Annotated in this window: 36 protein-coding genes and 2 riboswitches (2 of these 38 cut by a window edge); of the genes, 19 read left to right on the top strand and 17 right to left on the bottom strand. The window is 43.9% G+C overall.

Annotation, left to right across the window (positions count from 1 at the left end; genetic code table 11):
- From DXD68_RS22485 to DXD68_RS22460, 6 genes are all read right to left on the bottom strand, one after another.
- Positions 1-2,061 carry the 5' portion of an alpha-N-acetylglucosaminidase gene (locus DXD68_RS22485; protein ID WP_158585925.1) on the bottom strand. Its footprint begins 285 nt before the window's first position, so the window shows 2,061 of its 2,346 coding nt (coding positions 1-2,061); the start codon lies at positions 2,059-2,061; its stop codon lies beyond the left edge, outside the window.
- A gap of 197 nt (positions 2,062-2,258) precedes the next feature.
- Positions 2,259-4,043 carry a RagB/SusD family nutrient uptake outer membrane protein gene (locus tag DXD68_RS22480; RefSeq protein ID WP_233577272.1) on the bottom strand — a complete coding sequence of 595 codons (1,785 nt, stop codon included), beginning with the start codon at positions 4,041-4,043 and terminating at the stop codon, positions 2,259-2,261.
- Positions 4,044-4,104: 61 nt separating this feature from the next.
- Positions 4,105-7,584 carry a TonB-dependent receptor gene (locus tag DXD68_RS22475; protein ID WP_122363694.1) on the bottom strand — a complete coding sequence of 1,160 codons (3,480 nt, stop codon included), beginning with the start codon at positions 7,582-7,584 and terminating at the stop codon, positions 4,105-4,107.
- Between the two features lie 245 nt (positions 7,585-7,829).
- Positions 7,830-8,822, bottom strand: coding sequence for a FecR family protein (locus tag DXD68_RS22470; protein WP_122363693.1), 993 nt, complete (start codon positions 8,820-8,822; stop codon positions 7,830-7,832).
- A 166-nt stretch (positions 8,823-8,988) separates the two neighbouring features.
- Positions 8,989-9,576: an RNA polymerase sigma factor gene (locus DXD68_RS22465; protein ID WP_122363692.1), complete on the bottom strand. Its 588-nt coding sequence runs from the start codon at positions 9,574-9,576 to the stop codon at positions 8,989-8,991.
- Between the two features lie 4 nt (positions 9,577-9,580).
- On the bottom strand, positions 9,581-11,323 hold the full coding sequence (locus DXD68_RS22460) for an N-acetylmuramic acid 6-phosphate etherase (protein WP_122363691.1): 1,743 nt from the start codon (positions 11,321-11,323) through the stop codon (positions 9,581-9,583).
- A 534-nt stretch (positions 11,324-11,857) separates the two neighbouring features.
- Between DXD68_RS22460 and DXD68_RS22455 the strand changes: the two genes are divergently transcribed.
- From DXD68_RS22455 to DXD68_RS22410, 10 genes are all read left to right on the top strand, one after another.
- Positions 11,858-13,192, top strand: coding sequence for a threonine/serine exporter ThrE family protein (locus DXD68_RS22455; protein WP_122363690.1), 1,335 nt, complete (start codon positions 11,858-11,860; stop codon positions 13,190-13,192).
- 365 nt (positions 13,193-13,557) lie between these two features.
- Complete coding sequence (gene atpD / locus DXD68_RS22450; protein WP_122354306.1) at positions 13,558-15,075, top strand: F0F1 ATP synthase subunit beta; 1,518 nt, start codon at positions 13,558-13,560, stop codon at positions 15,073-15,075.
- A 6-nt stretch (positions 15,076-15,081) separates the two neighbouring features.
- Entirely contained in the window at positions 15,082-15,321 is a 240-nt protein-coding gene (locus DXD68_RS22445) for a F0F1 ATP synthase subunit epsilon (RefSeq protein WP_122354307.1), read from the top strand.
- Positions 15,322-15,333: 12 nt separating this feature from the next.
- On the top strand, positions 15,334-15,765 hold the full coding sequence (locus DXD68_RS22440; RefSeq protein ID WP_122363689.1) for a hypothetical protein: 432 nt from the start codon (positions 15,334-15,336) through the stop codon (positions 15,763-15,765).
- Complete coding sequence (gene atpB / locus DXD68_RS22435) at positions 15,743-16,801, top strand: F0F1 ATP synthase subunit A (protein ID WP_122363688.1); 1,059 nt, start codon at positions 15,743-15,745, stop codon at positions 16,799-16,801. The genes DXD68_RS22440 and atpB overlap by 23 nt, the downstream gene beginning before the upstream one ends.
- Before the next feature lie 52 nt (positions 16,802-16,853).
- Positions 16,854-17,111, top strand: coding sequence for an ATP synthase F0 subunit C (gene atpE / locus DXD68_RS22430; protein WP_122354310.1), 258 nt, complete (start codon positions 16,854-16,856; stop codon positions 17,109-17,111).
- Between the two features lie 14 nt (positions 17,112-17,125).
- Complete coding sequence (gene atpF, locus DXD68_RS22425; RefSeq protein ID WP_122363687.1) at positions 17,126-17,626, top strand: F0F1 ATP synthase subunit B; 501 nt, start codon at positions 17,126-17,128, stop codon at positions 17,624-17,626.
- A gap of 3 nt (positions 17,627-17,629) precedes the next feature.
- On the top strand, positions 17,630-18,172 hold the full coding sequence (locus DXD68_RS22420) for a F0F1 ATP synthase subunit delta (RefSeq protein WP_122354312.1): 543 nt from the start codon (positions 17,630-17,632) through the stop codon (positions 18,170-18,172).
- A 12-nt stretch (positions 18,173-18,184) separates the two neighbouring features.
- Positions 18,185-19,765: a F0F1 ATP synthase subunit alpha gene (atpA, locus tag DXD68_RS22415; protein ID WP_122363686.1), complete on the top strand. Its 1,581-nt coding sequence runs from the start codon at positions 18,185-18,187 to the stop codon at positions 19,763-19,765.
- A 68-nt stretch (positions 19,766-19,833) separates the two neighbouring features.
- The gene (locus DXD68_RS22410; RefSeq protein ID WP_122363685.1) at positions 19,834-20,691 is read left to right on the top strand and encodes a F0F1 ATP synthase subunit gamma; all 858 of its coding nucleotides are present in this window, start codon (positions 19,834-19,836) and stop codon (positions 20,689-20,691) included.
- 102 nt (positions 20,692-20,793) lie between these two features.
- Here the strand turns inward: DXD68_RS22410 and DXD68_RS22405 are convergent, their stop codons facing one another.
- The 5 genes from DXD68_RS22405 to DXD68_RS22380 all read right to left on the bottom strand — a co-directional run bounded on the left by DXD68_RS22405 (position 20,794) and on the right by DXD68_RS22380 (position 26,886).
- Entirely contained in the window at positions 20,794-22,470 is a 1,677-nt protein-coding gene (locus DXD68_RS22405; RefSeq protein ID WP_122363684.1) for a putative transporter, read from the bottom strand.
- Between the two features lie 275 nt (positions 22,471-22,745).
- Positions 22,746-22,944: riboswitch (cobalamin riboswitch) on the bottom strand.
- Positions 22,945-23,062: 118 nt separating this feature from the next.
- Positions 23,063-24,595 (bottom strand): acyl-CoA carboxylase subunit beta, encoded by a 1,533-nt coding sequence (locus tag DXD68_RS22395; RefSeq protein ID WP_122363682.1) that lies wholly within the window; start codon positions 24,593-24,595, stop codon positions 23,063-23,065.
- A 1-nt stretch (position 24,596) separates the two neighbouring features.
- Entirely contained in the window at positions 24,597-25,118 is a 522-nt protein-coding gene (locus DXD68_RS22390) for a biotin/lipoyl-containing protein (protein WP_122363681.1), read from the bottom strand.
- Between the two features lie 36 nt (positions 25,119-25,154).
- Entirely contained in the window at positions 25,155-26,669 is a 1,515-nt protein-coding gene (accC, locus tag DXD68_RS22385) for an acetyl-CoA carboxylase biotin carboxylase subunit (RefSeq protein WP_122363680.1), read from the bottom strand.
- A 1-nt stretch (position 26,670) separates the two neighbouring features.
- The gene (locus tag DXD68_RS22380) at positions 26,671-26,886 is read right to left on the bottom strand and encodes a cysteine-rich CWC family protein (protein ID WP_122363679.1); all 216 of its coding nucleotides are present in this window, start codon (positions 26,884-26,886) and stop codon (positions 26,671-26,673) included.
- 58 nt (positions 26,887-26,944) lie between these two features.
- A riboswitch (cobalamin riboswitch) is annotated at positions 26,945-27,143 on the bottom strand.
- 286 nt (positions 27,144-27,429) lie between these two features.
- Between DXD68_RS22380 and DXD68_RS22375 the strand changes: the two genes are divergently transcribed.
- Both DXD68_RS22375 and nrdG read left to right on the top strand, forming a co-directional pair.
- Positions 27,430-29,637: an anaerobic ribonucleoside triphosphate reductase gene (locus tag DXD68_RS22375; protein ID WP_122363678.1), complete on the top strand. Its 2,208-nt coding sequence runs from the start codon at positions 27,430-27,432 to the stop codon at positions 29,635-29,637.
- A gap of 42 nt (positions 29,638-29,679) precedes the next feature.
- The gene (gene nrdG / locus DXD68_RS22370) at positions 29,680-30,180 is read left to right on the top strand and encodes an anaerobic ribonucleoside-triphosphate reductase activating protein (protein WP_122363677.1); all 501 of its coding nucleotides are present in this window, start codon (positions 29,680-29,682) and stop codon (positions 30,178-30,180) included.
- Between the two features lie 75 nt (positions 30,181-30,255).
- On the opposite strand, the gene DXD68_RS22365 is transcribed toward nrdG, so the two are convergent.
- Complete coding sequence (locus DXD68_RS22365) at positions 30,256-31,185, bottom strand: helix-turn-helix domain-containing protein (protein WP_233577271.1); 930 nt, start codon at positions 31,183-31,185, stop codon at positions 30,256-30,258.
- A 336-nt stretch (positions 31,186-31,521) separates the two neighbouring features.
- Between DXD68_RS22365 and DXD68_RS22360 the strand changes: the two genes are divergently transcribed.
- Genes DXD68_RS22360 through DXD68_RS22350 form a run of 3 tightly spaced genes read left to right on the top strand, consistent with a single transcriptional unit; the run spans position 31,522 to position 37,225 of the window.
- Positions 31,522-32,622 (top strand): efflux RND transporter periplasmic adaptor subunit, encoded by a 1,101-nt coding sequence (locus DXD68_RS22360; protein WP_233577274.1) that lies wholly within the window; start codon positions 31,522-31,524, stop codon positions 32,620-32,622.
- Between the two features lie 15 nt (positions 32,623-32,637).
- Entirely contained in the window at positions 32,638-35,865 is a 3,228-nt protein-coding gene (locus tag DXD68_RS22355) for an efflux RND transporter permease subunit (protein WP_122363675.1), read from the top strand.
- Complete coding sequence (locus DXD68_RS22350; RefSeq protein WP_122363674.1) at positions 35,855-37,225, top strand: TolC family protein; 1,371 nt, start codon at positions 35,855-35,857, stop codon at positions 37,223-37,225. Before DXD68_RS22355 ends, DXD68_RS22350 begins: the two co-directional genes overlap by 11 nt.
- Before the next feature lie 92 nt (positions 37,226-37,317).
- Here the strand turns inward: DXD68_RS22350 and DXD68_RS22345 are convergent, their stop codons facing one another.
- From DXD68_RS22345 to DXD68_RS22325, 5 genes are all read right to left on the bottom strand, one after another.
- Positions 37,318-40,596: a hypothetical protein gene (locus DXD68_RS22345; protein WP_122363673.1), complete on the bottom strand. Its 3,279-nt coding sequence runs from the start codon at positions 40,594-40,596 to the stop codon at positions 37,318-37,320.
- Between the two features lie 17 nt (positions 40,597-40,613).
- Positions 40,614-41,423, bottom strand: coding sequence for a DUF6261 family protein (locus DXD68_RS22340; RefSeq protein WP_122363672.1), 810 nt, complete (start codon positions 41,421-41,423; stop codon positions 40,614-40,616).
- Positions 41,424-42,082: 659 nt separating this feature from the next.
- The gene (gene rocF, locus DXD68_RS22335) at positions 42,083-42,979 is read right to left on the bottom strand and encodes an arginase (protein ID WP_075555711.1); all 897 of its coding nucleotides are present in this window, start codon (positions 42,977-42,979) and stop codon (positions 42,083-42,085) included.
- 50 nt (positions 42,980-43,029) lie between these two features.
- Complete coding sequence (gene rocD / locus DXD68_RS22330; RefSeq protein ID WP_122363671.1) at positions 43,030-44,241, bottom strand: ornithine--oxo-acid transaminase; 1,212 nt, start codon at positions 44,239-44,241, stop codon at positions 43,030-43,032.
- Positions 44,242-44,439: 198 nt separating this feature from the next.
- On the bottom strand, positions 44,440-45,675 hold the full coding sequence (locus tag DXD68_RS22325; protein ID WP_122363670.1) for an MFS transporter: 1,236 nt from the start codon (positions 45,673-45,675) through the stop codon (positions 44,440-44,442).
- Positions 45,676-45,899: 224 nt separating this feature from the next.
- Between DXD68_RS22325 and DXD68_RS22320 the strand changes: the two genes are divergently transcribed.
- The 4 genes from DXD68_RS22320 to DXD68_RS22305 all read left to right on the top strand — a co-directional run.
- Complete coding sequence (locus tag DXD68_RS22320; RefSeq protein WP_122363669.1) at positions 45,900-49,859, top strand: hybrid sensor histidine kinase/response regulator transcription factor; 3,960 nt, start codon at positions 45,900-45,902, stop codon at positions 49,857-49,859.
- Between the two features lie 368 nt (positions 49,860-50,227).
- Positions 50,228-50,983, top strand: coding sequence for a DNA-binding domain-containing protein (locus tag DXD68_RS22315; protein ID WP_122363668.1), 756 nt, complete (start codon positions 50,228-50,230; stop codon positions 50,981-50,983).
- Positions 50,984-51,653: 670 nt separating this feature from the next.
- The gene (locus DXD68_RS22310) at positions 51,654-56,273 is read left to right on the top strand and encodes a hypothetical protein (RefSeq protein ID WP_147383022.1); all 4,620 of its coding nucleotides are present in this window, start codon (positions 51,654-51,656) and stop codon (positions 56,271-56,273) included.
- 70 nt (positions 56,274-56,343) lie between these two features.
- Positions 56,344-57,671, top strand: the 5' portion of a protein-coding gene (locus DXD68_RS22305; protein WP_158585924.1) for a T9SS type A sorting domain-containing protein. The gene runs 502 nt beyond the window's last position; 1,328 of the gene's 1,830 nt are visible here — the first part of the coding sequence; the start codon lies at positions 56,344-56,346; its stop codon lies beyond the right edge, outside the window.

The following is a 57,671-nucleotide window of genomic DNA, read 5'->3' as shown; positions in this document are numbered from 1 at the left end:
CATTCCTGACCATTGTTTAGCTGCATAATCATTAAGTTCACCATCAAATGCCCAAACTGAAATAATTTTACGGGCATTCCATTCATATTGTTTTTTCTCATCTTGTGTGTGTCCCCAGCGTTTTGCTCTTTCAAGCCATGCCCCCAACAAAAATTCTGAATTAGTAGCCAATTGCCGATCGATATCGTTTATTAATTCATCCATCTTTTCATAAGCAGCTTTCAAAGCATCTCGATCTTTATTTAGATAGGCTGTAATAAGTTTTCCATAATAAAGAGGCGCTAATAAACCTAATGCATGCCGTGTCACGTTCACAATATCGAATTGATAAGTTTTCTCTTTACCTACTTCATCTGAGATATCTAAAAAAGATTTCCAAATCAATGCGAAAGTCTTATCAGGTTTTGCAGCCTTATAAGTAAATGACGGTTGGGCCTGTAGGATATTTCCATGATTCTGATTCTGCTGATAAACTGTTTGATGTAATTTACCCCAAACTTCCCGAGCTTTAAGAAAGTCTTTCCCATAACGCCGTTTAACAAATCCACTAAGCCACTCCGTGATATCAGGAATGGAAGCACGCCAAATCATATCCGATTGAAACTCGTCAATAACAGGATTATAGCAAAGACCTTCCATAGCATATCCAATTCCAGCCATATTACCCGAAGCTTTCCCTCGCTGTTCAAGGGCTTTACGCAGATCCGCGGCCATAATGTCAAGCCCTCCATGTAAACTAACCTGTCCTCCGAAATTCTGGATAATACACCAAATCCACGGTTGACCGAAAAAGGCATTTTCAAATTTAGGCCAGCCCGGCGTCACATCGCAATATAAGTCAAGAATCAGTAATTTACCCTGTGGAACACTCCGGAAGAACGCCTCGGCTTGCGGTGCTTGCCAAAACTCCGTATTAAAATGAACGAAAGGCCAACTTTGCAACATCCAAACAGCTTCGGAATCGACAGACTGCATAGATTGATAGATAGATGATCCCATTTTGCGTATAAATTCGGGATCATTATTCTCGGGCGGCATTTCAATAAATGGATCCGAAGCATAAAGATGATTAGTTCCGAAAAGTTTCGTTTGCTCTTCGAGAAATATTTTTCCAATTTCAATAAAATACGGATCAGCAGGATCAACAAAATAAGTCGGTTCAAAATTAACCCATGGAGATAGTTTGACCAGCTTAGCATTTTTATCAACGTCTTTCAATTTACGCGGGACGTGTCCACTAAATCCCTGTAAAACGGGGGTCATTCCAAGTTCACGTTCCCGTTTGAGAATTTTCTTTTGAAGTTCAATATGATCATCGATCCACGAATTAGGAAGCGGTCCTGCCCAGCGGTCGATACACCCCATCCAACCAAATGGCAAATAACCTGGTCCAACATAGAAATCCTGCATCTGTTCCTCTGATAAACCTAGACGTTTTCCAACATTCCGCCAAATACCTTCCTGACCAGTCACCGCTAAAGGAACATTAATACCGTAAAGAGCCATCAGATCAATCATCCATTCCCAATCGTTCCAATCCCACCATGCTAATGTATAAGCAAATGTGCAATAATTAAAATAATAACGGTATTGATACAGAGATACAATCCTTACGACTTCTGCTATTTGGGGTAACAGATCTGGTATGTTCAGTTGTCGATCACGAAAAGTGATCTGACAATGACAGTAATGTTTCAAATACCAGTTTAGTCCCGAAGCCATCGAAACGCCGTTGTTGCCACGAATCACGAGGATTTCATCATCACTTTGCAGTTCGAAAACATCTAAATCATTATCAGAAGGAATTTCTTCAAACCGAACTTTGTCTACAAGTTCTGGAACAACTCTTTTCAGAAGATTATCCGCTGCCACGACAGAATCACTTGTATGCAGACTATGCCCGGACACACAACTACTAGTCGTAAACATTGTAAAACTCGAAAAAGCACTAAGAGCTCCAATACATGTAATGCTTTTTGTCAAAAAATCCCGTCGAGAAAGATGATAACCATCATAATAAAGTCTATTTTTCGTTTTGGTTATTATTTTTTTCTTTTCCATATATGAAATATTATGGTTGTTCAATAATCTTATAAATATCAAACAGGAACTGTGGCAAAAGTACATTCTTTTATGGCGGAATCGACCCACCATTTCACCCCGAATATTGTATATCAACGTTGTACACAAGTACAAGAGAACAGAATGATCACTTTTGACACAGCTTCCTTTTATAAAAACTAAAAGATCTCTACTTTTTAGTTTCCATCATTGGTGGCACCATTTTCCCATCCTGGATTCTGACCGAGATTCGGATTTAGATTTAATGCTGCTCTAGGAATAGGATATAAATATTGCTTTGATCCCCAAACTTTAAGATGATCTTCATTGGTACGCCATGCCAAATAGTATCCTACGCCATCACCTGCAGGATGAACCTGTAACAAAGGTGAATCAGGATTTGTACTTACCGCAACTTTATATACATTCGGATTATTGCATAAAGCATCTGCCTTTGCCAGCTCAGCCTCGTCTGTATAATAGATCACATCATGAGTTCCATCATGATCTATGTCTAACGGCAGGTTAATAAAAGGAATATACATACCCGTCCAACTCATTTTAAATAAATTTCCACATTTCCAACGACGAACATCATCAAAACGGACCCCCTCAAATGATAGTTCAATTCCACGCTCACGGCGTATTTCCAAAATCACCGGATCAGAAATATTTGGATAATAAGTATTTTTCAAATAATTATCCACTACAGTCGGTTTGCTCGTAAGACCTCCCGTAATACCTGCACGTTCCCGTAAAGCACCTATCGTTTTACTCCAGTCATCATTCGTAAATGTCCCTAATTCAGCTTTTGCCTCGGCATAATTAAGCAACACTTCTCCATAACGTATCACCTGTAAGGCATGAGTACTTAACTGAGCTGCATCAGGAGCCGTCGCATCAACACAAAGTTTATACATCTGATAACCTAACCGACCGATACCATTCAATAATGGTAACGCAAGATTTCCTTCACGTTTATATCCCGGATAACGAAGTGTAGCACTCAATCGTTCATCACGATTTTGAAATTCCTCGTAAAAATCCTCATATTGCCACCCCGGACGATCTGTATAAGGCGTACCATTTTTTTGCAAATAAGTACATACAAAAGGACGAATAAAATGCGTTGTAACTGTAATTCCCGTCGACCAATACCAATTAGTACTATGCATTATACCTAAAGACTCACTTCCCGTAATAGCTAAAATTGTTTCGGTAGTAGGAGGATTATTACTGGTGAATAATTCACGATAACTGGGGTTTAGCCGTTTTCCCGAACTCTGCATTACTTCGTATGCCGCATCTTCAGCTCGTTTCAACCACGTGTCAGCCGATGTTGCTAAATTCAGATTATGATATTTCCGAAAAGTACCTTCAAATAATGCAACGCGAGAGGCAAAAGCCAATACAGCCCACTTGGTAACATAGGTACACTGGGTCGCATCTGTAGTACGGGTTATATTCTGAGCTGCAAACATCAAATCTTCATACACCTTTTCCATCACGAGTTCTCGTGAATCACGTGAGCCATACAATATATCCTCATCTTGAGGATCCAATGGACGATCTACCCAAGGTACGTCACCAAATGTCTTCACCTTATCGAAATAGAACCATGCACGAAAGAACCTGGCAAGTCCGATATAATTATTTCTTACCTCTTCCGGAACATCAGGATTCGTACAATTAACAATAAAGTAATTCAAGTTACGCAAATTCGCCCAGTTCCAGCCCGTACTCGTATTTTCACTGACTCCATTCAGTAGAACAAAAGGTAGAATAGACTGAGCAGCACAATAATCAGTAGGAATCGCACCGAAACCTTCATAACCTCCTTCTATTGCGCCTTGCACAGTAGGAGACGGGAAAATTTCATAAAATGACATAGAATAGGCAGACAAACCTTCTTCACTACTGAAAACAGAGTTCTTGTCGATAGTGGAAACTGGTTCTTCATTCAATTCACAACCTGGCAACAAGAACGCTATAGCTAGTAATATAAATAAATACTTTTTCATATTCTGGAAGTAAAAGATTAAACTAAAAAGTAACTGAAACACCAAGTGAGAAAGTCTTCAACAAAGGGTATCCGTTTCCTGATCCTTGATCAAAACTACCATCGCCGTCAGGATCTGTCGTTCCCATCGCAGTAAGAACATCCATGCTATTTTTTGTTACCTTGTAGAGAGGCGACCAACTTGCTAGATTTTCACCACTCAAATAGATACGGGCATTCTTTGCACCTATCTTTGATGACCATGATTCAGGTAGCGTATAACCTATCTGCAAATTCTTCAACATCAAATAAGCTGCATTTTGCAAATATCTATCGTTCGCTTCAAATACCGGAGGATTCTGACCTCCCCTATAGCGTGGTAAATAAGCACCTGTATTTTCCGGTGTCCAATAATTACCTAGATGCCATGACGGTATTTGGTTGTATGCCCGATTATACTGTCCCCAAAAAGCAGATTCCGCTCCCGGATACCAATTCATTTTGCCTACCCCTTGGAAGAACGCAGATAAGAAAAATCCATTCCAATCAGCACTCAAAGTAAAACTATACTGATAACGAGGAGAAGAGTTACCGATAATAGTCATATCTCCGGGATTATCTACCGTTTGATCGCCTTTAGTAATCATATTATCAGGACTATTATCCAAATTTTGAATCTTCAGGTCACCTGCATGCCATTTAGAATCAGAAGAAGGTGTAAAAATAGTATTGACATATTCTTCCGGCGTCGGATCATGTTGGAATAATCCATCCGTTTTAAATCCCCAAATCTCACCAACGGTCATTCCTTCGTAATAATCCGTAAATCGCTTGGTTGGATTGTTATACTTGTCGATTTTCGATACATAGTCGTATAGAGTTGCACGAATCTGATAATTGAAGTTTTTATCAGCTAGCATGAATTGATCTTGCCAATTCAGGGTAAGTTCAAATCCCTTCGTTGTCATCCCTGCATAATTACCTTTAGGAGCGGCAGCACCAAAAATATCAGGTAAAGTAGGTCCCGGTACATACATATCCGTCGTTTTTCGAATGTAATAATCACCATTGAAACGTAATTTACCTTTTAATACTCCAAAATCCAATCCAATATTCGTAGTGGTAGCTTTTTCCCATGTCAGTCCATCCGGAATAGGATTGGGAGCACTTGTTCTTTTACGCAACGCACCATCAAGTACCAACCTCGAGTTAGAAATGTATAACAAATCCAAGTATTGATAAGGAGAAATGTTCCCATTACCTAAAGAGCCATAAGAAGCACGCACCTTAGCATCTGATAAAATATTATCATTCACATGCCAGAACGATTCTTCCGAAACTCTCCATGCACCTGAAATAGAAGGGAAAAATCCCCATTGCTGATTGTTCGGAAATCGAGAAGAACCATCATATCGTCCATTTACTTCCACCAAATAACGATTCTTATAACTATAGTTCAGGCGGAAAAACGTACCCAATGTTCTCCACCTAACATACTCTGCTGATGGATAAATAGACTTTCCGGTAGCTAATTGCACGCTTTCTGCACTTTCAATTAACAACCCGTTACGCGAAATGCTGTTCACTTTAAAAGTAGATGTTTCGTAATTCCAACCGGCCATCGCTTTTAAATAATGATCTTCCGCAAATGTATTTTCATACTCTGCATAAATATTGGAAGCCGTATACATCGTTTTACCTGTCCGTTCAAGGATACTTCCTAATTCGTCTCCAAATATTCCAGTAGGAGCTGTTGCATTCGCATTATCATAGAACGGAACTTTAACCGCTTTTTCAAAACGTTCGCCAACATCATAACTAAAAGTATAATCTCCATTAACACGTAATGTATTATTAAGGAAATTAGCACTAAAACCGACTGTATTTTTAAACAAATTTCTCGTATTATCCCTATAATTCGTTTTATTAATCAAACCGCCAATACCAAAAGCCCCTGTACGTGTATAAGTCCCATCAGGGTTATATATCGGCATTGTTGGAAAGCCTGTTACTTCAATACAACGCTCGGGAGTAAGAAAGCCAGAAGCAGCTCCGAAAAGAGGTTGATGGAAATAATCTCGAGAAAATTCCATATTATTGGAAATACGTAACCATTTCGTAGCCATAAGGGAACCTTTAGCCCTTAGATTATAGGCCTTATAATCATCCGGATTAAAGTTAAACATACCATCGAAACCATAAAAACGTCCTGAAATATAAAAATCGCTCTTATCGCTCCCCCCTGAAATATTCAAGTTATGATCCTGAGCAAAAGAGTGGTCTTTATATAAAAGATCATAATGGTCCATGTTGTAATAATACTCATAATCTCCATTTGGTAATATTTCAGTCTTCGGTCCTGCGCCTGATGCTTTCCAAGCCCTCATGCGTTCCAGCCATGCATCACTATAGGGTTGAAAACCATTCAGATTTTCCGGTACTGTTCCGTTCTGGTTCCACCACGCTTCTCTGAAATGTTCCAAATAAGTCACACCATCAGTTACATACTCTGGCTTTTTCGCAATCGATCTGAGAGAAAAGTTTCCGGTATAATTAACTGATACTTTACCTTTTTGTGGAGCTTTTGTTGTTATCAACACTACTCCAAAAGCTGCTCTAGCACCATAAATAGCAGCCGAAGCGGCATCTTTCAAAACACTGACACTTGCAATATCATTGGGGTTAAGCAAAGAAGGATCTCCTTCCACACCATCTATTAAAACCAAAGCATTACCTCCCTGCCCAATTGAAGTAGTACCGCGTATATTGAAAGAAGCAGCACGTTGGGGTTTTCCGTCTGCCAAACTTATATTCAAGTTGGGAACAGCACCTTGTAACGCCTGCGTAGCATTAGGAAATGATCGACCTTCAAACACTTCAGTTCCTACTGCATCTACAGCGCCGCTAATATTTACCTTTTTCTGTACGCCATATCCCACTACGACTACACCCTCCAATTGCTTAGCATTCTCTTGCAGAACGATTCTTAAATCTCTGCCATCCGTGACTTTAACATCTTTGCTTACAAACCCCAGATAAGAAACACTAATTACGCTATTCTGAGGTACTTCCAAACTGAACTTACCATCAATGTCCGAAACCGTTCCTGTCTGTTGAGATTTTATTGTAATCGAAGCTCCTGAAAGAGGTTCGTTTTGAGCATCCAAAACAGTTCCTTTAACAATAATCTTATTTAATGTCTGATCAGTTGTTCTATTTGCTCCCTTCCTCAGTATGATTCTTTTATTTTTTATCTCATATGAGATATCATACGGCCCAAACACCATATTCAAAACTTCCCGGATACTTTTCCCCTCTACATCAATATCGACAGGAGCATCTACATCAATATCACTATACAAGAAAGTATAATCAGTTTTCTTTTCTAATGTAGATATTAATTCTTTTATCGTTTGCTTCTTCAGCGTAATATCTATTTTTTGTGCTGATTGAGCTATGGCAGTAGTATTTATCACTACAAAAAAGGAAAAAAATGCCAATAAGAATATTATTTTTTTAACCATATGTACAGATTTAAGTTGATTTAAATATTTTATCAATAAAAATATTCACCCAATAGTTTAAAAATATCAATGATATTTCTAACTTTGTCAATTAGAGTTTATATAGAATAAGCCATAGGGATATTGATTTTCAGCATCCTTGAATTTATTCGATATAATATCTATTATGTATTACTTTATTTACCTCAGATTTGAGGTAATATACCTTAAGAGTATAGAGAATGGCAGTTCTCTATACTTTTTATTTATTTATATGATATTGTCACCTCCTCTCCTTCTATCCTATATATAATAGGCGTTATACTATTGATCAGTTCTAACATTTCACGCAAAGATTCTTCTTTTATCGTAAGTCCGTACCTCTTCGATACCGGCATATTTTGCACATTGATATGAACTCCATACCAACGTTCCAATTTCTTTATCATTTCATCCGTATATATATTGTTTATTTTTAAAACATTTTGTCGCCATATACTTTCTGTATAAGCCTCACAGTCAGTGATTGTTGTTACTATACTCTTTTTATCTATAGTAGCTTGTTCGTTCGGATTCAATGTAGCCAGAAAACTATTATCATCGTGCATCCGAACCTCCACCTTACCTCTCTCTAATGAAACCTTAATATTTGGATCGTCAGCATATGCAGATACATTGAAAGCTGTGCCCAATACCTGAATATTAATTGAGTCGACCTCCACATTGAAAGGTAAATACTCGTTCTTTTTCACATCGAAGAAGGCTTCCCCTTTCAATTTTATACTTCTATTCGATTGATTGAAATTGGAAGTATAACTTATTTCCGATTCGGAATTTAACCAAATATGAGTTCCATCCGGTAATAATATCTGATTTTTCTGTCCTTTTCCAGACAAGACTGTATATTCCTGAACATTTGCCACATACTCTTCTTTATTATCCATAAATAATAGAGAAATATTTATAAGCAATATCGGCATCATAATAATGGCAGCAATTTTCCACCAGTTGAATACTCTTTTTACAACTATCGCTTTATGATCTATAATATTATGTACAGACTGAAGAATATTATTTTTTGTTAATGTATCCATTGGTATTACATCGTTTTCATTATTCCAAATGAAATCCAATTCTTTTTTGAACATTTCATCGGACATTTCATTAACCACAGACCGGAAGTCAGTCAACTCCTTTTTGGTCAACTTACCATGAAAATATTTGTGCAACAACTCTCTTAACAATAATGTATTCTCCATATTTTAGTATACAGTTTTAGATAATACGGAAAAAGTCAAAAATTGTCCCGACTTTTTTGAAAAAAATCCTTTCCACATTCCAAAAACTATAAAAAGCCGAATAAAATCCATATAGAAGATTTTATTCGGCCTCCCAGTCATTCCGGCAGATATCACCTAAGACTCATTATCGACTGATAATAAACAAGATAATCAAAGCCAAAGCATTTTTTATTATATTTACAATAATCGACGATTGATTCCTGATTGTTTTCTCAGAAAGATTCAACTTCTCTGCAATCTCGACATTAGAATACCCTTTTTCATATTTCAATTCAAAGATAGCACGTTGTTTATCTGAAATCTTTCTCTTAGCCAACGATAATAGTTTCAAAAAATCTTCCGAACTCTCTTCCATCGAGTTCTCTAAAGGATGTTCTATATCATTTTGTAGAAAAAGCTCAAAATCTATATTGTTTAGCTTTATCCTAAATGAATCAATGATCAAATTATGGGATATAGTAAAAAGAAAAGATTTGAAAGATTTATCCGGTGAAATCTTCTCCCTCATATACCAGACTTTTAAAAAAGTCTCTTGTAGAATATCTTCTGATTCAGAACGAGATTTCGTCATTTTCAATATAAAGCTATATAAACTATCAGCATATAAATTGTAAAGTTTATCGAAAGCGTCATAATCACCTCGCTTCAATTCCGATATCAATTCATATTCCTTATCTATATAAGCACGTTTATGACCACCGAATATCTTCATTTCTTCATTCGTCAATTGAGATTTTCCTGATTGTCTGATTTAAGTTATAGTTATTTTCTTTCAGTTTGTCCAAAGCTTCCGCGTCAGACAAGCCAAATAAAATCCGGAGTATCCCGACAGCCCGTTCCCTTAATTTCTCATTGAGACATTCCAGTTCCGTCATATAACAGCCATATACTTTCCCTAGTCGAATCATGACGGTTGTCGAAATAAAATTAAGTACCTTCTTTGTCGCGGAACCAGCTTTCATCCGAGTACTGCCGGCGATTAATTCTCCCCCTGTATTCAAAGGTAAGACATAATCACAAAAAGGAAGTTCCTTATCAACAGCCTGAATCATAACCGATAAAGCCCCCTCTTTTTTTGCATAAGCTAACGCGGACTGCACATAAAAAGCCTTTCCGCTTACGGAAATACCAATAACCACATCCTTCTGTGAAACATTAGCCATTAATAATTCTGGAACAGCACTTGCATCCTCCTCGAAATTCTGTTCTATATCTATCGCGGCATCCGTTATACCCCCAGAAATAAACGTTAACACCTTATCTCGCGGAAAACCAAACGTACAAGCTAATTCTACCGCATCTATCGCAGCTAAACGCCCACTTGTTCCACATCCTACATAAATCAACCGGCCTCCATTTGACAATTTAGGAACAATCTGATCGATAATAGATTTGAGAACCGGTAATGAATCTTTCAATCTCGATCCGGCCTCTTGTTCCAACATAAACAACTTCTCCAACACAGAGGCCGTATCCAATTTGTTTAACATAAGAGAGGCGTCATACGGTTGTTCCGTTCGCATATCGGAATAAGCTAAAACCTGACGGTTCTCAATAACAAAACTATTCCCTCTGGCCAACAACACAGCTCCAATCAACGGTAATTGATTGCCTTCCTTAAAAACACGTACTCGTAACTTTTTTTGGTTATACATGGGATAATGGCTCAAACACTTCTCTAATTTTGATTCCAAATTCCAATCCAATGAAGTAACGGCATTCGCTAATCCGCCCGCTATACAAAACTCCTCAACCCCATAAATCACAGAAGAAGAATAAATCACTCCGGCCAGATTATCCAAATAAGTATTCCTTAAATTTTCATGTTCTTTTTCTGTAAAGAACTCACATAAACTATTACTGTTTCCCAACCGAGCATATTTCGATACACCGACAAGAGTATCAAAATTAGAATCTGGTTGTGTATAAACCGATCCTAAAAGAGGCAACTGAACCGAAGCCTCACACCATCTTCGTCCATTTCTCAACACCACAAAACCCAACCCGGTACCAATAGGCGCTATTCCATAACAAACGTTACCGGATAAATAATCTAAACTCGCCGCACCAATACAAGCCGCTTCCGCATCGTTAATTAAAACAACCGGGGCTCCGATTTGTTCTTTCAAATAGTCGATCCACTCCTTTGACATCAATGCACTTAAATGAGAAGCACATAATGCCACTCCACTACCGTCATAGTGAACGATACCCGCAGACGAGATCCCAATCCCATCTATTTTCCTCGCATCAATATTCAAGTCCCTTAACAAGAGTTCCAAACTCTGAATAAAATCATAAACTGTCGCCTCACGACCTAAATGGCTACTCACCCGAACCGGCTTCTTATGACGACACTCCATAGCCAATTGTCGGGCCGAACAATCATCATCGCATGAGACAAGCATTCCTTTTAACCAGGATCCACCAATATCAATCCCTAAAAAATGTTTTTTCATTTCTTATTCACAATAATCTTTTGTTGATTTATCATATATATAACGCATACATCAATTAGAATTAACGCTCGATAGTTGAAACACATTTTTTAAGACCGGTACCAAGAAACTGTTAATACCCAAAGCAAATTCCAAAGAGAAAAACAATAAGGCAATCACATATAACATGCTTGTGTGTTGAATTTTCATTTTCGATTGATAAAAAATTTAATGTTAAAAAGTCCGTACCTTTAATCTTTATCGTATCAAATCCGAACAATACTCTAATATTCAATCATTATAAAATACTCGATCCGATTCCTGCACAATATTCGCAAAATTTATCGACACCTACAAATAAACGACCAGAAATTTCATCAATTCACAAAGCCTACATTCTATATTGCAGATCCGGACGATAATTTACACTTTACCTTCTACTTGGCCTTTCCCTTTTGAACATAACGAGGAAAAGTAATATCTTTACACCCCGAATTGGTTTCATTGTTACCGTTCGTTTAGGTTATTAGATACATTTAAGGATTAGACAAAAAGATGACAGACAAGGAAGTATTGTTACTGCGACGCAAATTGGACCTTTTGCTGCGTACAGGCAAATTATTGATGGAAAGTGCTGCCGACACCAACCGTATTGAACGGAATATGAAACGAGTAGCAGCTTTTATGGGTATCCCGGAAGAAAAATTACATATCGATATCCGGTGGACGATGATCATGGTGAATGTGAGCGATGAAAGGAACTCGTTTTCCAAATTCCAGAAATGTGAGAAACATGGCATTAACATGACCACTATCTCACAAGTCAGCGACCTCTCCTGGCATGCCATCGAAAAAGATTATTCGCTGGACAAATACGAAGAAGAACTGGAAAAGATAGCCCGGAAACCACGCAACTATGTACCTTATATTGTCGCTATCGGTGCAGGATTTGCCTGTGGAGGATTCTGTAAACTGTTCGGTTCCGACTGGATTGCCTTTCTGTTCGCTTCCATTTGTGCATTCATTGGTTTCAGGGTACGTGCACGATGCGTTGAAGCCGGCTTAAACGTATATATGAGCATAGCACTAGCCGCTTTTATAGCCACCTGTACAGCATACCTCTCCTCTTTTTCGGGCTTATCCGAGACACCCTACCATCCGCTACTCGCCTGTGCTCTGTTCATTGTGCCGGGAGTGCCGCTGATCAACTTTGTGGACGATATGCTCGACAACCATTTGCTGGTTGGGATGACACGTGCCGCCAATACCGCTATGATGGTAGGTGCAATGACTTTCGGTATCGCATTCGCGCTGCGCATACTGGTCATGAATGATGTTGCGATCGACCATAAATTCAGCGAATTAAGCATGGTTCCCCATGATCCTTATTATGTTTATGCAATCGCCGCTGCTATCGCTGCTATGGGATTCTCAATGATATTCAATATACAGCGCCGCCTGTTATGGGTCGTTGCCGTTGGTGGTATCATTGCTGTGTGTACCCGTAACTTTGTGAACTTCGAACTCGGTTACGGTCCTGTGATCGGCTCGTTCATGGGAAGTTTCGTGGTCAGCCTCCTGGCTGTCAAGGCAGTCCATTGGTTTCATGTCCCCAACCATGTATTAACGATCCCGTCGGTAATCCCTATGATCCCCGGAGTCCTGATGTACCGCTCCCTGTTAGCTTTCATCAACCTGCACGGAGTGATCGGCGAGGTAACGAATGCATTCTTCAACGGTATCAATTCAGCCCTTATCATTCTCTGTATTTCACTGGGAGTTGCCGTTCCGAATATTTTTGCCCGTCAATACATTGCAAAAGACCGGAAAAAGTATTTGCAGGAAGAATTGGAGAAACGCCGGCAACGTGGCAAGTTCCTAGAATGGTAAAAAATAATTTTCCGAAGATAAAACAAGGGGCTGCCTATACTATTTTAGGCAGCCTCTTACATATATTAATATAGGGAGAGGAATAATTTCCTCTTTTTTTAACAATGAGAAACACAACAACTGTTTTCGACGGACTTTGCATTCAACCCTAAAATAACCGCTTATTGACAAATCAGAGGGGGCTTTACGCCCTCGAATTGTTCCATATTTCATAATGGTTGGTTTATTTCAGAACACAACACAATTTAGTTTAAAGTTTAACTAAGTGCAAAAAAGCCAAAAAAGTAATATCTTCGGTTTTCCGGCGGGTTGTTTTCGTAATATTGCAGGGTTGAAAACAAATTGATGAGGTTAAAAAGAATTGTATGGGAGAAACAAAAGGTTATGTTTCGCAGGTTATCGGTCCGGTAGTGGATATTCACTTCGATAATGAAAAAGAAGAGAAAATTGTGTTACCACGCATCCATGATGCCATGGAGATAACCCGCCCCAATGGAAAAGTGCTGATTGTTGAAGTACAGCAGCATATTGGGGAAAACACAGTCCGTACAGTGGCTATGGACACGACGGACGGACTGCAGCGAGGAATGAAAGCCGTATCATGCGGTTCGCCCATTACCATGCCTGTTGGAGACCAGGTAAAAGGGCGTTTGATGAATGTGACCGGTGATTCGATCGACGGGATGGAAGAACTGGATCGTAAAGGAGCTCTTCCCATCCATCGTGAACCACCGAAGTTTGAGGATTTAACAACCAGTAAGGACGTCCTTTACACAGGTATTAAAGTGATCGATCTGCTGGAACCTTATTCCAAGGGTGGTAAAATCGGACTTTTCGGTGGTGCCGGTGTAGGTAAGACAGTTCTTATCATGGAACTGATCAATAACATTGCCAAGAAGAACAACGGATTCTCTGTTTTCGCCGGTGTAGGTGAACGTACCCGTGAAGGTAACGACCTGCTGCGCGAGATGATCCAGTCGAACGTGATCCGTTATGGTAAGGAATTTAAAGAAAGTATGGAAGCCGGTCATTGGGACCTGTCGAAGATAGACCATGAAGAACTGGCGAAATCGCAGGCTACCCTGGTATTCGGGCAGATGAACGAACCCCCGGGAGCACGTTCTTCGGTAGCCCTATCCGGTTTAACAATAGCCGAATCGTTCCGCGACCTGGCTCCGGAGGGCGAGACACGCGATATCCTGTTCTTTATTGATAATATCTTCCGTTTCACACAAGCCGGTTCGGAAGTATCCGCCCTGTTGGGTCGTATGCCGTCTGCCGTAGGTTATCAACCGACCCTGGCAACAGAAATGGGTGCTATGCAGGAACGCATCACTTCGACAAAGAAAGGCTCCATCACATCCGTACAAGCTGTGTATGTGCCCGCCGACGACTTGACAGACCCGGCTCCGGCAACCACCTTTACACACCTGGATGCAACCACCGTGTTGAGCCGTAAGATCACGGAGCTCGGTATCTATCCGGCTGTCGACCCGTTGGAATCGACTTCCCGTATCCTCGACCCGCTGGTTGTCGGCAAAGAACATTACGAAACAGCCCAGCGTGTAAAACAGATCCTCCAGCGTAACAAGGAATTGCAGGACATCATCTCAATCCTGGGTATGGAGGAACTTTCGGACGAGGACCGCCAGACGGTTAACCGCGCCCGCCGCGTACAACGCTTCCTGTCGCAGCCTTTCGCCGTGGCGGAACAGTTCACCGGCGTACCGGGCGTAATGGTCTCTATCGAAGATACGATCCGCGGATTCAATATGATCATGGACGGAGAGACAGACGATATCCCTGAACAGGCCTTCCTGAATGTAGGAACGATTGAAGATGTGATTGAAAAAGGAAAGAAACTGGCAGAACAAGCAAATTAATAAAGCATGGAACTGGAAATCATATCCCCCGACGGCATTTTATTCAAAGGAGAAACGAATTATGTATCCTTTCCGGGTACGGCAGGCTCGTTCGACGTGCTGCCTCATCACGCTCCGATGATAGCTGCCCTCGAAGCAGGGGCGATCCGGTACCAGGCAAATGGGAAAGAAGAGCAACAGGAAATAAATATACAGAGCGGATTTGTCGAGATAAAAGACGATATCCTGTCCGTATGCATCGAATAAAAAAATACGATCATGAGCGGTAGATTAAGAATGAAGCTAATGGGCTTGACTACCTTTATTAATGTAGTTATCGGCGTCTCTTTGGGGGGGCTGTTATACACCATCTGGCCTTCACACTATTTTGAGTGGTATCCGTCAATACCGGTATTCTATTGGTTAAGCAGTATGTTAATGATCTTTTTTCTGGATCATGTGAAACGGAAACACGGAGACGTTACAGTAGTTACTTATATGGTAGTCCGTCTGTGCAAGTTCACCCTCGCATTAGTTTTCCTTTGGCTCTACGCCGTCTTGGTCAAACAAAACCTGAAAGCTTTCGGTTTTACGATGATGTTGTTCTATTTCATTTATCTTGTGCTGGAAACATATACATTGTATCTGTTTGAGAAAAAGAGAATGAAAAGTGAAAAGAAAGAAAAAGATGAGCAGAATAAAAAACAATAGCCTGTTATGGTTTACCTTCTTGTTACTGGCATGGATCAGCTTTCCGGCAAGTGCTGCCGCTGAAAACAAACCGGGTGAGGTGGATGTGCAGGATATCGTTTTTTCTCACATCAAGGACGCTTATACCTGGCATATCACGGAATGGAACGGAAAGGAAATATCCATACCCCTTCCCATCCTGCTGAAAAGTGAAGAGCGCGGATGGGACCTGTTCCTCTCCTCGCATCTGCATCATGGAAATGTGCATCACAACTACTATATTGCAGAAGAAGGTGATCATGCCGGTAAGGTAGTGGAGAAAAACAGCAAAGGAGAAGAAGTCAAACCGCTGGACCTGTCGCTGACCAAAAATGTCTGCGGCCTGTTGCTCAGTTGCGGGATACTGCTTTTCATCGTCCTCAGGACAGCCCGATGGTATAAGAAGCATCCGAATGAAGCTCCGGGCGGATTTACGGGACTGATGGAAATGGCGGTCATGTTCATCCACGAAGGAGTGGTGAAGGAAGGGATCGGTAAGGAATACAAGCCTTTCTCCTCATACCTGCTGACGGTGTTCTTCTTTATCCTGATCAATAACCTGATCGGTATCATTCCGGTATTCCCCGGAGGTGCCAACATCACAGGTAATATTACGATCACCGCCGTACTGGCAGTTTGTACCTTCCTGGCAGTAAACTTGTTTGCTACCAAGGCGTACTGGAAAGAGATATTCTGGCCGAATGCCCCTATCTTCCTGAAACTGCCTTTGCCGATCATGCCCTTCGTGGAATTTTTTGGCGTATTCACAAAGCCGTTTGCCCTGATGATCCGTCTGTTTGCCAATATCATGGCAGGGCATACGATCATTCTGGCACTGACTTGCCTGATATTTATCACCGCCTCGATGGGGACAGCTATCAACGGCACGATGACAGTCGTTTCCGTATTGTTCACCGTGTTCATGAACTGCCTCGAACTGTTGGTGGCATGCTTGCAAGCCTATATATTCACCTTACTGTCCGCCAACTATATCGGACTGGCCAAGGTACGGGAATAAACAAACATATTATTAAAAACAAGGTTACTAATTCATTTAAAAGATTGAAACTATGTTATCAGCAATTTTATTACAAGCAGCAACAGCCGGTATGGGCATCGCAAAACTTGGAGCAACCGTAGGTGCAGGATTAGCCGCTATCGGCGCAGGTATCGGTATCGGACTGATTGGAAAAGGAGCAGTTGAAGGAATCAGCCGCCAGCCGTCGGCAGCCGGTGATATCCGTACATCCATGCTTATCATGGGTGCGTTGGTGGAAGGTGTCGCCCTGTTTGCGATCGTAGTATGTTTCTTAGGATTGTTCCAATAAAATAAAAACGAACTATGTCATTGCTCACACCAGACGCAGGGCTTTTATTCTGGATGATCCTTTCTTTCGGAATCGTCTTTGTCATTCTGTCCAAGTATGGCTTTCCGGTCATTATCAAGGCCGTGGAACAACGGAAAAAATACATCGATCGTTCCCTTGAATCGGCTCGCCAGGCAAACGAACAGCTTGCCGGCATCCAGGCCGAAGGAGAAAAGATTCTTGCCCAGGCAAGAGAGCAGCAGAATACGATTCTGAAAGAAGCCCTGGTCGAAAAAGAACAGATTATCAGCGAAGCCCGGCAAAAGGCTTCGGCTGAAGCGCATATGCAACTGGAAGAGGCTACCCGGCGCATCCGGGAGGAAAAAGACAAAGCGATCCGCGAAGTCCGCACCGAGATAGCCGACCTGTCCGTTGCCATTGCAGAGAAAGTAATGAAAGAGGAGATCAGCCGCACGGATGAACAGGAAAAGATCATCAACGGGCTGCTCGACAATGTTTCGTTTAGTAAATCATAATATATGGATGTAGGTACAATCTCTTCCCGGTACGTCAAAGCACTCTTTTCACTGGCAAAAGACAAGCAGCAGGAAACCCGGGTATATGATGATATGAAGATGCTGGCCGTCAGTTTCGAGCAGGAGCCGGGACTGAAAGCCGTACTGGATAACCCGATCTTTCCGGAAGAGGAAAAAGTGAAGTTGCTCAAAACGGCGGCCGGACTGGAAGTCTGCGAGCTGTTTATCCGCTTTATCCGCCTGGTACTTCAGCGCAAAAGAGAGAGCTTGCTACCGCTTATGGCATACATTTATATCCATATGTACCGGAAGGATAAAAAGATTACCCGGGTATTATTCAAAACTCCCGTTCCGGTAGACGAAGCTACGCAGGAACATTTGAAGGAACGGCTGAAAAAAGAAACCGGCAATACCATCGAGTTCATGGGAGTGACGAGGCCGGAACTGATCGGAGGTTTCGTGCTACGTATCGGTAACTACCGGATAGATGCCAGCTATGCCCGACAACTCCGGGAGATCAGGAATCAGCTAATCGAAAAAAATTAAAAAGTAAAACGTATGACAGACCAGATAAAAGTAAGTGAAGTTTCCGCCATATTACGCCAGCAGCTGGAAGGTATTCAAACCAGTATCCAGCTGGAGGAGGTAGGTACCGTACTCCAGGTGAGCGACGGTGTGGCGCGTATCTACGGACTGGATAATGCCGAGGCCAACGAATTGCTACAGTTCGACAACGGTATGGAGGCTATCGTCATGAACCTGGAAGAAGACAATGTGGGTGCCGTACTGCTCGGCCCGACCGACCAGGTGAAAGAAGGCGATACCGTAAAACGTACTCGCCGTATCGCATCCATCAACGTGAACGAAAATATGATCGGACGTGTAATCGACCCGCTGGGAAACCCGATCGACGGAAAAGGGGAGATTACCGGTAAAAAATACCAGATGCCTCTGGAACGGAAAGCACCGGGCGTGATTTTCCGCCAGCCGGTAAACGAACCGTTGCAGACCGGAATCAAGGCAGTCGATGCCATGATCCCTATCGGACGCGGACAACGTGAGTTGATCATCGGCGACCGCCAGACGGGAAAGACCTCTATCGCCATCGACGCGATCATCAACCAGCGCAGTAATTACGAAGCCGGGAAACCCGTTTATTGTATATACGTTGCAATCGGGCAGAAAGGTTCGACCGTGGCTTCCCTGGTCAATACATTACAGGAAAAAGGAGCGATGGACTACACGATCGTGGTCAGCGCCACGGCTTCCGACCCGGCTGCCATGCAGTACTTCGCTCCTTTCGCCGGAGCGGCTATCGGCGAGTTCTTCCGCGACAGCGGACGCCATGCACTGGTCGTTTACGATGACTTGTCCAAACAGGCAGTAGCTTACCGTGAAGTATCTCTGATTCTTCGCCGTCCTTCCGGACGTGAAGCCTATCCGGGTGATATTTTCTATCTGCACTCCCGTTTGCTGGAACGTGCAGCCAAGATCATCAACCAGCAGGAAGTGGCAAGCGAAATGAATGACCTGCCGGAAAGCATGAAAGATCTTGTGAAAGGTGGCGGCTCCCTGACTGCCCTACCGATCATCGAGACACAGGCCGGCGACGTTTCCGCCTATATCCCGACGAACGTGATCTCTATCACCGACGGACAGATATTCCTCGAAACAGACCTGTTCAACCAGGGTAACCGCCCGGCTATCAATGTGGGTATTTCCGTTTCCCGTGTAGGTGGTAACGCCCAGTTGAAAGCGATGAAAAAGGTGGCCGGTACACTGAAGATCGATCAGGCGCAATTCCGCGAGTTGGAATCGTTCACTAAATTCGGCGGCGAGATGGATGCGGTTACGGCCTTCACGATCGATAAAGGACAAAAGAATACACAACTGCTGATACAGCCCCAATACAACCCGATGCCCGTGGAACAGCAAATAGCAATCCTGTACTGCGGTACACAAGGCTTGTTGAAGGAAGTTCCGTTGAATAAAGTACACGAATTTGAGAAGGCATTCCTTCAGACGTTGATCACCAATCATCAGAAGGACGTACTGGATGTATTGAAATCCGGTGTGATAAACGATGAAGTCCGTAATATCCTGGAAGAGACGGCAAAACAATTGAAAATTGAAAGTTGAAAATTGAAAATTACAATAAGCAACATTTAATTTTCAATTTTCAATTCTCCATTTTCAATTAAAAAGATATGTCATCACTGAAAGAAATAAAAGTTCGCCTTGCGTCGATCCGGAATACGCAGAAGATCACTTCAGCCATGAAGATGGTGTCTTCTGCCAAGCTGCATCATACGCAGACGATTATCGAACATTTGCTGGTATACGAGAACAAGCTGAGCGCCATACTGAGCGGGACCTTGTCTGCCGAGAATGATTTGAATTCACCTTATACAGCAGTGCGTAAGGTGAAACAGGTCGCTATTGTCGCTTTTTCATCCAATACCGGATTATGCGGTATTTTCAACGCCAACGTATGGAAGGAGCTGTCTGCCCGCCTCCACCAATATGAGGCGGACGGTATCGCCGTACACATTTATCCGGTCGGAAAGAAAATAGCGGACGAGCTGCATAAAGCAGGTTACCAGACAGACGACAGCTTCCTGACAATCGGTGACAAACCGGCTTACGAAGATGCAGCACGGCTGGCTACGGCATTGATGGACTTATATACTACCGGGCAAGCAGACCGGGTAGAACTGCTTTACCATCATTTCAAGAATATGGCGGAGCAGGTGCTGACTGAAAAAACGTTCCTGCCGGTCACCTTACCGGAGACAGACCCGGCAAAGGAATCGCTGAATTATATCCTGGAACCGTCGGCAGAGCAACTACTGGCTTTGCTGTTGCCCAAAGTTCTCCACCTGCATATCTACACGACTTTGCTCGACACCGTCACGGCTGAACATGCCGCCCGCATGCTCGCCATGCAGACGGCCAACGACAATGCCAACGACCTGATCCAGGAACTGACATTGCAATACAATAAAACCCGCCAGCAGGCAATCACAAACGAATTGCTGGATATTATGGGCGGGAGTGGTCAATAATCTTCTACTTATAATGATCGAAGCCCCGGCGAATCACTTCGGCGGGGCTTCCGGCTTTAAAATTATTATTGAACAATTTTCTAACAACCAAATCTATTAAATTTAGCAGAAGAATAATATCATTAATTGGGCAGTCAGTACGCGCAGGAACATGGTCAACGGATAAACCGTTGCATATCCGACTGCAGGAGCGTCGTTGCCTGCCGTTGCATTCACATAAGCCAACGCAGGAGGGTCGGTCGTACTACCGGCCAGCAATCCCATCAGCGTAAAATAATTCAGTTTGAAGAAATACCTGCCGGCAAAACCGATAATCAACAGCGGTAACATCGTTATAATAAAACCGTAACCGATCCAGGCAAATCCCCCTTTATTGACAATCGTATCCACGAATCCATCTCCGGCACTCAATCCGACACAAGCAAGGAACATGGTTATACCGATCTCCCTCAGCATCAGGTTGGCACTCTGGGTCGTATAAGTAACCAACTTGTAACGATATCCGAAGCGGCTCAATAGAATAGAAACCACCAGCGGACCACCCGCCAGACCTAGTTTGATCGGTTGCGGGATTCCCGGGACAGTGAATGGGATACTACCCAGAATAATACCCAAAGCGATGCCAATAAAAATAGGGATCAGGTTAGGCTCATTCAAACGCTTCATCGAATTACCCAATATCGTACTCACCTTATCGACAGCCAGTTCACTACCGACCACCGTTACGCGGTCGCCCACCTGCAATTGCAGTCCCTGGGTAGCCACCAATTCGACTCCGGCACGGTTTACACGCGTCACATTGATACCGTGCAAACGCCGTAACTGCAAATCACCCAAACGGGAACCGGTCAGTTCCGGTTTGGTAACCAGAATACGACGGCTCACAAAAGCACTTTCAGCAGGGATCCACTGTTTACGGTCCATTTCTATTTCGGGACCGACAAAAGTTTTTATAGTCTCTGCGTCATGCTCTGTTGTGATCACAAATATCTTATCATCCTCATCCAAAATCGTATTGCCGGTCACGATCTCGACTTTATTGCTCTTCTTCCGCCAGATACGGGATATCACATATTGCCGGTGTTCGAGAAAAGCGCCGAGTTCCATCACCTTCCGTCCGAAAAGTGCGGGATTCTTCACGACAAGCGATATGGGAGTCGCTTCACTGTTATGCACATCGTTTTCCGCTTCCAGTTGTTCTGTCTCTTTCTCAAAACTGATATGAAAAATGTAGCGGACAAACAACATGGAAAGGATAATACCGACAACCCCCAGCGGATAAGCGACAGCATATCCCAGTGCGATCGTTTCATTCGATGTACCCGTCATATCGGTAAAAGCCTGTTGGGCCGCACCTAAACCGGGTGTATTTGTTACCGCTCCCGACAAAATACCGACCATTGTCGGCATGGGAATATCCGTTATGAAATGAATGACCAAGGCCGTTACAACGCCGAGGAAAACAATTCCGCAAGCCAACCCGTTCAATGTCATTCCCCCCTTTTTGAACGAAGAGAAAAAACCGAGACCGACCTGCATACCGACAGAATAAACGAACAGGATCAACCCGAACTCCTTGAAGAAATGGATCACGGCTGGATTAATGGTAAAACCGAAATGTCCCAGTAAGATACCGACAAACAACACCAGGGTTATACCCAATGAGATACCGAATACCTTGATCTTGCCTAACTGGATTCCCACAGCGATCACCAGCGATAACAAAAGAATAGAATGCCCTATTCCCTCTCCCCACAGCAGTTCACTTATCCACTCCATAATTATTTATTTTTCAGATATGCAGATGAAATATCAAAAGCATAAAAATTATCCTTTACATGCTGAACACATGAAGGGCACAGGCAATCCTTATAATAGACCCTGATAAAAACCTGCTGGCATTGATCCAGACCGGTAAATACATGCTGATCTTCCGGCGAAAAGCCGTCACAACCTGATAACTTCGCGCCACAACGCGCACAAAGCTTCTCCATAAATGTTACCTCCTTAAACGATAAATATTCTTTTCGAACTACTTTTCTAACCCACGAGAAAAACAGCCTTTAATGAACGGCAGGTCTTCTGACTGACTCCCATCCTGAAGCCTTCCCGACAAACGTCAGTGGCATTAGTTGTTTTCAGAATGTTGAACGGAGCTTCACAGCAGCGGGACTGTCCGGGATTTACACCCGATTCCCTTTTAATCCACATCATCCGACCAGACGATACGGAACCAATTCGACGGCAAAACTACAAAATAAAAAGATATAACAACTATTTAATCATAAGTTTTTTACAATAAAAAAATCCCTGCCAGCCTCACGGTCGACAGGGATTGCCATTCATAAATTCTAACAACAAAATCAAATCGTTATAATGGCATATTGCCATGTTTCTTCGGCGGATTGCTCTGGCTCTTGTTCTTTGCCATCTCCAGCGCCTGTATCAGTTTGAAGCGAGTCTGCCTCGGCATGATAATCTCATCGATAAATCCTTGTTCGGCTGCCCGGTAAGGATTGGAGAATTGCTCGGTATACTCTTTCATTGCCTGTTCTTTTTCTTCGCCGGTTGCTTTCCGGTACAGGATATTCACAGCACCTTCAGCTCCCATCACGGCGATTTCAGCCATCGGATAGGCCAGGTTTATATCGGCTCCGGTCGGTTTGCTCGACATCACGATATAAGCACCGCCATAGGCTTTCCGGGTAATCAGCGTGATCTTGGGAACGGTCGCTTCCGCATAAGCATACACGATCTTGGCACCGTGGCGGATAATACCGTCATGTTCCTGCTGGCAACCGGGCAAAAATCCCGGAACATCTTCAAATGTGATCAACGGGATGTTGAAACAATCGCAGAAACGGATAAAGCGTGCCGCCTTATCGGAAGCATCGATATCCAACACACCCGCCAGAAATGCCGGTTGATTGGCAACGATACCTACCGAACGTCCGCCCAAACGGGCGAAACCGACTACGATATTCTTTGCAAAATGAGGCATTACCTCGAAGAAATAATGATTATCGACAACCGGTTCTATGATATCTTTGATATCGTAAGGCACATTCGGATCGTCCGGGATCACCTGCTGCAAAGCTTCATCTTCACGCCGGACATCGTCGGAACAGGAAACGACCGGTGCATCCTCCATATTATTTGAAGGAAGGAAACTCAACAATTCACGAATACTCATTAATGTTTCCTCTTCCGTATCGCACATAAAATGGGTGACACCGCTTTTACTACTATGCGTATAGGCACCTCCCAGTTCTTCCTTCCCCACTTCCTCATGAGTAACCGCCTTGACTACATCCGGTCCGGTAATGAACATGTGGCTTTTATCCTTTACCATAAAGATAAAATCGGTCAATGCCGGAGAATAACAGGCCCCACCGGCACAAGGTCCCAGAATAGCCGAGATCTGAGGAACGACGCCCGAAGCCATCGTATTCTGATAAAAAATAGAAGCATATCCGGCCAGGCTGTTCACACCTTCCTGAATACGGGCTCCTCCCGAATCGTTCAGGGCAATGACCGGTGAACCGCTTTTCAGTGCCAGTTGCTGAACTTTCACTATCTTGGCGGCATTCGTCGCGCTCAACGTACCTCCGTAGGCTGTAAAGTCGTAGGCATAGACAAAGACTTGCCGTCCGTCTACTTTACCGTAGCCGGATACGATCCCGTCGCCGGGAATTTTATTCTTATCCATGCCGAAATTCGTACAGCGGTGAACCACAAATTTATCCAATTCGTTGAACGTCCCTTTATCCAGCAACATATCGATCCGTTCGCGGGCTGTCATCCGGCCGGATTCATGCTGCTTTTCGATACGGGTAATGCCACCTCCCTGCGAAGCTGTCTTATCCAGTTCTTCAAAGGCCTTATACAACTGTTCCTTTCCCATTTTATTCTTCTTTATCTGTTATTACGTCCAGCGACAGAAGAACCTGGTTGCTTGCTACCGAATCTCCTTCTTTGACCAATACCTCACGTACCGTACAGGCTGAACTTACCTTATAATTACTCTGCATCTTCATCGCCTCTATCACAACGACGATATCACCGGCTTCCAGACGGTCGCCTTTCTCCACCAACACCTTCACGACTTTTCCGGGCATAGGAGAAACGATCTTATTATCCTGCCGTTCTTCGCTGCTCTTACGCATACGCAGATATTTCATCTGTGTATCGACAATATCGACGGCATAAGACAGGAAATGTGTATTCACCGTATAACTTTTGCCTCCTTCTCCCCGGATCAGTTCGGCATTATACGAATTACCGTTGTGCAAAATAGAGCAGGCACCGTTCTCGGCCATCATAATATCGACTTCATAAGGGACACCGTCTATCGTCAACTGCACCTTATTCCCTTCCTTGCTGACCAGCGATACGTCCGCCACTCTTTTTCCTATATGTATTTCCATAATGAATAATTTTCTAATATGCTTATGAGCCAATTATTAAATACGCAAGACGCCTTTCTGAAGACCGAACTCACGCCAGCGGCTGATAGGACGGTTATCCGATGCCAACCCCGACTTGTTTTCCTCCAGGTTGATCAGATAATCGATATAGGCAGCGATCATAGCCACATTCTCGGTTTCCGTACCGCTCTCACTTACCGGATGCCGTAATTGTTCCGCATTTTTCGCAATAAAAGAAGTATCATATTTCCCCTGTACAAAATCAGTCGTATCCATGATCCGGCGCAGATAGCTGATATTGGTTTTCAATCCGGTGATCTTGTATTCATGCAGTACACGCCGCATACGTTCGATTGCATACTGGCGGTTGGTCGCCCATACGATCAGTTTGCCGATCATCGGGTCGTAATAAACCGGTATCTCATATCCTTCGTACACATAACTGTCCACACGGACACCGATACCGTTCGGTTCCGTCAGTTGCCTGATCACACCGGGAGACGGCATAAATCCGGCTTCGGTATCTTCCGCACAGATACGGCATTCGATAGCATGGCCACGCTGGGCTATCTCTTCCTGACGGATATGGAGCGGCTCATCGTTAACCACCCGGATCTGTTCTTTTACCAGGTCGACACCCAATACTTCTTCCGTGATAGGATGCTCCACCTGCAGGCGGGTATTCATTTCCAGGAAATAAAAATTCCGATGTTTGTCCACCAGAAATTCGATGGTACCTGCACCGGAATAATGAACGGCTTTTGCCGCAGCAACAGCTTTCTCTCCCATATCTTTCCGCAATTCAGCCGTAATAAACGGTGACGGGCTTTCTTCTACGATCTTCTGGTTACGCCGTTGTACCGAACATTCACGTTCGCAGAGGTGGATCACGTTCCCGTGATTATCGCCCAGAATCTGAAATTCGATATGATGGGGCTCTTCCACAAACTTCTCCAGATAAACAGTATCGTCTCCAAAAGAAGAAAGAGATTCCGAACGGGCGGAATTATAGGCTTCCACCACCTCTTCCTCTTTATAGATAAGCCGCATCCCTTTTCCACCGCCGCCCATCGATGCTTTCAACATCACAGGAAAACCGATCTCCTTACAAACCCGAACTGCTTCTTCCGCACTCTGCAACGGCTGCTGTGTTCCGGGAACTACCGGTACGCCGGCTTCGATCATACGTTTGCGGGCAGAGATCTTATCTCCCATCGCTTCCATCGTTTCAGAAGCCGGACCGATAAAAATGATCCCTTCTTCCTTACATCTCCGGGCAAAAGCGGCGTTCTCCGAAAGAAAGCCGTAACCGGGGTGAATAGCATCTGCCTTATGAAGTTTGGCTGCCTGAATAATTTTTTCAATATCCAGATAACTCTCTTTGGAGGCCGCAGGGCCTATCAGGCAAGCTTCATCGGCATAAAGTACGTGCCGGGCAGCCCGGTCGGCTTCCGAAAATACAGCCACAGACTGTATTCCCATCTCCCGGCAGGAGCGCATCACACGCACCGCGATCTCACCACGATTTGCGATCAATATTTTCCGTATCATATCAATGCTTTAAATGTTTATAGCGGGGATTCACCTCGCAGGCATAGAAATATTTCTTTATCTCATTCAAACAGGAATTGCATAGGCATCCCGGATAATGCATCTTTACATAAGCAAGCTGGAGCTCATCCAATTTCACAGGTGCACAATGACAGGCAGAGATATCGTCTACCCGACAAACAAAGGAGATACCACAACGCGGACAATCTTTCTCCATAATCTGATAATTTTTGAAATAAACAATCTTTTCGAACCCGTATCCTAACCCACGAGGACATGAGCCTTTAATGAATGGCAGGTCTTCTGACTTACTCCCATTCTGAAGCCTTCCCGACCTTCGTCAGTGGCATTAGTTGTTTTCAGAATGTTGAACGGAGCTTCACAGCAGCGGGACTGTCCGGGATTTACACCCGATTCCCTTTTAATCTGTATCACCCGACCAGATAATACAGAACCGATTCGGTGACAAATGTAGAGAAATTATTACACATTTTATTCCAAATTGTGCATATTTTTTATTGGGACGCATAAGAGGCTGATAATATAACAGTTAGAAGAGAGCTCACCATTGACTATCCATTTGGGAAAACATTTCTTACTTTAAAAATCAAAAAGTTTTCCACTTTCACTGATTTCATATCTAATAATCAGCGATTTGACATAATTTAACTCGTTAAAAGTTTTCCAAAAAGAACACCATATATAGTTTAAGCATACCTTTGTTGGAGTAAAAACAACATAAATAATTATCAATTTTATCATGATACAAACAGTTATCAAACGGGATGGACGTATCGTCGGATTTAATGAGGAGAAGATAGTAACAGCGATACGAAAAGCCATGCTGCATACAGAAAATGGGGAGGATTTGCAGCTGATCCGCCAAATTACGGACCATATTTCATTCAAAGGAGAACCACAAATGACAGTGGAAGCGATTCAGGATGCAGTCGAACTGGAACTGATGAACAGTAGCCGTAAAGACGTAGCACAAAAATACATCGCTTACCGCAACCAGCGTAGCATTGCCCGTAAAGCGAAAACGCGCGACATGTTCCTGGAAATTATCAATATCAAATCGAACGATATCACCCGTGAGAATGCGAATATGAACGCGGACACGCCTGCGGGTATGATGATGAAGTTCTCCAGCGAAACGACTAAACCGTTCGTCGACGACTATTTGTTAAGCGAAGAGGTAAAAGAAGCCATCTCCAACAATTACCTCCACATTCATGATAAAGATTATTACCCGACCAAGAGTCTGACATGCGTTCAGCATCCGCTGGACCGCATCCTTAAATATGGTTTCTCTGCCGGACATGGTGAATCACGCCCGGCAAAACGTATCGAGACAGCCAGCATCCTGGGCTGTATCTCTCTGGAAACAGCTCAGAACGAAATGCACGGCGGACAGGCAATCCCGGCTTTCGACTTCTATCTGGCTCCTTATGTACGCAACAGTTTTATCGAAGAGCTAAAAACACTGGAAGAGTTAAACGGAGCCGATTATTCGCACCTCTACCAGGTAAAAGTTGATGATTACGTAAATGCTCCGTTAGACGGCCTGACAGGCGACCAGCGGATCATACAGCATGCTATCAACAAAACGACCAGCCGTGTACACCAGTCGATGGAAGCCTTTATCCATAATATGAACACCATCCACTCACGTGGCGGCAACCAGGTAGTATTCAGCTCTATCAACTACGGGACAGATACTTCGGCCGAAGGACGTTGCATCATCCGCGAAATACTGAAAAGTACCTACCGTGGTGTCGGTAACGGAGAAACAGCTATCTTCCCGATCCAGATATGGAAAAAGAAACGTGGCGTAAGTTATCTGCCGGAAGATCGTAACTACGACCTGTATACACTGGCCTGCAAAGTTTCTGCCCGTCGCTTCTTCCCTAACTTCCTCAATCTGGATGCCACATTCAACCAGCATGAAGACTGGAAAGCAGACGACCCACAACGTTACATGTACGAGGTAGCAACCATGGGATGCCGTACCCGTGTATTCGAGAACCGTTTCGGACCGAAAACTTCTATCGGACGCGGTAACCTCTCCTTCTCTACCATCAATATCGTACGCCTGGCTATCGAATGCATGGATATCGAAGATAAGGAAGTTCGTATCGCTCGTTTCTTTGCGAAGCTGGATGATATGTTGGAAGTGACCGCCCGCCAGCTTCACGAACGTATGGAATTCCAGAAAACAGCTTATGCCAAACAGTTCCCGCTATTGATGTCCTCACTTTGGCTGGGTAGCGAGAAACTGAAACCGACCGACACGATCGCCTCTGTTATCAACCAGGGTACACTGGGTATCGGATTCATCGGACTGGCAGAATGTTTGGTTGCGCTTACCGGCAAACATCATGGCGAAGATGCAGCTTCCCAGGAATTAGGCCTGAAGATCGTAACGTATATGCGCGACCGTGTCAATCAGTTCTCTGAACAGTATCAACATAATTATAGCGTATTGGCAACTCCGGCAGAAGGCCTTTCCGGCAAATTTACCGGAAGAGACCGTAAGAAATTCGGGCCATTGCCCGGCATTACCGACCGCGACTATTATACCAATTCGAACCATGTTCCGGTATATTATAAATGCAGCGCCCGTCATAAGGCGGAAGTGGAAGCTCCTTACCACGCACTAACCGGTGGTGGTCATATCTTCTATGTCGAAATAGACGGCGACGCAACCCACAACCCGGAAGTGATCATGAAAGTGGTCGATATGATGGACAAATATAATATCGGATACGGCTCGGTAAACCATAACCGTAACCGTTGCCTGGATTGTGGCTTTGAAAATGCAGATGCCCACATGGAAGAATGCCCGAAATGCGGTAGCAAGCATCTGGATAAGTTGCAGCGTATCACCGGTTACCTGGTAGGCACAACCGACCGCTGGAACAATGCCAAACTTGCCGAATTAAATGATCGTATTATTCATAATTGATAATTTTCATTGGCATATTAACTCATTGACACATTATTTTTTATGCTTTCAATCATAGACATTATAGAAGATACAACCGTAGACGGTCCGGGATTCCGGACCGCTATCTACGCTGCCGGATGCCCGAATCAATGCCCGGGCTGCCACAATCCGGAGTCATGGGATATAAAGAAAGGTAAACCAACCCCGACGGAAGAGATATTGGATAAAGTTCTGGCAGATGAATTTGCGGACGTCACTTTTAGCGGCGGTGATCCGATGTTCCAGCCGGAAGAATTTACCGAACTGGCTCGTGCCATTAAAGAAAAAAGTCAAAAAAATATCTGGTGCTACACGGGTTACCAATTTGAGAAGTTATTGCAAAACCCTAAACAAGCGGCTCTCCTCCAATATATCGACGTACTGGTAGACGGTAAATTTAAACAGGCTCTGCACGACGAAAGCCTTTTGTTTCGTGGCAGCAGTAATCAACGTCTGATCGACGTGAAAAAATCATTAAAAGAAAACAAAGTAGTCTTCTATAACTACAATCCGTTTATTTGAAAAGACTTTTTCAACAGAGGTAGGTCCAAATTCATTTACACCTACCTCTAATTTATATTTCTTCCTATTATCTTCTTATTTTCCTCCAAATGTTCTTCCAGTGACATACTGTTGTTTAAACATAACCGGTGAGACTCCTTTATGTTTCTTGAAGAACTTTCCAAAAGAGGACTGATCTGAAAAATTCAACATGTCGGCTATCTGTTGAATGGACAAATCCGGATTCCGTAAAAGAATCTCGGCTTCGCGCATCAACGCTTCACTGATCCATTGATTGACAGTCCTTCCACTGAAACTTTTCATTATACGCGACAGGTACTCGGGGGTAATGCACAATTCGCCGGCATAGAAAGAAACGGAATGTTCTGTCCGGCAATGTTTGTTCAGTAACTGGATAAACAGGAAAAGCAATACATCTTTTGCCGGTGGATTCGGATTTACTTTATGCCGGTTTGCCTGATAGACAATGTTATTCATCTCCAGTAAAAAGCCACGGAGTTCGTTCAGGATAATATCGCGTTGCCATGCATGTTCCGTACGGTCGATATTCCGCTCGATACGGCAGAGGCAATTCTCCAATAAAAGACCTTCCTCTTCATTCAGATGTTGGATAGGACGACTATGCAGGGAAGCGATATAAGCAGCTGGCATACGACGGCTGTTCAACATGATCTCGGAAAACAGATTGCGTTCGATGATCAGATGATAGCCTTTGAAATCGGAAGAAAAACGGAAGTTCTTTACCGAGTGCATATCCATTATATTCAATAATAGATTATCAGATAAATGATAGGTAAAATCATCTATGGTAACCTCTATATCTCCTTGACGAACCAGAAAAATAGAAAAGGCATCCAGGCGGATAGAAACATCTTCTTTGAATCCGGGATTCCTGTGATTGTTACCATCCATTTTCACAATAACCAATTTATCCTGATAGGACTTCAGATTCATTTTAAAACGAAGCAAGTCCGCAATACTCAGCTGCAAAAAAGATTCTTCCATATCCATTTTTATAAGGTTGCAAAGATAGAAAATATATTGGAAAGCAGCTTTGGACGGACCTTCATACAACCATTTTGCGGACATCCGCAAAATGGTTCTAAAAGTATCTGGTAGACAACCTTCCCTGTTCAATTTTGGAACAAATATATTCATTTTCCAACCACAGCTATTATCTCAAAAAGTCGGATATTTGCACCGGTTATTAGTTAAGGCAGTATATATCAATGAGTAGCAAACTTACATCACTCTGACATTACCGTGTTGATGTTTTGATTTTGGAACAATCCTACTGCCGGGATTATAATTGAATAATAGCAGAATATGAAGAAAAATTTTATGGCCCGATGCCTCAATGGCATCGGGGTAGGGCTTCTTTGCCTTATCGCAAGCTCATGTAAAGAGCAACCGGCAACAATGGTTAACAGTGAGTACAAAGTGCTGAAAGTGTCGACAACCGACAAAACCCTGAGCAGTCTTTATTCCGCCACGATACGCGGACGACAGGATATCGACATCTATCCGCAGGTCTCAGGATTTATCACACAGTTATGTGTGGAAGAAGGACAAGCTGTCAGAAAAGGACAGTTGTTGTTCATCATCGACCAGGTTCCTTATCAGGCAGCGTTGCAGACAGCGATTGCGAATGTAGAAGCTGCACAGGCTGCACTGAACACGGCAAAGCTGACGTTCGACAGTAAAAAAGAACTACATGCACAAAATGTAGTATCGGCTTTCGACCTGCAAACCGCTGAAAATTCATGGCTAAGTGCCAAAGCACAGCTAGCCCAGATGAAAGCACAGGAACTGAGTGCCCGCAACAACCTCTCATACACAGAGGTAAAAAGTCCGTCCAACGGAGTTGTCGGAACACTCCCCTACCGTGTCGGAGCGTTGGTCAGCGCCAATTCGCCTAAACCGTTGACAACTGTTTCAGATAATTCGAACATGTATGTCTACTTTTCCCTGACGGAAAATCAACTGTTGGCCCTCACCCGCCAATACGGTTCCAAACAGAAAGCTTTGGAAATGATACCGGAAGTCGAATTGCAACTGAATGACAAATCCGTTTATCCGGCAAAAGGAAAAGTCGAAACTATTAGCGGTGTAATAGACCGTAATACAGGGACTGTAAGCCTGCGTGCCGTATTCCCGAACGAAGAAGAGATCCTTTACAGCGGCAGTTCCGGAAATATTATCCTGTCGACAGAGAAATCGGGCAGTATCGTGATCCCGCAAACAGCCACATTCGAAATACAGGATAAAGTATACGTTTATAAAGTCATAGATGGCAAAGCGACATCGGCTCAGGTCAATATCACCCGTGTGAACGGAGGCCAGGAATATATCGTGAACGAAGGTCTGAAAGCCGGTGACGTGATCGTTGCCGAAGGTGTAGGTTTGCTGCGCGAAGGAACTCCGATCCAGGTTAAACAATAATAGGAAGAACGGAATATGAAATTAAGAACCTTTATAGAACGCCCGGTACTATCAGCCGTTATCTCTATCGTGATAGTATTTATGGGTATCATCGGGTTGACCAGTCTGCCCGTCGAACAATATCCCGATATTGCCCCGCCTACCGTTATGGTGAGTACAACTTACTTCGGTGCCAGTGCGGAAACCCTTCAAAAGAGTGTGATCGCCCCGCTGGAAGAGGCCATCAACGGTGTAGAAGACATGACCTACATGACATCTACGGCTACCAATGCAGGAACCGTATCCATTATGGTATACTTCAAACAAGGTACCGATCCGGATATGGCAACCGTAAACGTACAGAACCGTGTGTCCAAAGCCACCGGTCAGTTACCCGCAGAAGTAACTCAAGTGGGGGTCACTACTACCAAGCGTCAGACCAGCATGTTGCAGATCTTCTCGATTTACAGTCCTGACGATTCATACGACGAAGGCTTTCTTGCCAACTACCTGAGCATTAACCTGAAGCCGGAAATCCTCCGTATCTCAGGTGTCGGCGAACTGATGGTAATGGGCGGAGATTACAGTATGCGTGTCTGGATGAAACCGGATGTGATGGCGCAATACAACCTGATCCCTTCGGATGTGACCGCCGTACTGGCCGAACAGAATATAGAATCGGCAACCGGTGCATTCGGCGAGAACTCTACGGAGACCTACCAATATACGATGAAGTACAAAGGCCGCCTGATACAGCCGGAAGAATTCGGAGATATCGTGATCCGTTCGACTGAAGACGGTGAAGTTCTGAAACTGAAAGATATAGCAGAAATAGAGCTGGGACGTGAAAACTACTCTTACATCGGTGAACTGACCGGGCATGTCGGCGTTTCCTGTATGATATTCCAGACAGCCGGTTCCAACGCAACTGAGGTAAACCAGCAAATCGACGCTTTCCTCGACGAAGCACGTAAAGACCTGCCAAAAGGAGTCGAGATCACACAGATGATGAGCTCGAACGACTTCCTGTTCGCCTCCATCCACGAAGTGGTAAAGACATTGATCGAAGCGATCTTACTGGTTATTCTGGTGGTATACATTTTCCTGCAGGATATCCGTTCGACCCTGATCCCGCTGGTAGGTATTATCGTGTCGCTGATCGGTACATTCGCATTCATGTCGATTGCCGGATTCAGTATCAACCTGATTACTTTGTTTGCACTCGTTCTCGTGATCGGTACGGTGGTCGATGATGCCATCGTCGTCGTCGAGGCGGTACAGGCCCGGTTCGACGTCGGGTATAAATCTTCGTACATGGCAAGTATGGATGCCATGAACGGGATCAGTGCCGCCATTATCTCTTCTTCACTGGTGTTTATGGCCGTGTTTATTCCGGTATCGTTCATGAGCGGAACTTCAGGTACATTCTATACACAATTCGGTCTGACAATGGCAGTTGCCGTAGGTATCTCAGCGATCAATGCATTGACTCTGAGCCCGGCGTTATGTGCACTGATACTGAAACCGTATATCAATGAAGACGGTACGCAAAAGAATAATTTTGCCTCGCGTTTCCGTAAAGCGTTCAATACTGCTTTCGATGCTCTAATTGCCAAATACAAGAAGGGCGTACTCTTCTTTATCAAACGCAAATGGCTGATGTGGTCGATGCTGGCTTGCTCGGTTGTCCTGTTGTTCTTCCTGATGAAAACGACGAAGACCAGTCTGGTGCCGGATGAAGACCAGGGTGTATTGTTCGTCAACGTAACAACGGCCGCCGGTAACTCATTGGCAACGACCAACGACGTGATGACCAACATCGAGAATCGTATCAAAGACCTGCCGCAGATCAAGGATTATAACAAAGTATCCGGTTACGGACTGATCTCCGGACAAGGAAACTCATTCGGTATGTTCATCATCAAACTGAAACCGTGGGATGAACGTACAGATAAGGAAGACCACGTACAATCGGTTATCAACCAGATATACGGACGGACTGCCGACATCAAGGATGCAAACATCTTCGCCATGTCACCGGGTATGATTCCCGGTTACGGTATGGGTAATGCGCTGGAAATGTATATGCAGGATAAAAAAGGAGGCGATCTGACTGAGTTCTTCAATACGACACAACAATATCTGGGAGCCTTGCGCGAACGCCCGGAAATTGCAGCCGCCTATTCAACCTTCTCTATCAACTACCCGCAGTGGGAAGTGACGGTAGATGCAGCTAAATGTAAGCGTGCCGGTATCACACCGGATGCCGTACTAAGCACCTTGTCAGGTTATTACGGAGGACAATATGTATCTAACTTCAACCGCTTCTCGAAAGTGTATAAGGTGATGATACAGGCTTCCCCTGATTACCGTCTGGATGAATCTTCACTGGATAATACTTTTGTACGTATGGCAAACGGCGAAATGGCTCCGTTAAGCCAGTTCGTGAACCTGACAAAGGTATACGGCGCCGAATCGCTGAGCCGTTTCAATATGTACAACTCGATCGGGGTTAATGCAATGCCAGCGCCAGGATATAGTTCCGGTGATGCTATCAATGCCGTAAAAGAAGTAGCGGCAACCAGCCTGCCGAAAGGGTATGGTTACGACTTTGCCGGTATCACCCGCGAAGAGAACCAGGAAAGCAATACGACAGCCGTGATCTTCGTCATCTGTATCCTGATGATCTACCTGATCCTGAGTGCGCTTTACGAAAGCTTCCTGATCCCGTTTGCCGTGATCCTTTCCGTACCGTTCGGACTGATGGGTAGCTTCCTGTTTGCCAAAATTATGGGACTGGAGAATAACATTTATCTGCAAACCGGTTTGATTATGTTGATCGGTCTGTTGGCCAAAACAGCCATTCTATTGACTGAATATGCAGCCGAACGGCGTGCCGCCGGTATGAGCCTGACCTCTGCCGCACTGTCTGCCGCCAAAGTACGTCTGCGTCCGATCCTGATGACGGCGTTGACCATGATCTTCGGTCTGCTTCCGTTGGTAGTAGCGACAGGTGTCGGTGCAAACGGTAACAGTTCATTGGGTACAGGTGCCGTAGGCGGTATGTTGATCGGAACACTGGCACTGCTGTTCGTCGTGCCTTCCCTGTTCATTGTATTCCAGTATCTGCAGGAAAAAGTACGCCCGATACAGTTCGAGCCGACTCACGACTGGCAGATCCAGGAAGAAGTAGAAGAGGTAACCGCCGAGCGGAAAGACTATCTCGAAAGTAAAAAGAAAGGAAATCAAGCAGATGAAAAATAATATCATTCTATTATCCGTCGCCACCCTCTCGTTACTGAGCGGGTGCGGCATCTATACATCCTACAAACCGGAGACCTCCGTTCCTGACAACCTGTTCAGGGACGAGGCGATGGCTACGGATACGACCAGTATCGGCAGTCTCGACTGGCGGGAACTCTTCACAGATCCGCAATTGCAGACGCTTATCGAAAAAAGCCTGGAGAACAACACCGACATGCGCACCGCCCATTTGCGGGTACAGGAAGCCGAAGCAGCCCTGATGACTTCACGTCTGGCTTACCTTCCGGCACTGAACCTGAATCCGCAGGGTACGATCAGCAGCTTCGACGGTTCGAAAGCCGCCAAAAGTTATCAGTTGGCGGTAGCTGCCAGTTGGGAAATCGACATCTTCGGGAGACTCACCAATGCAAAAAGAAGCGCACAGGCAGCTCTCGAACAGACTAAAGCATACAAACAGGCCGTCCGGACACAGCTAATAGCCACAGTAGCCAATTCCTATTACACATTATTATTGCTCGACAAACAACTTGTCATCAGTGAACGGACGGCCTCTCTTTGGAAAGAGAACGTACAGGCGATGCGTGCATTGAAGAAAGCAGGCCTGGCAAATGAAGCCGCCGTCTCCCAGTCGGAAGCGAACAGCCTGAGTGTGGAAGCCTCCCTCCTGACCCTACGCCAGCAGATCAACGAGATGGAAAACAGCCTCTCCAACCTGCTCGGAGAAGTACCTCACCGGATGGAGCGGGGAGAACTGGATCGACAGGAGTTTCCCCAGACACTATCCGCCGGCGTTCCGCTCTCCCTGTTAAGCAACCGTCCGGATGTACGGCAGGCAGAATACTCGTTGGCACAGGCATTCTATGCAACGAACGGAGCACGCAGTGCTTTCTATCCGAACATCACCCTCAGCGGTGTTGCCGGATGGACGAATAACGGAACGGGGATCATCACCAACCCGGGCGGCTGGCTGTTGCAGGCGATAGGCTCGCTGACACAACCGTTATTCAACAAAGGTGCCAACATCGCCCAGTTAAAAATAGCCAAGGCACAACAGGAAGAGGCCTCCCTGGCTTTCCAGCAGAGCCTATTGAATGCCGGAAGTGAAGTAAACAACGCATTGACACAATGGCAGACGGCACGCGGACGCATCCAACTCGCCGACCAGCAAATTACGGCTTTACAAAAGGCGGTAAAAAGCACTCAGTTACTGATGCAACACGGGAACACCACTTATTTGGAGGTACTAACCGCCCAGCAAGGTTTACTACAAGCGGAACTCTCGCAGGTAGCCGACCGTTTCGACGAGATACAAGGTGTTATTAACCTCTATCACGCATTAGGCGGCGGACAGGAAGAATAAAAAAGAGAATCCACCTACATAAAAAAGCTGTAAAGGTCCGGCAATAGTTATTGCTCCCTTACAGCTTTTTATTTATCAAGTCTTATCCCGGATTACAGGATCACCTTAAACCGTTCATCTCCGATAAGGACAATATAGGTTCCGGAAAGCAGCGATATGAACCGGTCGCCTGCCTCCGACCGGAATTTCTTCTGCAATTGTCCGCTAAAAGTATAAACAGAGACCTCCTCCGGTCGGTCAGTACGGATAAATAACCGATGATTATTTGCCCATACCTTTATACCCGACTGAATCTCAGCATTCGCCACCGGATCGGGGTTCTTTACAACCCCATCGATACGAATCTCAACATCCGTACGAACATACTTTATGATATAAGCGCCGTCACTGCTACGCGGTTCGATCGTTTCATGGCGGCTGGTCGTTACAACCAGCTTCGACTGGTCGTAATCCTTCCCGATCGTGAGATAGAAACGGAAGCTGTCCCATGCTTCCACCTTATAATCGCCCGCAACGGGATCGGTCGTTACGCCATCTACCGACGGCAGCGTGACTGTATAATAGACAGTGGGTTCTTCCGGTTCCACAGGAGGATTAACAGGTTTATCGGGTTCCTCGCTTTTATTTTTAACCGTTACTCTCACTATATATGGATCGGATTCCTGACCGTCCTCTATGCGCTGCAGTTTATAACTGATATCGAATGTGCCTGTCTGACTCCAAATAAATGATTCTTTATAATCATTCTCTGCCTTTGTCAGAGCACCACCTTCCGATTTAATCAGAAAGCCGCTGGGAGCCGTAACAGTAACCTGGTCGATATAAGCGCCATCCTCAATCGTTCCGGAAAGAATAATCTTCTCATTGGCTGCCACATTATCTAAAATACTAACCGTTACATTCTCAGTGACAGTCATGGAATAATTTTTATCAAACGGATCATTTAGTGTTAAATTATTATCCATAATTTTTTTACCATCATCAAGCTTTAAATCTCCACTAAATTCCAGCATCTCATTATTCACTGCGCCTGTTACTTCATACTTCGGTTTATAAGTTTCTGTTTCATTCGGGAAAATTATCTGACCGGGTAAAGGATTAACTGTCAATGATACCTTTTTGATAGTAAATACGGCAGTCTTTGCTTCTGCTTCTGCATAATTATCATTTCCGGTAAAGCTGGCTGTCACCTTATACTCGCCTGCATATTTAGGGGCTTCGCCATCATTCGAAGCACCACTGTTGTCTGCAGTTGTCGATTCATATTGACCATTATCTGTCTTGATTTGATACGAAAGACCGACAACGGCATCCTTTATCTCATTACCACTCTCATCTTTTACGAAAGGAACAGTTATATCAATTACTTTGCCGTTATAAGTTCTATTTGGTATAATAACAAATTCATCGATACTGCTTTTCCCTTTGGCAATATTGATAGGAACCTTTGCTTCTACTTCCTTCATACAATCAACACTGCTTATAGTAATAGTAACAGTAGAATTATCATCTATCGCTTTCTTAGGAGTACCGGTTATTTGCTTATCTAATATAGACAATCCATACTTTTCAAGATCTGAAGATGCATATATAATATTATCTTTATAAGAATCAGTACTTAATAATTTAGACAAATTATAATTTATCTCTTTCCCATAAGTTCCATTTAAAGTAGGAAGAGATTTTACCAGTTTTATTTCATTCTCTTTCCAATTGGCATAAAGATCAATGGAGCCTGTAATATTTTCTACCTTTTGACCATCGCTTGCCTTATCATGCCATCCGTCTATTGAATAGTATTGACGTGTGAAATTGGAATAAGAAGGTATTGAATTATGTGCTACCTCAACATCTTCTGATTCATCACTATTATTATGATGATACGTAACTGTGTAAATTATATTCTCTATTCCTTTAATAGTTCCATTATTCGTTAATGTTACCCCTTTTCCTAATGTAAGTTTTTGATCTTCTTTAATAGTAAGTGTTTTCCCTTTAGGTATTTCTGCATTTGTTTCTAATCTTTGTTTACCATAGACCTGTCCGTTATATCCATCGAAGATAATACCTTTCCAATTTTCTTTATTGCTTTGATCCGATATACTAGAGACATTGATAAAGGCATTACCATTTTTAGCAGAGAAAGTACCATTATTCTTACCATCATATCCTTTACCTATTCCTGCTCCCAAACCTGCTATAGGAGCATTAACAACACCACCTGTTATTGTTATTTCACCTCCATCACCATTCGATCCTCCGCCTATCTGTGCTCCCATATTTCCTCCCTCAGCAGTAACAGTACCTCCTGTTATTGTTATAATACCTCCTGCTCCTCTACTTCCTCCGCCTCCTATCCCGGCTCCGCCACCATCTCCTCCAGTAGCATTAACGATACCTGTTTCTATTGCTATAGTACCTCCATTACCATTACTTCCTCCGCCTATCCCAGCTCCACTAGTTTTTCCAATAGCTTTAACATTACCTCCTTGTATTATTATAGTACCTCCTGCACCACTGGTTCCTCCGCCTATCCCGGCTCCATTATTACCTCCAGTAGCAGTAACAGTACCTCCTGTTATTGTTATAGTACCTCCAGCACTACTGGATCCTCCGCCTATCCCAGCTCCACTACTACCTCCGGTAGCATTAACAGTACCTTTTGTTATTGTTATATCACCTCCAGTTTTACCGGATCCTCCTATCCCGGCTCCACTACTACCTCCATTAGCATTAACAGTACCTCCTTGTATTTTTATAGTACCTACAGCACCATTCGATCCTCCACCTATCCCGGCTCCACTATTACCTCCGGTAGCATTAACAGTACCTCCTAGTATTATTATAGAACCTCCAGCACCACTGGATCCTCCACCTATCCCGGCACCAGAGCTACCTCCATTAGCATTAACAGTACCTCCTAGTATTTTTATAGTACCTCCAGCACCACTGCGACCTCCGCCTATCCCAGCTCCTTGACTACCTCCAGTAACATCTAATACTCCATCACCCTTTATAGTTAGTGTTGAACCTTCAGGAACTTGCAATCCGGCTTTCAAATTTCCACTTTTTAATACATTCGTCCCTTCAAGTGTCAAATTAACTGTCCCTGCCTGAATTTCGAAAGCACAATTTGGGAACTTACTTACATCTATCTTCAACCCACTAATCGTAATATCAACCTCTTTATCGGGAGCATTAACAATTACTTTATTAGCTCCCTCATAGTTTTCAAACTTATAAGTGCCTGCTTCAGTAATCGTTACTTTACCACTGTTTAGATCAGGATTCTCATCTGCCCTCCCCATAATAGGGAAGGCAAAGATGAGACAAAAAATAAAAAATATATATCCCCTCAATCTCCTTTTCATACCTTCTCAGATTTTAATTATTCGATTACCGGTCTATCTTCGCCACCACTGCCGCTACCTGAATTGCCGCTGTCGGGATTCGGCTGGCTGTTTTCGGGATTGTCTGCCGAACCTCCTTTGCCTTTACCCAGGCGGTTGGAGATTTCACGGCGGTATTCATTGATCATCGCGTTCCACCAGGAGAAGAGTTCCACATAATCGGCATCTCCCTTATAGTTGGCAACCGCATTCAGACGTTTCACCAAAAGATCGTATTTTTCGATTACTTCCTTGCGCGTCACCGAAGTTTTACGTACACGGACACGCATTCCGGATGCGTCGAACCGTTTGTTTTTAAGCATGATACCTTCATTCAGCTTGGTCTGCAATTCTGTGATGCGACCGGTATATCCTAGTGTAGTAATATACTCCTTATAAGGAGATTCATTGGAAGAATTGATCAGCCTGGTAGTCCAGGTGAGCAAGTCATCATAGATGTAACGTGATATATTCGCATATGCCTTCGCTAGAGGCATGGAGCCCAGGGCTGCCTTTCTACGTTCGGGGTTTTCGCTGGTGCAGTCGCCCTTCAGCAACGAAAAGAACCCCGTACGCATATAATTAAGTGAATTTTTAATTATAATTTTCTCTTTCGTATAGACTTCTTCCGTAATCTTTGTCTGACTATTTTCGAAATCATCCGTACTATGTTCAAGATCGTCTTTCTGTTTTTTGAAATCGATCGGAGAGATGTTATATTCAGATAATTTCAAAAGAACAGTCCTGGCGACAGTCGTCAATTGACCATTTGTCAGATTCGACTTAGGTAGATATTGTATCTCTGCCATAATAGTTCGTAAGTTTAAGATTTATACTAGTAAATTGTTTATTTTATCATGAATGCGTTTTCAACTCGGATATAGATTTACGCAAATTGAGCGCCATGCAGATGTATTCACGCCGGATTCATAAGAATTTGACATCCAATACATGTATTCACGCCGGATTTTCGAAAATCCGGTCTGAAAAAGGTCTTTTCGACGCCAAAATTTAGAAAATACGGTGCCGAACACCGGAATTCGACCTTAAATTTTCGAAAATCCAGCGTGAATACCGGTATTACGTACCATCTGTGTACAAATCTGTTTCCGATTTTTCATTTCATTCGTCTTATTTTATAATTTTCGATGATTAATAGTAATGACTAGTTTAATCGTTCGTTTTTTCTAGTCACTCTACCGTTAAATTATTTCATATAATTTAACATAATACAATTTACAGATTGATTAATATTCAATTGATAGCTAATATTATATTATTTCATAATAATTCTGCAAATGTTTTGATATGTGAAAAACAATAACGTCCTTTGTGACTAGAAAAAACGAACGATTAAATTAGTCACTTTTCATTTCTTATAAATTCATTATAATTCAACGCCCACGCTGCATAAAAAAGCCTGAAACGCAATATACGCTCCAGGCACAAATTTGCTATCAATACTTTATTAAATCCTTGCTGTTATATAATCGATAATATCCAGGCAGAGATTGGTTGTCAGGTCGTTCGTATCTAAGTCGGGATTGAGTTCCACCAAATCCAACGACTTCACAAGATTTGTTAAAAGGATATGATTGACAAAATCCTTAAATTCATCGGGTATAAGCCCTTCGCTGACCCGTGTTCCTGTTCCCGGAGCAAACCGCGGATCGATACTGTCCACATCGATACTGAAATGGACATTACGTATTTTCCTTTCCTTCAGCTTCCGTTTAATATCTTCGGCTACAAAATCGATTCCCTTCAGATGGATCGTATCCATGGTGTAAACACTCAGACGTTCCCGTTCGATGAGAGCCTGCTCGCCTTCGTCCAGGCTGCGGGTTCCTACGAGGAACACATTCTGCGGATTCACCTTATTGCCGGGGGCATAGATATTGACAAGTTCTTCGCTTCCCATCCCCATCAGGGCACTCAACGGCATTCCGTGGATATTCCCGCTGGGAGAGGTTTCATTCGTGTTAAGATCGCCATGCGCATCCAGCCAAATGATCCCGAAATCGTCGAAACATTTCCCTACACCGGAAGCACTTCCCAGCCCGAGAGAATGATCGCCGCCGATAACAAGCGGGAATGCCCCACCGCGCAAGGTGTCATACACCAGCTCCGCCAGGTTATTATTCACCTCGACGATGGCGTCCAGATACTTCATGCTCTTGCCTCGGGCAAATTTATCCGTTTCCGAAACGGGAGGGACATACAGATTCCCCAGGTCGAAGGCACGATGGCCGTTCTTCCGGATCACCTTCATCAATCCCCGTTCGCGCAGATGATTCGGGGCACGCTCTACGCCTTCACGGTCGCAACCCAGATTCAAAGGAACTCCTATTACGTTTATTTTCATATTACAATAATGTGTTAATGTGTCAGGTAGGGGCGGTTCGCGAACCGCCCCTACAAAAATCGGGACAACGTTTCCTTTATTATACCGATCGCTTCCATCATCTGTTCGCGGGTAATGACCAGCGGTGGTGTGAAACGAATGATGTGATCGTGTGTCGGTTTAGCTATCAAACCGTTTTCTTTCAGTGCCAGACAGATATCCCACGCCACCTTTCCGCCGCGAGGTTCGGTAACCACGGCATTCAGCAATCCTTTTCCGCGTACCTGCCTGATCATCGGATTATCTATCTTCTGCATTTCGCTGCGGAACAATTCACCCATCTCGTAAGCATTCTCCGAAAGATGTTCGTCGCGCACCACTTCAAGGGCAGCTATTCCGACAGCGGCAGCCAACGGGTTTCCGCCATACGTGGAACCGTGTTCGCCCGGAGCGATCGTCAACATGATCTCGTCGCTCGCCAATACGGCGGAAACAGGAGTGACACCACCGGAGAGGGCTTTCCCCAGGATCAGTATATCGGGATGAATATGCTCATAATCGCAGGCAAGCAGTTTACCGGTACGCCCGATGCCGGTCTGTATCTCGTCGGCAATGAACAGCACATGATGGGCATGGCATAAGTCGTAACAAGTGCGGAGATACCCTTCGTCGGGAACAACTACACCTGCTTCCCCCTGGATAGGCTCCAACAGGAAGCCGACCACGTCGGGGTCTTTCAAGGCTTCTTCCAACTCTCCTACATTATTATATTGTACTTTGATAAAACCGGGTGTATAAGGCCCGAAGTCGGCATACGAACTGGGATCGGTGCTCATGGAGATGATCGTGATGGTACGTCCGTGGAAATTCTCGCTGCATACGATGATCTTCGCCTTTTCCGGTGCAATGCCTTTGATACGATATCCCCAGCGGCGTGCCAGTTTCAAGGCTGTCTCTACCGCTTCGGCGCCGGTATTCATAGGCAGCAATTTATCGTAGCCGAAGAACTTACAGGCAAACTCCATATACTCGCCCAATACGTCCGAATGGAAAGCGCGCGATACCAGTGTCAGCTTCTGTGCCTGGTCGGTCAATGCCTGGATGATTTTAGGATGGCAATGCCCCTGGCTCAGGGCGGAATAACCGGACAGGAAATCAAAATAACGTTTGCCTTCCACGTCCCACACAAATACGCCTGCTCCTTTTTCGAGAACGACAGGCAGGGGATGATAGTTGTGTGCACCAAACTTCCCCTCACGGGTGATGTAATCTTCCGGTCTCATACTATTTCAGATTTAATTGTTTTGTCAGACTGTAAGCGTTTCATACAGTCATTGTCCCAAAGGTAGCGATTTGAGTGACAGTATGTCACGAAAAAAGATATGTTAAGAAACACAGGAAACTAAAAAAGGGACACCCTCGTGTCCCCTTTTTCATGTTTGGCGTAAAAAATATATATAGTCTTGAGAATTAAATGCGTATTATTTACCGGATGTTTTAAGGCTTACCGGTTTGAACAGGAATAGGAACAAAAACAATAACACCGCTGTACAAATAGAAGATATTATAAACAGTACCGGCCAGTCACACTTGTCACCATCCCGGAAAAATCCTATCAACCATCCATTCCACAATGTACCGATCAGGAAGCCTACACCCCATACCAGGAAGAAAAGAAGCCCCTGAGCCTGTGCTTTCATTTCCTTCGGGGCCACATTATCCGTATAAACCTGTCCACCGACATAGAACAATCCGAAAATCAGCCCGTGTACGATAATTCCGATATAATAGAACCACTGTTGTCCGGTTTCCGCACCGAAAAAGAAGGCTCCGTAACGGACCAGCATAGCTATCATACCAAAGATCAATGTATTCTTAATTCCCGACTTCACAAGGATCGTCGTAGTGATAACCAGGAAAAACATTTCTGCCAACTGTCCGAAGTTCATCGTCACCGTGATATTTCGCACCTGCTCGTCTGCCAGGATCATAGAACCATATACATGATAAAGCGTAAACGGTATAATCGACAGGAAAGTCAGTATCATAAACACCCGGTAGTTCTTATCTTTCATCAACGAGAAAGCGCTGAAACCTGTAATATCCATCACCGATATCTTAGAACTCTTTGCTACCGAAGGTGGTGTATGCGGAAGTGTCAAGTTGGCAAAAGCAGCCACAAAACAGACACCGGCTCCACAATACATCGGCAAATTCGTGTCATCGAACGCTTCCATTCCTAATAAATGGATTGCCACCAGACTAAAAATACCCGAAGCTACCCATCCGACCGAACCGAACATACGTATACGCGGAAACTGCTCGGACGGAGCATGGCTCATAGCAATTGTACTTGTCAGACTTTGTGTCGGCATATGACAAAGCATAGCCATTACTACAAAGAACATCAAAGGAGGAAAATCCTTTTGCTGGGCTGCCAGTAAAAGAAAGACACCCGTTAATATATTTAATACTGCTAATATCTTTTCTGCGGCAAAGTAACGGTCGGCAATCGCTCCGATAAAAGAAGAAGCCATTGCACCGATAGCCATCGCACTTAATACTAAGGAGACCTGATACACTTCCAGCTTAAGCGTGTGTGAAAGATAGGCAGCCAGCGGCACCCACCATACAGCACTTAGCATGTACTGTAAAAACATCATCAGACAGAGCTGAATCTTTGTTCCCATTCCGGTATTAACTTGTTGTGTATTCATGATAGTGATCAAAAAGGTTTCTTATAGTATTTCCAAATCGTTGATCAAAAGTACTTCCTTATGAAAAATATATCTGTTCATTCCAGTTGCATTAATTCCCGTATTTATCTCATTCTGTGGTATTCTCACCGGGTATGATACGATTTTTGAAATCCGTGATACAATAAATGAAAACTGGTAATACAATTTTATATATCTTGCAGTGTCAAACAACAAACTTATTTATGAGACATCTGAAGTTGATCTTATCTATACTTTTCCTGTTCTGTTCTCTCTGCCTTTTTGCTGAAGAAAGCAACTATCTTTTCCGCCATTACCAGGTGGAGAACGGGTTAAGCGATAACATGGTGACCTGTTGTGTGCAGGATAAAAGCGGCTATATATGGATCGGTACGCGCGACGGTCTGAACCGGTTCGACGGATATACCTTTAAAGTATTCCGCAACGACCCCGACGACACGGAATCGCTGGGCAATAACTGGATCACCCATCTCGGATGCGACCATGATGGCAATCTATGGGTAGGTACACTTTCCGGATTGTATCAATACAACGAGACTAAAGAATCGTTCTTGCACGTCCCTTTCACCAAAAACAAAGGGATTGAACTTTTCCAGTTTGACAAGAGCAACCAGCTTTGGCTACTCATGGACGGGACACTGATACAGTATAATGTTTCCGACGGACAGTTCCGCATCTTCGCCGGCAACAACGGACAGACGTATACCTCCTTCTGTATCATGGCGGATAATTCGGTCTGGCTGGGCGATTCGGAAGGTTTTATTTCCCAGTTGAACCCGGAGGATGGCAATCTCGAATCGCATAACCTGTTTGCCCATTCGCCGGAAACCACTTCGCGAAAATTATCTATGTTATATCCTTCACCTTCCTCCCCGAATATCTACGTCGCGTTTGAACACGACGATGTCAAAATATTCAACGTACTTTCGAAAACATACGAGGATCTGAATATCCAGGAGAAAAACCAGCTGACGATCCTGATCAACTGTTTCCTCGAAAAAGACAAGAAAGAACTTTGGATCGGAACTGACTCCGGCCTCTTCATCTACGACCTGGATACAGAAACCTGCAAGCGTATCCGCCAGGACCCGTTGGACCCGTATGCATTATCCAGCCATTTCGTCTCCGCCTTGTTTGAAGACCGCGAAGAAGGAGTCTGGATCTGTTTCCACCAAAACGGGGTAAACTACTACTCTCCTTTCCGCCCGTTCAACGTCTATTACCCCTGGAACGAGACGCATTCGCTGAAAGGGGAAGTAATACGCGATATCTGTACGGACATTTACGGGAATATATGGGTAGGTACGGAAGATGCGGGAGTCAATTGCCTGGAAAAAAAAACAGGTTCGTTCACCAACTACCAGCCGGTCCCCGGTGTAAAAAGCCTTTCACATACCAATATACGCGGACTGGCGGCTTCGGGTGATAACCTGTGGATAGGCCATGTGATACATGGTATCGACCTGATGGATATACGAACGCGGAAAGTCATCAAACATTATGACCTGCTGAAAGACGCACAAACGGTAAAGAACAGTACGGTGCGATGTATCAAAGTCTTACGGGAAGGCGAAGTCCTGGTAGGAACGGAAGACGGCATTTTCCGCTACGACTATCTGAACGATCGCTTCGTCTATGCACCTCAGTTCCCGCCGTTTGCGGTAAACTGCCTGTACGAAGATCGGTCAGGAAAAATATGGCTCGGCATGTTCAATCGTAGCTATTACTTTAATACAACCAGTAATACAGGTATGTATCTCCAATACGACAAGCTCAATACCCAACGTCATAATTCGGTCAACGATGCCTGCGAAGATAAAGCCGGGAACATGTGGTTTGCTACGGTAGAAGGAGTCATCAAGTATGATTTTCAGACCGGAGAATCACTGCATTACACCGTAAAGAACGGTATGCCGAGTAATGTGGCTTTCCGTATCCTGCCGGATGACAATAATTGTCTGTGGATCAGTACGGCAAACGGGCTGGTCTGCCTCGACACGCAAACAGAAGAAATCATGACCTATACCGAAGCCCACGGCCTCGTCACCCGCCAGTTCAATTATAACTCAGCATTTAAGGATGAAGACGGCACACTCTACTTCGGTTCAATAAAGGGATTTATCCATTTCAAGCCGACGGATATACGCCCGGCAGCCGAAAAGATGGACGTTCGCATCAGTTCGCTGGAAATACAGAACGGAATGGGGGGACGAAAGATCATCAACAGCTCTTCGCTTTCCGAAGTCGGGAGCATCACGTTGAATCACGACCAATCTTCTTTCAACATCAATTTTTCAGTTCTCAACTTCATTGCCCCGGGATCTATCCAGTATGCTTACCGGATGGTGAACCTCGACAAGGACTGGATCGCACTGGGCGAACGTAATATCGTCTACTTCACCGACCTGCACCCCGGAGAATATACTTTTGAAGTAAGAGCCGCCAATCTTTCCAACAGTTGGGGAGACGAAATCACACGCTTGCACGTCCGGGTACTTCCTCCCTGGTGGGCATCCCGTCCGGCTTATGTAATCTACTCTATCCTCGCCCTGATGATCATTATCTACCTGATTATTTACTGGCGAAGAAAAGAGAGAAAGAAAATGGCATACAACATGCAAATATTCGAAAACAACAAGGAGAAAGAGCTCTATCAGGCAAAGATCGACTTCTTCATTAATATAGCACATGAAATACGTACACCGCTTACCCTGATCAAAAACCCGTTGGAACGTTTGTTGAAATCGGAGAAGATCGGAGAAAAGGAAAACAACTCCCTGCTGCTGATGGACAGGAATGTTTCCCGCCTGTTATCCCTTGTCAATCAGTTACTGGATTTCCGGAAAACGGAAATAGAAGGATACCGCCTTAATTTTGTGCGCACGGAAGTAGTATCTCTTCTGTCCGAGACCGCCAAACGCTTTCAGGATATTGCCACAGAAAATAACCTGTTGCTGAACCTGGATTTATCCGTACAGGAATTATATGTTTTTGTCGACCGCGAAGCACTCACCAAGATTATGAGCAACCTGTTCTCGAATGCCGTCAAATATGCAGCTAAAAGCATCGTGGTTCGTCTGCATCTGTCTGCTGACTATGAAACGTTCATGATCGACTTCATCAACGACGGAGTACCTGTTCCGACAGAAATGAGGGATAAAATATTCGAACCGTTCTACCGCATCAAAGGGAACGAGGACAAACCGGGAACCGGACTGGGCCTGCCTCTGGCACGTTCGCTGGCGGAAATGCACCACGGTACACTGGCACTGATCGACTTTTCCAACCAGCAGACCCTGTTCCGCATCACTTTACCCGTCAAACAGACCGGTGCAGTGAAAACAACCGAAGAGGAACCACAACCCCAGATCTCCCAACCCAAGCTGTCGTACATCGTCGAAGAGGGCCGTCCTACAGTCCTCATTGTCGAAGATAATAAAGAAATGAGCGCCTTTATCGCCGACGAAGTCAATGAGAACTATAATGTCCTGCTGGCAGCCAATGGCTCGGAAGCACTGGAGTTGCTCAAAAAACAGAGCATACAGTTGATCATAAGCGACGTTATGATGCCTGTCATGGATGGTTTTGCCTTATTGCAACAGGTAAAAAGCGATATCGAATTCAGCCATATCCCCGTCATCCTGCTAACAGCCAAAAACACCATGCAATCACGCCTGGAAGGACTGGAACTCGGAGCGGATGCCTATATCGACAAACCGTTCTCCACCAGTCTGCTAATGGTTCAGATATCGAACCTGATATCGAATCGGGATAACATCCGGAAGTTCTACTTCAATTCCCCGATCGCCAATATGAAGTCGATGGCCTACACCAAGGCAGACGAAAATTTCCTTGAAAAGCTGAACGATATCATCAATGAAAACATCGGCAACCCGGAGCTGGATGTCAACAAGATCGCCGACCTGATGCATTTAAGCCGGCCGACATTGTATCGTAAGATACGTGCCATCTCTGACCTGACCCCGAACGAACTGATCAAGATCAGCCGTCTGAAGAAAGCCGCAGAACTTCTCCTGCAGGGAAATATGAAGATTTATGAAATATCGGAAGCGGTAGGTTTCAGTTCGCAGTCCTATTTCTGGTCAGCCTTTATTAAGCAGTTCGGCATGAGCCCGTCGAAGTATGCGAAAGAGAACCGGTAGCCCCGAATCAGTCTTTTCCCTAACTAAAAAGCAATTAATTATTACGAAAAGTTCTTGTTTTCAAAATAAATCGTACATTTGCAATGTTTTGCTCCCGGCATAGTATTCGGGGGCTACATTGCTAAATGACTAGATAAAACGTTCGTTTTATCTAGTCATTTTTTTCTTCTGTTTCAGTACTTATCATCCTTCCTTTTTTATTCAGAAAAACACCTGAATATCAAGATTAAAACCGTTTTAGGTTCCAGTGCCACACTCATAAATCACATGACTAGAAAAAAGGAACGATTAAATTAGTCATTCTTCAACTTTCAATTTGCTCTTCTTCCCGTGAAAAAACAATCATTTTAATGTCAATTCAACCAATTATGAAGAACAAATTACAAGGATGGCTCGCGCCGAATACCTTAACGGAAGATCCGGACGATCGCATCCTCATCCTTAAATCGGCAGGCACGGTAAACGACGCACGTATCTACGAAGAGATGCGCAACGAAGACACCGGCTTACGCAAAGAAACTATGGTTCACGTAGTTACACTCTACGAACGTATCGTTGCCCGTTTCCTGATGAACGGCAACAATGTCAATACCGGACTCTTCTATGCCGTCCCCCGTTTTACCGGAATCATCCAGGAAGGACGCTGGAACCCGCTGATCAACGATATTTATGTCGATTTTACACAGAATCGCGTCTTGCGCGAAGAAATCCGTAACACACAGGTGGAAATCCTCGGCGAAAAGCCCAGCTCAGTCTACTTTGCCAGCGCACAGGATTGCAGTACCGGACAGACCGACGGCCACCTCAGCCCGGGGCGCAACTTCCGCCTCACCGGCTCGTATATCCGTGTGGATGGAGACAATGAGAACGTGGGTATCACCCTGCGCAATCTATCCGACGACACTGTCACGAAGGTGGAACCCGACATGTTCGGAACCAACAACCCTTCGGAAGTGATCTTCATCGCTCCCACAGGATTGAAAGACGGTGAATACGAACTGACACTAACCACTCAGTATTCGGGCAGTACCAAACGCCTGCTGAAAACACCGCGCAGCATCAGCCGCACCGTGTACGTAGGCACCAAGAAGGACGATGACGACGACCGTCCCGTCATAGAATAGCCCCTTTCCCTGCCTAAGGAGCACAGGCAAAAGGCGAACCAAACTCAAAGAAAGCTTATACAAACACTAAACAAGTATTAATATGAAACAGAATTACAAAGCATTCGCCCCGGATATCTCAACCGGTGGCACAACAATCAAAGATGTGGGGAAACAACGATTCTCCCGCAAAAGTTCTAACTCGTCAAAGCTCTGGAGGCTGCTGATTTGCCTCATGGCAATCGTGATGCCGGTAGGGGCTTGGGCTGAGGGAAATGGGACAAGTTCCGACACTCCGTGGTCTGGGAATATAAAAAATGTCAAAATCACGCAAGGCGGTGACTATTATTTAGCAGGAACTACTGATGGTCAAATACGGATTGAAACAACAGGAAACGTAACACTGCATATAGCGGGAGAGAACAAATTACATGGAACTCACATAACAGGTATAGGAGAGACAGGCTCTTGGCCTGCCATAGGTACCAAGAATTTATCTAACCTCACAATTGCATATTGGGATAAAGATCATAAAAACACTCCTTCTTACCTTTATTTGGTAGCTGGGAATACTGTCACAAACAAGGAAGGTCTCAGACTTGAAGGTAATTGTAATTTAACAATAACAGGTCCTGTGGCTGTTGTTGCACAGAGTGGAACTGAAGCCCCCCCCCACAGTCCTGCTGTTAACATGAATAATGCAATTGTCACCTTGAAAGATGGAGCTTATTTCTCTTACAACAATGCCGAGAATCCTAAACACCCTGATAATTGGAAAATCGAGAATTTCGCATCAGCAGGGGATGAGGCATTGAGACAGATTGGAACAAAACTTGGAACAAATAATCCTATGCAAATCAATGTTGATTTTAGCCAATTTACCCCATCTGAACTCTATAACGATTATGTTCATGGAGAAATAGGAACTCAAAAATTCATTACAAAAGCAACCAGCGATAAGTTTACTTTATTAGTTCCTAGTAGTAATATGAATTATTATGGGGAATTAGAAACGGATAATGAGAAACTGCCTTTTGCTTTAAGGAATAGTGATGGTACTCAAATGCCAAAAGTTTATGCAGGGGCTGCTACTAGTAGTGGTAATTATTATGCTCAAATAAAAGATATACAACAAGGAACTTACAACCTTAATGTATCTCAGTATCCCCATAGCGGTCAATTACAGGCTTCATTAAGTGATATCATAATAAAGGGTGTTGATGATCACAAAATAATGTATATTGCCACAGAGGAAGGACTCGAACTAGATGGTAATAATCATACAATCTGGTTGAAAAACATCACTATCCCTAGTCCTTATCAAATCAAGGTTAACAATGATGTGAGGTTAGGGGAAAAAGTTCTGAATGAAAGTTGTTTTCTTGGAAGTGCGGCAAAGTTTAACGACACGGATGTTTACTATTGCATAATCAACTATAGAAATACTGATTTAGAAGAAAAAAGTGATATCCGGATTTATGACGAGAGCGGCACAAATCCGGTTAACTATCCTCAGACTTTAGATACTGAAGAAATGCTCATTTATGCATGGTTGCCGAAACAAACAAAGTTTCAAATAAAAAGTAATAATATTACACGTGAGATTACTACCCAGACAGATCATTATCAAGAACTCTATGCCGCAGATCCTGTTATTTGTATCAACAGGAATGACGAAATAAAGAGATACCAAACATTATCTTTAGCATTCAAAGATGTTAAGGATGGTGAAACCATCTACTTCACAGATAATTATAAGGCAGTAAATGGAGGATCAGCTGAACCTAAAGATAACCAAGGAAACTGGACTATCACTGTAAATCAGACTTTCACCCTCAACCTAAATGGATGGCAATTAAGCATCAGCGGACACACAGACTCAGAGGGTAAGCTTCCGTTAATCTCCAGTGGTTTAGGTACACTCGTAATAAAAGATGAAATTGTTAATACAAATGCTACTGACCACGGTAATAATGGTGCTATCACCGGCTCCTATCGGATTGAAGGTATAGTTTATACAGAGCTAGCAAATATAGAACCTCATATCGAAGGCTATAAAGTTGAGGCTCGACAAGCATCAACGAATATAAAAAAGGGACAAAGTATGCCGAAAGTCATCACTTACGACATAAACGGTGCAAAAGTGAATGCGACTAACAATAATACAAATAAATACTGTATTTGGATACCTACAACCAACGATGCAATCGGACCGGTTAAAGATGAGCAAGGTACTATCTTTGCGCAAATTAAGGATGATGAAACAAAAAATTACTCGCTTATTCCATTGTTCGACTTGAATAGTTACAACATCACAGTTGGAACTGATAAAGTATCGTATGCAGACGACTACGAAGTTACCGGTTATGGCACAGAAACAGATCCTGCCGAAATCGTAACAGTAGCCGAAGACAAGTATACTACAGCAAACATCCTAACAGTTAACGGCAACGTTCACGTCCTCCTGAAAGACATCTACACAAGTTTGCAGACAACGGATGGAATGGTTGGTGAGAATAAAATTTCAACCAAGCTGGTAGTAACAGGCAACCAGACAGCCGACATCAAAACCTCCGGTATCAACAGCATCGGTACAATTGAAATTGGTGACGGTAGCACGCTTAAATTCAACCAGTCGGAAGAAACTCCGGCTACAGCTAATGCGTTGAGATTCTTTAGTATCAGCAAAAGTATTTCAGGCTCAAGTAGTAGTAGTGGTACAGGTAAATTAGAGGTAGAAAGCGGCACACTGCTTGCTTATATCCAGGACAATGCAGAAGACCCTATTCAAAACGTTACTGCAACTTATAAAGGAGGTAGTGTGAGAGCGAAGTTTGCAAAGAATAATAATGCCCGTTTTACAGATGGAACACTCCCAAACTCCAAGAATTTATACCGTGTTTCATTCAAAGTAAAAGACTACTATATTCCGTACAACTATGAATATATACCAGAAGGTGGAACTACTCCTCTATCCGGAAAAGTAACCAGCGACAAAAACGGTGAAATCCACTTGTGGATGCCAAAAGCTACTCTAGGCGGTAAAGTGAAATTCAGTTCTGCGGATCAGACTTCTTCTCCTGAGGAAATCATATTCAGCGCAGTTGCAGAGAACGATGACAATATCGCTCCGGCTAATATCGGTTTGTATCCAGGTGATAAAATAGATGCAAACAACAAAATTGGCTCTTTCATTTCTTTGGAAAAAGCATTTGAAGCAATGGAAGAAAATCAAAACTACACAGTCGCCCTATTCACTACACATTCCGAATCGAATACGACTTGTGAGGTTAACGGCAGCCAAGTAACCATCGACCTGAACGGTAACACGCTTACTTGCCACAATGTAACGTTTAAAACGGAGGAGCAAAACTTCATGTTGATAACAAACAAAGGCACCGACAGTGGCAGCGACAAACACGCCACCATCAACGGTGACATCGTCGTTTCTCAAAACGTGTATATCGGCAAGGACGTACACATGGAGGGCGTACATGTGGATATGATTAATCCAACCCTAGGAGAAGAGCCGTATAAGAACGTACGCAGATTACTGGTGAAGGGATTAGAAAAGGGCAATACATATACTTACGAATTTGCCGATCAGAAAGTTGGTTTCACTGTTGGACAACAATTAACTGAAAACAGTCAAACAACAGGCGTTGCCTGCCTATGGCTCGTTGAATCCATGTATCCGCAAGAATTCGTGGTTTATGGCGAAAGTCAGAATGCCGAAAACGGCCTTACCGTCCCTGGTGGTGAATTGGCTATCGTAGCTCATTCGAATGGTTATACACAATTAGTTAAAGGCGGAATTGTAGCAACAGTAACTGTAGACACAGGTACCCCAAGTCCTTACAGAACACTATCTGCTGCGATAAACGCGGCAAATACTGCTACTGGTGATAAGATTGTTATTGCACTTCAGGAAAACATCCAATCTCAAGCTACATTCGAAATTACCAAAGACTATGCCATTGACCTGAACGGTCACGACCTGACATTTACACAGGGTGGTTTCAAGGTTACGAACAAAGATAATACTCTAACCATCTCTAATAACAACAAGCAGACTAATAGTACCCTGACAGGCGTTATCAACATCTCAGGTAATGGGGATGTTATAGTAGATGAGAATGTTACTATCGGTGGTGTTGTTTTGCAACATACAGCTGAAGGTATCAAAACAGTTTATCGTTTGATAGCAAGAGGCAATGATGACTACGACAACAATTGGGTAGAAACTCCGGAGCGCGATACAGATGTTGAGATAGGCAACCCAGCAACAAGCCTATACACCATCCCTGCAGGCCTGGCAAACCATAATACAACAGTAACGATTTATAAAGTTGTTACTATCGGTAGTACGGAGCAGGGAAATAACTGGGACAATATAAAAGACTGTAATATCGTAGTTCCTACAACTCAAACATGGACAGTTCCTAAAAATGAGCAAGGAAACACAATCCACCGTTTAACCATCTACGAAGGTGGTAAAGTTAATACTGAAGCTGGTAAAGCAACCGCTACCGACGGCATTCGCTACATTCGTACATTCACTACAAAACAGTGGTCATTAATCGCCCTGCCTTACACAGCTACGGACATTACGACAACAAACAATAGCGGAAAAGTCGTTTCCATCAGCCCAGCCGCCAACCCGGGCACTTCCGGCGAGTTCTGGCTGCACACTATCAAGAGCGACGGCTCGACAAGCGACGTGGTTAATAGCGAAATGACAGCCAACAAGGTGTATGTGATGAAGACTCCGGCAAATATGACTGTCACTTTCATCTCTGGTCCGAACCAGATGTTGAAACGCAATCAGGAATTGAATCCGGATCCGGTTAGCGGCTTCGTAGCGTATGCTAACGGTACATTAAATGACGTTACTTTAACAAAAGCATTCTACAAGCTGGACGCAGAGGGAAAGAACTTCGAACGTGTTACTCCTACAACAACTACTAAAGCAGATGAAGAAGGTGCCGGAACAGGCGCATCTACAAATGGAACAATCGCCCCATTCAGCGGCTACCTACTTGCAGACGCAGCAACAACCCAAAACGTTGCCCGCTTCAGCCTCCGCTCTACTCCGACAGCCAATGAGGAAATCGAGATTGCGGAAGACGAACTGCAAATCCGTACAGAAGCAGGACGCATCATCCTGACTACCGAAACGCCGGTACAGGTGGTAATCTGCGACCTGAAGGGTACAGTGAAGTTCAGTGGTGAAATCCCTGCAGGCGATTCTTCATACGAAGTAGGCGCAGGAATCTACATCATCAACAACCAAAAGGTAATCGTAAAGTAATAAACAATACTAACAGAATATGTTGAGGAGCTGTCATACTCCTCGACATATTCACTTAACACTAAAGAATATGAAAATAAAATCAAACATATTATTCATCCTGCTGGCTCTCCTTTGGATGCCGGTATGCGGATGGGCACAGGATCTTGTAGATCCGGGCGAAGGTGAAGGTCCCGGTAACTTCGTTGCAGAAATAATAGGAACCGAAAAATACAAATCCCTGAAAGAGGCTTTTGCAACAGCTACTAAAGATCAAACTATCAGTCTATTGGTAAGCCTTCCTTTAGAAGAGGAATTGACAGTAGACAAGGCCATTGTATTAGACTTAAATGGATTGGCTTTGACCGGTAATGAATATGCCGGCTTCAAGTTGGATGAAGATGTTGCCAAACTGACAATCACCAATGGTGCTATGGTCGGCTCTTTCAACGTAAGCGACTTCAACAAACTGTTTGTAGGGAAAGATGTAAACCTGGGTCAGACAGCATTCAAGAAAGATTACAAAGGAGAAGAGTTATATCGCGTATTGGCAGAGACAGATGTAGACCTTACCGAAGTTAAATTCTACAAAGGAAACACAGAGTTAACAAACTACTCGACTACCGACGATGCCATCTGTTTCTGGATACCGGCTTCTCAGGTTTCAGAACCTATCTACTTTACAACAGATGACGCTAAAAAGGTCTATGCAACCGCCTCTATCAGTATCTCCAGTCACAGCAAAGAAACACTCACCTTTGAAGACGTAACAGACGATCCCAATCATCCAATTGCTCCCGACGGTGATTGTGTTATTACATTCGACCAACCGGCAGGTGGAAAGTTGACAGTAACAGCTAATGGAATTCCAATCACAAGCGGAGGGACTGTAACAAAAGGTACTGAAATCACCATCAATGCTAAATCCAATAGTACATATTACCAACTGGCTCTTCTCTTAGCAGGTAATAAAGACTTGACAAGAAGTACAGATAAAAAATACACCGTCAAGTCCAACACTCGCATCCTTGCCGTATTCTTCAACAGTAATACAAGTTCAGGTGGCAGCAGCGGTGGCGGTAGTTGCGACTGCCCAAGCTGGGATTACCTTGATTGGGACTTCGACGATGAGTTTGAAGATTGGATGGATTCCAACTATCCAGGATGGGAAAAATGGTGGAACGGTAACATCAAGAAAGACTTCACCATCCTGGTTCGTAAAACAGGTTTGGGTACCGTCACACCGGGTACTACAGGCGCCAACAGAAGAGAAAACATCACCTTCAAGATCGATCCCGCACAAGGCCAGCAGATTGTCGATGTACGTATCAACGGTAATAGCGTGGGAGCTGTCAATGAATATAAGCTGAAGAACATTCAGGCAAATACCATCGTGGATGTCGTATTCTCCAACATCGC

Source organism: Parabacteroides sp. TM07-1AC, from assembly GCF_003480915.1.
Classification (GTDB): Bacteria; Bacteroidota; Bacteroidia; order Bacteroidales; family Tannerellaceae; genus Parabacteroides; species Parabacteroides chongii.
This window is presented reverse-complemented; position numbering and strand designations above follow the sequence as displayed.

Coding starts and splice junctions, on each gene's coding strand:
- DXD68_RS22440 (WP_122363689.1), top strand. CDS start 15,334: ATGAGCGGTAGATTAAGAATGAAGCTAATGGGCTTGACTACCTTTATT.
- DXD68_RS22470 (WP_122363693.1), bottom strand. CDS start 8,822: ATGGAGAATACATTATTGTTAAGAGAGTTGTTGCACAAATATTTTCAT.
- DXD68_RS22445 (WP_122354307.1), top strand. CDS start 15,082: ATGGAACTGGAAATCATATCCCCCGACGGCATTTTATTCAAAGGAGAA.
- atpF (WP_122363687.1), top strand. CDS start 17,126: ATGTCATTGCTCACACCAGACGCAGGGCTTTTATTCTGGATGATCCTT.
- DXD68_RS22460 (WP_122363691.1), bottom strand. CDS start 11,323: ATGAAAAAACATTTTTTAGGGATTGATATTGGTGGATCCTGGTTAAAA.
- DXD68_RS22475 (WP_122363694.1), bottom strand. CDS start 7,584: ATGGTTAAAAAAATAATATTCTTATTGGCATTTTTTTCCTTTTTTGTA.
- atpA (WP_122363686.1), top strand. CDS start 18,185: ATGACAGACCAGATAAAAGTAAGTGAAGTTTCCGCCATATTACGCCAG.
- DXD68_RS22310 (WP_147383022.1), top strand. CDS start 51,654: ATGAATAATGCAATTGTCACCTTGAAAGATGGAGCTTATTTCTCTTAC.
- DXD68_RS22360 (WP_233577274.1), top strand. CDS start 31,522: ATGGCCCGATGCCTCAATGGCATCGGGGTAGGGCTTCTTTGCCTTATC.
- DXD68_RS22455 (WP_122363690.1), top strand. CDS start 11,858: ATGACAGACAAGGAAGTATTGTTACTGCGACGCAAATTGGACCTTTTG.
- DXD68_RS22365 (WP_233577271.1), bottom strand. CDS start 31,185: ATGGAAGAATCTTTTTTGCAGCTGAGTATTGCGGACTTGCTTCGTTTT.
- atpE (WP_122354310.1), top strand. CDS start 16,854: ATGTTATCAGCAATTTTATTACAAGCAGCAACAGCCGGTATGGGCATC.
- rocF (WP_075555711.1), bottom strand. CDS start 42,979: ATGAAAATAAACGTAATAGGAGTTCCTTTGAATCTGGGTTGCGACCGT.
- DXD68_RS22375 (WP_122363678.1), top strand. CDS start 27,430: ATGATACAAACAGTTATCAAACGGGATGGACGTATCGTCGGATTTAAT.
- DXD68_RS22395 (WP_122363682.1), bottom strand. CDS start 24,595: ATGGGAAAGGAACAGTTGTATAAGGCCTTTGAAGAACTGGATAAGACA.
- DXD68_RS22380 (WP_122363679.1), bottom strand. CDS start 26,886: ATGGAGAAAGATTGTCCGCGTTGTGGTATCTCCTTTGTTTGTCGGGTA.
- DXD68_RS22315 (WP_122363668.1), top strand. CDS start 50,228: ATGAAGAACAAATTACAAGGATGGCTCGCGCCGAATACCTTAACGGAA.
- rocD (WP_122363671.1), bottom strand. CDS start 44,241: ATGAGACCGGAAGATTACATCACCCGTGAGGGGAAGTTTGGTGCACAC.
- DXD68_RS22320 (WP_122363669.1), top strand. CDS start 45,900: ATGAGACATCTGAAGTTGATCTTATCTATACTTTTCCTGTTCTGTTCT.
- DXD68_RS22350 (WP_122363674.1), top strand. CDS start 35,855: ATGAAAAATAATATCATTCTATTATCCGTCGCCACCCTCTCGTTACTG.
- DXD68_RS22340 (WP_122363672.1), bottom strand. CDS start 41,423: ATGGCAGAGATACAATATCTACCTAAGTCGAATCTGACAAATGGTCAA.
- DXD68_RS22420 (WP_122354312.1), top strand. CDS start 17,630: ATGGATGTAGGTACAATCTCTTCCCGGTACGTCAAAGCACTCTTTTCA.
- atpB (WP_122363688.1), top strand. CDS start 15,743: ATGAGCAGAATAAAAAACAATAGCCTGTTATGGTTTACCTTCTTGTTA.
- DXD68_RS22390 (WP_122363681.1), bottom strand. CDS start 25,118: ATGGAAATACATATAGGAAAAAGAGTGGCGGACGTATCGCTGGTCAGC.
- DXD68_RS22410 (WP_122363685.1), top strand. CDS start 19,834: ATGTCATCACTGAAAGAAATAAAAGTTCGCCTTGCGTCGATCCGGAAT.
- atpD (WP_122354306.1), top strand. CDS start 13,558: ATGGGAGAAACAAAAGGTTATGTTTCGCAGGTTATCGGTCCGGTAGTG.
- DXD68_RS22345 (WP_122363673.1), bottom strand. CDS start 40,596: ATGAAAAGGAGATTGAGGGGATATATATTTTTTATTTTTTGTCTCATC.
- DXD68_RS22405 (WP_122363684.1), bottom strand. CDS start 22,470: ATGGAGTGGATAAGTGAACTGCTGTGGGGAGAGGGAATAGGGCATTCT.
- accC (WP_122363680.1), bottom strand. CDS start 26,669: ATGATACGGAAAATATTGATCGCAAATCGTGGTGAGATCGCGGTGCGT.
- DXD68_RS22355 (WP_122363675.1), top strand. CDS start 32,638: ATGAAATTAAGAACCTTTATAGAACGCCCGGTACTATCAGCCGTTATC.
- DXD68_RS22465 (WP_122363692.1), bottom strand. CDS start 9,576: ATGAAGATATTCGGTGGTCATAAACGTGCTTATATAGATAAGGAATAT.
- DXD68_RS22325 (WP_122363670.1), bottom strand. CDS start 45,675: ATGAATACACAACAAGTTAATACCGGAATGGGAACAAAGATTCAGCTC.
- nrdG (WP_122363677.1), top strand. CDS start 29,680: ATGCTTTCAATCATAGACATTATAGAAGATACAACCGTAGACGGTCCG.